The following is a 54,392-nucleotide window of genomic DNA, read 5'->3' on the forward strand; positions in this document are numbered from 1 at the left end:
TCGGCTCGCGGAAGATGACGCCGCCCAGGATATTGCGGATCGTGCCGTTCGGGGAGCGCCACATCTGCTTGAGGCCGAATTCGGCCACCCGGTCCTCGTCGGCGGTGATCGTGGCGCATTTGACGCCGACGCCATGCTTCCTGATCGCATACGCGGCATCGGTGGTGACCTGGTCGTCGGTCGCGTCCCGGTGCTCGATGCTGAGGTCGTAATATTCCAGATCGACATCCAGATAGGGGTGGATCAACTTGTCCTTGATGTACTGCCAGATGATACGGGTCATTTCATCGCCATCGAGCTCGACGACCGGATTGGCGACCTTGATTTTCTGCATGTCTTGTCTCTCTCCCAGTGACAGCGGCCCCCGCCGCCTTCTTAACTATCGCAGGTCGCGCATATGGCTTTCGACACTGCGTAGATGACGGCGCATGCTATCGGCGGCGCCGGCGCCGTCGCGCTCGGCAATCGCTTCCACGATGCGTTCATGTTCGGCGAAGCTGTGATGGTCCACCGGCGGGCGCACGGGCGTCTGGCGCAACCTGCCCCAGGTCACGGCACGGCGCACAGCGTTCAACGTGTCCAGCAAGCCGATGAGAAGGGAGTTTTGCGAAGCTTCCGCGATCGTGCGGTGCAGCCGGTTGTCCCAATGCTCGTACTGGCTCCATGTCGGCGCCTGCTGCGCCTTGATCATGCAGTTGCGGATATCGGCGATCTGGCTGCCGGTGGCATTCAGCGCAGCGCATCGTGCAACTTCGGGTTCGAAGGCGATACGCGCGCCCATGACCTCCAGAGGGTTGGTGCGCTGGACCATGGCATTGATGTCGGCCACGGTGTCGATCGGTCGATCGCCGGTGAAGGTGCCTTTCCCGACATGACGCCAGACCACGCCTTCGGCCTGCAGTGTGGCAAGCGCCTTGCGCAGAACAGCACGCCCGACGTCGAGCGACTGGGCCAGTTCTCTCTCCGGCGGCAGTCGGCCATCCTCCGGGAACTCGTTGTCGGCTAGGAATCGTCGAAGCTTGCCGAGCGCGTCGAGGTCAATGTCTTGATCCATGAGTAAAACCAATTTCGAATTGGTTGAGATATTTACGGGTGAGATTGGGTAATGTCAATGTGAGCGGCTGAAAAAGTGCGAGGCCGATGATGCAAGGCTACATGGCTGATAATATAGCGCAAATCTTGATTTTCCCTGAGAGAGGGTGCCTCCTGTCGTGTTCATCACCGCTGCTGGAAGTGAAAAATTGGTTGACACATTCTCCGATTAATATCTGATTGGTTTGAGATTGGGTTCTGGGGAGGACCGATCTTTGGGAGGAGAAATCATGAACCAGCTAGCCAGAAACATCCGGGCGTCGGTGTCCGCCGTCGCCTTTTGCCTTGCCGTCGCCGCGCCGGGAGTGGCGTCGGCGGATCCGATGCGGGTCGCATTCGGAGATATCGCCACGGTCGAATCCCTGCATCTCCTGGCCGCTCTCGAGCGCGCCAAGGAGAAGGGCGTCGACGTGCAGATGACCTTTCTGAAGAGCGAGGACATCGCAGCCCAGGCGGTGGTCAGCGGCCAGGCCGATATCGGTGTCGGTGCACCCTATGCCCTGCTGCAGAAGGTCAAGGCGCCGATCCGCATCTTCATGCAGCTGAGCACCCTGCAGTTCTATCCGGTGGTCAATACCGAGTTCTACAAGGAGTGGAAGGACCTGGATGGCCAGGAAATTGCTGTCCACTCCCGCGGCTCCGGGACGGAGGCCATCATGCAGCTGATGGCCGACAAGAACGGCATCGAATACTCCGGCATTTCCTATGTCCCGGGCGCCGAGGTCCGCACCGGGGCGCTCCTGCAAGGCAATGTCAAGGCAACGATCGTGGACTCGTCCGGCAAGCGTGTTCTGGAGGACAAGGCGCCCGGCAAGTTCGCCTTCCTGCCGCTCGGCGAGGTTGCCGCCACCGACGAGGCGCTGTTTGCCAACACCGATTATCTGTCGGCAAACGCCGCGGATGTGGAAATCCTTGTCGAGGCCATTCTCACGACCTGGCGGGAAGTTGCCGCCGATCCAAAGGCCGTGATCGCGCTTCGCGACAAGTACAAGCTTCTGCCGGACGCCACGCCTGACATGGTGGCCGACATCGAGCCCTACTTTACCGAGGCTGCTGTGGTCATGCCGTTGAACGGCGGCGGCGAAGCTGCGGCTCGTGACGATTTCGACTTCTACACGGTCTCCGGCGCCCTCGAAGGAGAGCCGGCTGACCTGAAGGTCGAAGACTTCTGGGACCTGACGGCTCTCGACAAGGTCACATCCAAAATCGGTACCAAGTAAGATGCAGATGACTGTGTCCCCTGCAAAGCTGGACAATGGAATCGGAGCCTCGAAAGAGGCTTCGATCACCCGAGGCCAAGCTATCCGTATCTTCGCCGACGAGCGGCGGTCGTTCTGGATCGTCCTGTCGCTCGCCATTTTGTTTTTCGCCTGGGAAGTTGCCGGGCGCATCCCGATCAGCTTTGCATTTCCCACCTTCAGCGAGACCATCCTCGCGTTCGGTGAAATGGTGGCAGACGGCAGCATGCTCAAGGCTTACTTCCTGACGCTGCAGCCGCTGGTTCTGGGGGTGATCGTGTCTGCCGCCGTCGGCATTGCGCTTGGTGTCGCCATGGGTTTGTCGGAGAAGGCGGAATGGCTGCTGGCGCCGGTCTTCATCGTTCTGCAGGCCGCGCCGATGGCGGCACTCGTCCCGCTCGTGACCTTCGTCTACGGCATCGGGCTGACCGCCAAGACGCTGGCGGTCATCATGCTGGCGCTGCCGGTCATCGTGCTCAACTCCTACAAGGCCGTCAGGCACGTCAATCCGTCACTGGTCGATATGTGCCGCTCCTTCCAGGGAAACCGCATGCAGCAGATCTTCAAGATCATCATTCCGGACGCGTCGCCGGTGCTGTTTGCCGGTCTCCGGCTGGGAATTGCCGCCGGCTTCATCGGGGTGATGCTGGCCGAACTGCTGATTACGCCGACCGGCATCGGCGATCTCATCACCTACCACCGCTCGGTCGCCAACTACGCGCACATGTATGCAGCCGTGGCGTCGATCATCGCAGTATCGACGCTAACGCTCGCCGGGCTGCAATACGTCGAAACGCATCTGCTGCGTCCGGAAAAGAGGAGAAAGTAAAATGGCAAATCCTGCCTTGGTCCGCAGCAGCGGCATCAATCCGATCACCACCAGCGACGCCGTGGTTCAGGTGCGCGACATCTGCAAGAACTACGGCGACATCGAAGCGCTTCGTGGCATCAACCTCGAGTTCGAGCGCGGCAAGCTCACCACGCTCCTCGGTCCCTCCGGTTGCGGAAAGACGACGCTTCTCAAGATCATCGCCGGCCTGGTGCCGGCCACCTCCGGGGAGATCATTGTCAATGGCCGCGTCGTCACCGGGCCAGGTCCCGAGCGGGCCTTCGTCTTCCAGGACTTTGCTTTGATGCCCTGGGCGACGGTCCTTCGCAACGTTGCCTTCGGCCTCGAGCTCAAGGGAATGGCGTCCGCCGAGCGGACCCGCATCGCCCGTCGCTATATCGAGCAGGTCGGCTTGGCCGGTTTCGAAGAGAAATATCCGCACGAACTGTCCGGCGGCATGCGCCAGCGGGTGGGGATTGCGCGCGCCTTTGCCGTCAATGCCGACGTGCTTCTGCTGGACGAGCCGTTCTCTGCGGTCGATGAGCAGAACCGCCGCAAGTTCCAGGAAGACCTGCTGCAACTCGTGGAGCAGGAGAAGAAGACTTTCATCTTCGTCACCCACTCCATCGAGGAGGCGGTCTATGTCTCTGACCGCATTGTCCTCCTGTCACCGCGGCCGGGCCGGATCTCGCAGATCATCGACCCGATGATCGACCGCTCCGCCACCCCTGATGACATTCGTCGCGATGCCGGATACCTCGACGTGGTCGAGGAAATTTGGCAGGGGCTGCGCCAGTATGCGGAGTGATACGCCATGACCCTCTTTGGTACACGCATACCCATGATGACGTCGTTGATCTTCTGGCTGCTCGTCTGGGAGATCGTCGGGCAACTTGAACTGATGTTCCTGATTCCACCGATCAGTTCGATCTTCATGGCGGGTGTCGAACTCGTGCAGACCGGATCGTGGCAGAGCGCCTCGATCATCACCCTGCGGTCTTTCGTCTATGGCATGGCGCTCGCCATCTCCGTGGGCGTTCCGCTGGGCGTCCTGATGGGGCGGGTCAAGGTCATCGACAACATCTTCGGCCTCTGGGTGAACATGTTCGTCAGCGCCCCTCTCTCGGCGCTGGTCCCGGTTCTCATGATCCTCTTCGGTCTCGGGGAAACGACGGTCTTCGTCACCGTCTTCCTGTTCGCGGTCTGGATCATCGTGCTGGACGCCCGAGCCGGCGTCATGCAGGTCCCGGCCTCACTCGTCGAGATGGGGCGCAGCTACGGCGCTTCGCGCTGGACGATCTTCACCAAGATCATCCTTCTCTCCGCCTTGCCCGAGATCCTGGCAGGCATCCGGATCGGATTGATCCGCGGCGTGAAGGGCGTTGTCATCGGGCAGATTCTGGTTTCCGTGATCGGCTACGGCGAGCTCTTCGAGCTCTACTCCCGCAGCTTCGACATGGAACGCTTCTGGGCCCTTACCATGCTTCTCTTTGTGGCGGCTATGCTGCTGTCCGCGGGAGTGGAACACTTCGAAAAACGCATCGAATACTACGCAGGAGCGCGATAATGAACGAAATGCCGCAACTCACGAACTACGTCTTCAAGCCAGCGCCGGTACCGACGCTTGCGGTCGCGGGCAGCGAGGCGCTGTTTCCGATCCACCGCATCTATTGCGTCGGCCGCAACTTTGCCGACCATGCGATTGAGATGGGGCACGACCCGAACAAGGAGCCGCCCTTCTTCTTCCAGAAGAACCCGGACACCATCGTTCCGATGGGCCAGGACTTCCCCTATCCGAGCGAGTCCAAAGACGTCCATCACGAGATCGAACTGGTTGTGGCCCTTCAGAAGGGAGGTAAGGATATCCCACTCGAAGAGGCACTCGACTGCGTCTACGGCTATGCGGTCGGCCTCGACATGACCCGCCGCGATCTGCAGGGAGAGGCGAAAAAGGCCGGACGCCCATGGGAAACCGGCAAGGCCTTCGAAGCCTCCGCGCCATGCGGCCCGCTGCATCCGGCCTCGAAGATCGGCCATCCGACAGAGGGCGAAGTCTGGCTGAAAGTCAACGGCGAGATGCGGCAGAGCGGCGATCTCAACCAGATGATCTGGAAGGTGCCGGAGATGATTTCCTACCTGTCGCGCCTGTTCGAGCTGAAGGCCGGCGATCTGATCTTCGCGGGAACCCCGGCCGGCGTCGGTGCCGTCGTCAGGGGCGACGAGATGGTCGGGCATGTGGCCGGCGTCGACGATATCTCCTTCCGCGTCGCCTGACCGGGCAGCGCCGCAGCAGTAACGAGACAGGGTAGCTCCGGCTCACCCTGTCTCCCCAATTCCGGCCCGCTCCGGGCACTTATCCTTTACCTCATGCTCTGGGATCCGTCATGCCTGCATCGCTCATGCTGCTGACTTCGTTTGCTCTCGTCCTCGGCCTCGTCGGCTGCGTCTCAGGGTTCCTGGCCGGGCTCCTGGGTGTCGGCGGCGGGATCGTCGTGGTGCCGGTGCTCTACCACGTGCTGGCAGTCTTTGACGTCGACATCGTCTTGCGTGCCCACATCGCGGTCGGGACGTCGCTTGCGACCATCATACCCACCTCGATCCAGTCGATCCGCGCCCACCGGGCAAAAGGTGCCGTTGACGAGCAACTCCTGAAGCTCTGGGGGCCGTTCGTGGCGATGGGCGTCATCCTTGGCGTTGTCGTTGCAGCCTACGCGCCGGCATCTCTGCTCACCGCCGTCTTCGGCATCGTGGCGGCAACCGTTGCGCTTTACATGCTGTTCACGCGCGAGGGATGGCATCCGGTCAAGGGGCTGCCCGGGCGGCCGGGGCAGGCGGCGATGGCCACGACCATCGGGACCATCTCCACGCTCATGGGCATTGGCGGCGGCACCCTGACGGTGCCGACGCTGAGCCTGTGCAGCTATCCGGTCCGCCGGGCCGTCGGCACCGCGTCGGTGGTCGGGCTGATCATCGCGGTTCCCGGAACGATCGGCTATATCGTCAGCGGCTGGGGCCTGCCGGGGCTGCCGGTGTTTTCTCTGGGATACGTCAACGTTGCCGGCTTCGCCGCGATTGTCGTGACCAGCATGTGGTTTGCTCCGCTTGGTGCGCGCAAGGCGCATTCCATAGAGCCGCGCACGCTCCGCCTGCTGTTTGGCATCTTCCTCACCATTACGTCTTCGAAAATGCTGTTTGACAGCTACCGTCTTCTTTCATGACCGGAGCCAAGTTACTCAAGTAGAACGATCGCGCGCGAACGCACTCATTTCGAGCAGCCAGATGCCGAGTTGAGCGGTAGCTTTAGAGATCGTGAGATCCGCCTGCAGTTATTCCACCTCAGCGGTTCTAAAACGGCCTTTCTGTAATCGGCCCCGTAGCGAATAGTTATCGTTCTGGACCCGCATTCCGACCGTTTCCTGTTCCGCGACATAGTTAGCGAAGGCCGCCATTTGCGTGTCGCACCAGTGCTTCCGAAGTGCGGATTAGGCTGGACTCGACACGGGCGATTTCGCCGTCCCAGTTGGAGAACTCCGCCCATGCAAACAGAGCAATGAAGCAGCCGAGCCCCAGCAGCAGTCCACGGAAGATTTCATGCCAGGGCTTTGAACATATGCGGGCGAGACTATCAATCGGCGAACGCCAGTTCATGTCGGCGCCGGCTGGCGCCGGTGCCGCGACCAACCGCCTTGGCCAGGTCCTGTTCCGTGTAGGGCTTGGGCAAGAAGCGGGCACCAGCGGGCAGGGCATTAGGTTGGACGCGACCGGATGTGACGACGATCGCAACGCCTGGATGCAGCCGCTTCGCTTTTCGTGCGGGCGTCCAGGACCCCATAGCCAAGATCCTCCATGATGTCGCCTGCAATCATGGCAGCGAGCGGCTCGTCCTCCACCAGCAGGACAATTCTACGGTGGCCACTCACTCTGTGCTGCTAACAGCCGGAGTAGCCCCGGAGCTATTGTCCGCGATCCCCGGGATGAGACTTTGGAAGATCGCGTCATTGGTCGCGCGCCATGTCTCGTCGCTCAGCCAGACGTAGTCTTGATCCGGCATCAGCGGAACCGTCTTCACCTGGTCGTTGGAGATACGCAGGTAGAAGCTCTTGCGCGTCTGATCGATGACGAGATACCGAAGCGGGACCACCAGGCTGTCCTTGCCGGCGACGAAAAAGCCGTCCGAGGCGACGATCACGTAATCCCAGCGGTCCTTGGTGCCGATCACGACGTTGCGAACCTCGCCGACGATCATGTCGTCGGAGGTGCGCACCTCCGCCCCGATGATCTCGCTGGCCAGCAATCCGGGATCGAGATCGTTGATGCTGACGAGCGCCTCTTCTCCGGGTTCACCGCGGCTTCCCTGGATCTGACCCAGACGGTGCCACTGTGGTTCGCCGGCGGCGAGCTGCTGATCGGCCTCGTCTTCGTCATTGGTGCCAAGGCGCGCCATATGCGGCGCCGCGATCAGCTCCCTGATGTTGCCGAGGAGCCGTTCGCAGTCTTCTTCCATGCCGTAGTTCCAGAGCAGGAAGGCCGCATCTCTCAAGGCGCGCAGATCATGAACGAGGTAGCGGTTCTCAGGAGCGCGCAGTTCAGCGTTCTCCAGGACGGCTTCTTCGAGCTGGGCGTCGGAGATATTGCAGGCGGCCCAGCTCGCGGAACTGCTCATCGCCAGCAGGAATGCGCCGGCTGCGAAGGATTTCAGGAATGTCATAGAAGTCCGATCAGCGGATTATGAGTAACTTCGTGTCGCCATCGCACTAGTCGGAAGGGAGCGAACCGCAGACGCTGATCTTCGTCAGCCTAACTCTTCTTGATCGCTTTTGTTCCACCGGCGACAGCAGCCGTCAGATTCCGCGCCCGTCGAGATATCGCTGAACAACAGGTCGTCGGTTCATATTCTTTCAAGGCCAACAAGCCTTCTCGTAGCTCGCCGTCTCAATCGATCCCGGTGGCTTCGGCTAGGTCCTGAGCCGCGGATGGCTTCGAAAGCTGCAACGCGTCCTCCGGGCGCAGCACCTTTCGCAAAAGATCTTCGGGGCTTATCGACTGCATCATCAACGACAGGTGTTGCCAAGAGACGAGAGGTTGTCAGGGCAGATCAGCCGGTGCGGCGATTCACCACCCGGCCCCACGACGCCGCAAGAATTTCACCTTCCCATTGAAGTGCTCTTAAAACAGGGCATATAGACGGTATGGAAAAGAACCAGATAGACGACATCAACGCCCAGATCCTCAAGCTCCGCACTGCGTTGCCGATCTGGGGGGTGGAAGCGAATGATCTCGTCGAGCTTGCTCGGAATGCCGAGCGGGCCGCCATTCATGTCGACGAGCGGACCATGCAGCGCATGCGTGGCCTGATTGAAACGACCACCGGGTGGCACAACACCCTTCTCTACTGGGAAGAACAGGATGCTGCGCCGGCGTTGAGCGCGGACATCCGGGTGATCCGCGGGTCGCTCGATGCAATGCGGGCGGAAGTCGCCGCAGCCGCCGCCAAGTTCACCTCCTGAACCAAGTTCTGCGGGGATCAACAGCGCCGTAGCGTGCAGTGCGTGCATTGCACGGACGGGCGCTCTTTTTTGTCGACGCGCCTGGCTTCCAACCGTGACGGACGCAAAGAACGCTGTACCGCCACGGGGGCCCGCAGTCCAACCTGAGCCATCAAGGTCGTTTGTCGCTCGCCAGCTTCATGAGCAGTGAGGCTTGGAGCGTCATTGGGTCTCCAGTTCTACGGAAACAAGTACGCCAGCCTCGAGATTGTCGTGTCCGCGAAGGACGCCGGCAAGCCAGGCCTGCCGATCGACATCGTTCAGCTCGGCGTGTTGGGGGGTGCTGATCAGAACTTGTGAGGCAGACAAACATGCGTACGACCCGTTGGAAAGATCCCGTTGTTATCTATGACGGACGTATCCGGATTACGCGTTCCTCACCGGAAGAGGCGATGAACTGGCTCGTCCACGTGCGGGACCAGAACAGCGGCAAGTGGCGAAATGCTTGGCAGCCGTGCCGAGCCGTGCATGAAGTTAAGCTCCCTGCCGATGAAGCCCGATCGGCTGTCATGCTGGCTGCTCACAACAAGCACTGACGGAGCCGACCCGCCGTGAGCGAAGGCGATGTGGGAAGACGGCGGACATATTCATTCACCCACCTCCCTCGACTGGGGCGCGGGGGCGCGTGCTGCAGTCCCGTGGCCATTGGATGGGAGGTTGCGTGTGGCGCCGGCTTGGCTGTTGCTTTGTTGGTGAAAAGAGCGCGTCCTATGTCTTAGGGGCTGCAAGCCTCTTGGGAGGGCTGCATGTCCACTGAATGGAAGAGACCGATTCACATCCGCATCGGAACCGGCTCCGCCGACACGATTGCGGGACCGAGCGAGGCGTTCGCCGCGCTCAGCTATCGTTGGCCAGCGGAGCATGGGCGTCGCTACAGTGATGCGAAACGACTCTGTCGCATGGCAGTTGCTGGCAATGTCTCTGCAGAACTCGCGAGAGAAGCATTCATTGCAGCAGCCCAGGAAGCCTCCGTGTTGGACTAGGTTTTTGGCCCAGCTAGAGACGTTTATCGTCCTGTATCGTCCAGTGGTCGCGAAAGGGCCGCCTCACAATCCCCTAGGCAGTCTGAATGACCGTGAACGCGGTGATCAAAATCGACTTTAAGTGTGTCTGGAGGACGCCTGTCCACGTAGGCACGGGCAACCTTGCTCACGACACCGTCATGGGCCCGGCTGGAGCAATCCTTTATATGCGGACGCGTTTTTTTCGTAAGGCCGGTATTCTCTATTGGCGGGCGTCGGACCTCTGCGCCGGCGCCGTTAGGGGAAAAGTGCACCCTGAATTGGTGAGAGAGCCCTTCCTGGCTGCGTATGTTCATGATGCCTGCGAGCGAAATGACAAACGCTAGCGGGTCCCCCCCAGGTCATGGAGGCAAGGGCGCTGCAGTTTCCCGAACATATGGGGTCGCTGACGCGCAGCGGCCGTAAGATGAGTCGGCTCTATTGGATTTGCGGAGAAAACCATGCTCAGCACCACCGTCTTCGATGAGGAAGCCAGTTTCGTCTATGGCGAAGAGACCCGGCACGCCGTTGTCTCCTATAAAGGAAAGACCGAGTACATAGGCCCCTTCAGTGACAAGCAGGCTGCTATGGACGCTGCCAAAGTACGCTGTCGAAGTCGCGGATGGACAGGGGAAAGCTTCATCTGAGGATGGCGAAGCGACTACATTCGGAGCGGGCGGCGTGGTCCCAGTATGTTCGCAGGCGTTCCCTTTTTTCCGGAAATCATCGATATCTTTTAGCAGTACCTTTTCCGAGAATCCGCTTTCGTTCGCCATCCGTCCATGGTGCGCATTCGTCTGGGGCGGTGTGGCTGGGTTGTCCCGTAGCCATGCCGCCATCTTTTCGACGGCGAGCGCGCGTACATCCTTCGGGATGCCGTACCGCAGCGACCAGATTTTCGAAGGTGTCAGCGTAAGCCCCGCCACCTTCGAATGAAGCGGGTGGTCGACGGGAACCAAATCGGCGGAACGAGGTTCAGCATTAACCTCATGAACGTTCTCCCTATCTACCCGCCTTCTAGGCGGGCTTTTTTATCTCCACATGCTGTACGGGCGGCAGGAACGGAGCGTCTTCCTGTTGGTTCGATCCCGAAGATTGGATGGAGACGACATGCCCAGGTATTACTTCCACGTCCGAAAGCCGGGTGCCTTCGAAGAAGATCCGGAAGGAGCTTTGTTCCCCTCGTTGGATGCTGCCCACGATGAGGCCGTCCAAGCTGCTCGGGAAATACTCGCGGAGAAGGTTTTGTCCGACGACGTTATAGACGGGCAGTCGTTCGAGATCACCGCTGAGGACGGAACTGTGCTGGGTGCTGTGCCCTTCCGATCGGTCCTCCGGCTCGAATAAGACGTCCATATTCGGCTGGGGCGGCAGGTCGGCGGGACCTAAGTCGAGGTAGAGTGTACCTCATGAACGTCCTCCCTACTGCTCGCCTGGTAAGCGGGCTCTTGTTTGAAGCCTACATCTATTCCGTGTGTTTCGGCGTGCAAAATTGGCTCTGACTCACCTTTGATGAATTCCCAGCGGATGCAGCGCACTGGTAACGTAGGCGGCGGCACGTGGGCAGGTCAAACACAAAAAAGGACCGTACATCCGCATCTTCAACAGCCTGAGGGCGAAATAACAGCGTTGGTGGTTCGTATCCTTTCAAGACCGGCAGATGCAAGATGGAAGGTTGGCATTCTGTCCCTTGCTTCGCCTTGCGCGTCCTGTGGTCACCGCTCTACGTCATCTCGCAATGCCAGCCCGCTTCACGAAGTACTTGGTCGATCATCTGTTGCGCTTGCCCGATCTGGGCAGCCTCAGACAGCACGTAGTCGGGTACTTCAATGTTCATCTCGGTGCGCAGAGCATCCTGCAGGTCTGACCCCTGGTGTACTACCACGTGTCTCGAGATCTGGCCCAGGATATGATGGGCCTCAACTCGGCCGACAGTTTGCGCCAGGTGCATCATCACGGCTTCCGAATGGATCAATCCACGCGTGGTGGCGAGATTATCGCGCATCCGCTCCTCGTTGACCTCCAATCCCAACAGGAGCTCGACAGCAAGACTCGCACTTCCTGCAAGGTGTCGGATCGCATCGCATATAGCTGCGCGTTCCCTGTAGCCATGGCCGATTCCCCGTTCGTGCTCCTGTAGCATGGCGTCCAGCACGAGACCTGGCACATGCTGGACATTTCTGGCGGCTTCAATGATGGCCTCGCAAATCACCGGATTACGTTTCTGCGGCATGGTCGAGGAGCTGCCACGGCCTTCGGCAGCCGGCTCGGCAAGCTCTCCGACTTCTGTGGAGACCATCAGGGAGATGTCGACTGCCATCTTGCCCATTGCCGCAAGTAGAATGGCGGCTGCGGAAGCCAGCGCCGCCATGCGGTCTCGGCTGACGTGCCAACTGATTGATGGTTCGGACAAGCTCAAACGAGTGGCCAGGGCCTGACGCAGGGCTGTGCCCCTGTCGCCCAGTGAAGCAAGCGTGCCGGCAGCCCCGCCAAACTGCAGGACCGAAGCCTCTTCCATCGCCCGCACAAGCCCCTGCCGGGCGCGGACGATCTGGTCCAGCCAAACGGCGACTTTGTAGCCGAAGGAAATGGGAACCCCATGCTGTAGCTTGGATCTCCCGGCCATGAGGGTATGGCGATGCTTGTGGCAGATTCGTGCAAGTTGCTGCTCGACCTGCGTCACGTCGCTCAGTACACCCTGCAAGGCGCTGCGCAGCTGCAGCACCTGGGCGGTGTCCATGACATCCTGCGTCGTGGTGCCATAGTGCACCCATTGACCATGCTCTCCGGCAAGCGTGGATAACATCGACACCAGCGGGACTATTGGATAGCCGACCGCAGCAGCGTCGCGGCGCAAGGTCTCCATGTCCAGCAGCTCGCGACGGCAGATGCTCGTGATCGGTGAAACGGCTTCTGCCGGAATAACACCAAGCGCGCCTTGCACTTCCGCAAGGGCGGTTTCAAATCGCAGGTAGGCATCGACGGTCCCCCCTTCGCCGAATATGCTGGAGGCCCTCAGGTAGCCACGGGTCTGGGACAGCAGTCCCGGGGACGTCGATGCCAGAGACATGCGGCTTTATTCCGTGACCGGAGCGATGGCAGCGGGAATCTCCACGCCTTGTTCCTGGTAGTAGCGCGCGGCACCGGGATGCAGCGGTATGAACGTGTTCTTGAGGATGTTCTCCGCCACCGTGTCGCGTGCCGCCGAATGAGTGGATACCATGCGCTCCTTGTTTTCCAGAACTGCCTTGGTGATCCGATAAGCCAAATCGTCAGACATTGAAGCATCTGCCACAACGAAGTTCCACATCGCTGCAGTCTTCAGGTCCTCCGTCGGTGTCTTGTAAGTGCCTTGTGGGATGGTGAATCCGACAGCGTAGGGATTCCTTTGCAAGATATCGGACAACGTCTTTTCACTCATTCCGAAGATCGTCACGTCCAGCGTGTTTTCCAGTTCGGACAACGAAGGATGGGGAATGCCTCCGGCTGTGACGATCGCATCTAGTCGCCCGTCTGCCAGCTGGCTCGCCTGATCGCCAATTCCTCCATACTGGAGGTCGGCATCAATGCCCATCGCGTCCAGCCAACGCGCCCAGTAGGTTCCACCCGTCCCGGCCCGCGGGCCTGCCCCGACCCTTTTTCCCGCCAGATCCTCAAGTGAAGAGATGCCGCTGTCGGCGAGCGCAATCATTTGGAACGGCGTCGGATACATCGCAAACAGCGCGCGCATATCTCTGTATTTTTGACCCGGAGCCAGTTCAGATGTTCCTTCCATGGCCTCAAAAGCTGGCCCGGAAGTGGTTATGCCGAGTTCTGTTTGTTCCGCCTGCAGCAGGACAAGGTTCTGTGCAGGGCCCTGGGTCTGCCGGGTTGATGTTGGGATCCCAACGACATCGGAAACAACCCGCGCAACGCCTTCACCGTAGATTGCATAGACGCCGCCCGGCGAAGCTGTCGAGATCGTCATTGAGCTTGGCGCATCTTGCGCGGTCGCTGAGAATGCAAGACATAGAAGCGACGTCAAGGTGATCGTGGTCTTGGTAAGCATCATCATGGAGTTCCTCCTCTTTTGACTCCGGGTTGAAAAGATCTGGTCGTCATGCCGGCTGTGCTCTTAGGCGGCGCCAACGCCCCCACACCAGCAGGACTGCCGCGAGTGCGAGGCCCACGATGTCAGTGGGTACATTGGACCAAAGCAACAGAAGGGCTGCGAGTGCGGCGAGCAGTCGAGCAAAAAGCCCGATCGGACCGAACAAATAGCCTTCACCAGCCACGGCAATGAAGTAGATCGCGACGAGCGCGGTTGTGAAGACATGTGCCGTTTCCAGCCAGGAGCCCTGAAACATGATCTCCGGGCTGGTGTAGAACATGAACGGAAGGATAAAGGCAGCAATCCCATACCGCATGGCACGGACAGATGTGAGCCAGGGCTTTCCGCCGGCGATGGCAGCACCCGCGAAGGCAGCAATGGCGACTGGCGGCGTAATTGCCGAGATTACGGCGCAGTAGAAGACGAACATGTGCGCGGCTAGCGCAGACACCCCCATCTGCTGCAGGGCCGGCGCCACAACCGCCGCTGCAATCGCATAGGCCGCGGTTGTTGGCATACCCATCCCGAGGATAATCGAGATCACCATAGCCAGCATGAATGCAAGGGTCTGGCTTTCGCCCGCCGCCGAGAGCAGGACCGATGAAAATCGTCCGCCCAGCCCCGTCAGACCCAGAACCCCCACCACGATTCCAGCGCATGCCATCACGCCGATCAGCTGCAGAGACTTACGGGCTGACTCCGCCAGTCCATGGTAGGTGGTCGTCACGACAGATCGGAGACACTCAGGGACCCGCGCGGTACTACCACCCATGAGTGCCACCCCAATCATCAGCATCATACTTGCGACAGTTGCGGTCGCCCCCGCGAGGTTGATCTGAACGCCGGTGCTGGGAAGCACAAGGAACAGCACCAGCGGAAGGGCGAGCACATGGGAGCGCAAACCCAGTTCGCGGCACGTCAGAACCAGAAGCGTCGACGCCAATCCCCAGGTGCCTGCTGCAATGATGGAATAGCCAGAAAGAAGTAGGTAGATAAGCACCACCAATGGCAGCAGAAGAAACACGTCCTGAGCCAGTTCACGCAGTCTCGGCAACTCGCTGCGCGGTACGCCGTTGAGACCGAGACGCTGCGCCTGCAGATCGACCGTCAAAAAGATAGCCAGGTAAAAAAGAATACAAGGCAACGCCGCGGCGATTGCTATCTCTGCATAGGGAATACCCGTGATCTCGGCCATAATGAAAGCTCCCGCTCCCATCACAGGCGGCACCAGTTGGCCGCCTGACGAAGAAGCCGCTTCGATTCCACCGGCACTTTCACGTGGATAGCCAACGCGGCGCATCATCGGAATGGTGAAGGTGCCTGTTGCGACCACGTTCGCCACGGCCGAGCCGGAGACTGTGCCAAACAATAGCCCTGAGAAAACGGATACTTTTCCTGGCCCCCCACGTGTGGCCCCGAACAGTGCCATGGCTAGGCGCATGAAGTAGTCGCCGGCACCTGAGGCTTGCAGGAAAACTGCAAATGCTACGAAGAGAATGATGTAGCGAGAGGATGCCGCGACCGTCATGCCGAAGATCCCGTCCTGGCTGTAGAGGAAGGACAGGAAGTTGTCCGTCTGGAAGCCAGAGTGGTGAAGGATCCCAGGCAACCAGTCACCGACGAAGACATAAGAGATGAAAACAAACGCAATGATAGGCAGCATCAGGCCTGACACACGTCGCGCAAACTCCAGGACGACCAAGGTACCAACCGCGCCGCAGATCATGTCAGCGGTCGTGGTGATGACACCAGTGCGCATGATGAGCGCATCGAGGTGGACAGCCACGTAAATGCTACATCCAATGGCTCCGGCCACCAGAGCTGCATCGAAAGGCCCGGCGATGACTGCTCGTTCTTGTCTCCAAGCTTTAAGTCCGACGAAGGTGAGAGCCGCGCCGATGTTGACGTGGATCACCCGGTAGACCCATTCGTCGATCGACCAGAAATTCAAAACGGCCAGATGGAAAACAGCATACAGGGCTGAGGTGAGTGCGAGGGCAACCGCCATCCGGGCGGGCAGACTGCGGTCGTGTCCCTCCGCGTCCAGTTCGGCCACATCCTCGACCAAGCCATTTATCATCAGTCCCTCCCCAGAACATGTACGTACAAGTTGACATATGCGTATAGGTTGAGGCAAAGCTGGTGACGCGTCAAGTCGTCTATGGCAGATTTGCGCAAGGCAATGGAAAGGCACGGAAATGAAGAAACGGTATGCCGAAGTCGCGGCGCAGATCATGGCGGATCTAAAGACCGGTGATCACCGCCGAGGTGACCTTATGCCGAGCGAGGCTGTTCTATCTGCGCGCTTTGATGCGAGCCGCTCGACCATCCGCAGCGCCATGGCTGAACTGGAGAAGCTGGGGCTGATTGAACGGAAGCAGGGTGCCGCGACCCGTATCCTTTCAACCGAGCCTCCACCCACCTATGTCCACTCGATGTCAACCACAGGTGACCTCATGCAGTTTGCCGGACCGTCTAGGCGTGAAGTGAGGGAAATCGGGCCAATCGTTGCAGATGAGGCCTTGGCTAACCAGTTGAAAGACCGCCCGGGCCGCAGATGGATTCGGATCCGCCAGACGCGTCATATCGAAAGCCTTGCATCTCCGGTAGGGTGGACGGATGTTTATCTCAGTGAGAAGTATGCCGATATTGCAGCAGATGTTCCAGGCTACTCGGGCCTGGTTTACTCGCTACTTGAAGAGAGACACGGCGTCATCATCCATGAGATCCGCCAGTCAATTCGCGCGGCGCCGGTTCCGGAGGAAGTTGCTTCCACGCTTCAAGTCGCACCTGGGGGGCACGCTCTGGAGCTTCGTCGCAACTATCTCGATAAAGACGCCATTAGCCAGATTATAACATTAAGTATTCTACCGGCTGAACATTATCACTATGATATCACCTTGCGGCGGCAAGGATGATGCTACATTGAACTGCTATGCTCAGCACTCTTGGTAGACGCACAGCACATGTACCGACGTGGGCGGTCGGGCGATGACGAGCCTCGGTGCCATGAAATGGCAAGTACTGACCGTACCAACCCGGGTGATGGGGTGAGAAACCAGTTTGCGTGGCCTGTGCAACGGGCGATCCGCGTGCTGCGCCAGTCTCTATGTTTGGCAGAGTAGTTCCTTGCTCATCTACGAAGCTGGGACACCGGGAACCGCCAGCAGCAGGTCGGCGGTTCGGATCCCATCAAAGGCATTAAGGACCTCGTCCCGCACATCGTCCGATGCCATATCGCCTGTAACAGCCTTGGCGCTTTTGCGCTCCGGGACAGCGGCATTGCGCGAACCGCCAGTCGAATGGCTGACTTGAGGGCACGCAATGGGATTGACCTGGTTCTGGCGGATGATCGTGCTGCCCGCCTCAAGAGCATTCTCCTATCGGTCAAGTAAAGTGCGACCGGCAGCCGAGAGCGACATCGCGGTCACGTCGTTCGGGAGAGGAAATGCCTCTCGACCGGGATAGACCACGATGCGTTTTTGGGGCTGGAGATCCTCGCATGCAAGGTGAAACCCTTTCTCAAGTTTGGGCGATAGACTTCGTTTGATTTCGATTGCCCAAGGTTTTTGGCCTGGAGGTGTGAGCACGAGATCGATTTCAGCGCCGGCCGCTGTACGGTAGAAATTTGCCGCAGTACCGTTAGGCGATGCGGCGATCAGTGTTTCGATTACGAACCCCTCCCAGGTGGAGCCGACAATTGGATGTCCGAGCAGTTGTTCGGCGCCTCCAAGTCCAAGAAGCGCGTGGGCAACGCCGCTGTCCCTGACATAGACTTTCGGCGATTTGACCAACCGCTTACCAATATTGGCATGCCAAGGTTCAAGGCGGCGCACGAGAAGAAGGTCAACGAGAAGATCGAGATAGGAAGCAACGGTCTTACCGTCGACACCAAGCGAACGAGCGAACTCGGCAGCATTGAGGAGCCCGGACTGGTGATGTGCCAGCATGGTCCAGAACCGCCTCAGTGTTTCCGCGGGGATGCGAGGCCCCAGAAGCGGAATATCTCGTTCGAGGTAGGTGCGAATGAAATCCTGTCTCCAGCGCATGCTCCCACGGTCGCTGGGAGCAAGGAAGCTATCGGGGAAGCCGCCTCGCAGCCAGAGCGTGTCTAGTTCGTCCGCCGACACTTCCAATCCGTCGACAGGCTGCATTTCGAGATAGGCAATGCGGCCAGCCAGCGTCTCGCCTGACTGTTTGAGGAGATCGATAGAAGCTGAGCCTAACAGCAGGAACTGGCCGGTGCGCCGTCCGGCCCAGCGATTGCGATCGATTATGCCACGCAGCACTTGGAACAAATCTGGCAGGCGGTGAACCTCATCGAGGATGACCAGCTTATCGCCATGACTTGCAAGATAGAGCTCCGGCTCCGACATCTTGGCTCGATCTGCCTCCGATTCCAGATCAAGATAGATTGAGGGACGGGTTTTGCCGATGTCGATGGCAAGCGTTGTCTTGCCGACCTGACGAGGCCCGAGCAGGGCGACGGCAGGGCTGTCGTCGACGAGATCCAGAAGTTCGACTTCAATTCGGCGTTTAATCATCCCGGTATTTATGGATCTTCGTTCCAGAATTGCAAGGATGTTTTAGCCCGCTCAGGGGAAAAGTCGGGCTGCCCTGCCTGTACGCCCTGTAGTGCTATTGTAGTAGCCTTGATGCCACCAAGATCGCGTCAAAGCCCCGTTACCACCGATTGACAGATCGAACTTCCATGGGGATCGACATCGATATCGCCACTCAATACTATACTTCAATCATGTGTGGGTCGATGGTGATAAGATCACCTCGCTCACGATCCCCTTTCGCTACGTTTGGCCCGATGAACTCGACCTCATCGCTAAGCTTTCCGGACTTGGCTCGAGCATCGGGGGAGTGATTGGGAGAAGTCGCCCTTCGATCGGATGAGTAGAAGCCACATATCCGTTTGGCGAAAACAGTGATCCGCGACCGACTGCACCCCGAACGACGCAACTCTTTCTGTCAGCAGTCACAGTTGCCGCTCGTAAAGCCCCACATTGGCGACCAGCTCATCGCCGCACCACCAGCCGAAGGAGACGACGCTTGGATCATGCCCCAGCCGGTCAAGGGGCGAGACATCCACTCGAAAGATGTCCTTGATCGGCCGCGCGAGCTCCCGCTGAACCGCAGTGGAACCGGCGCACATCGACCGAAACTCTAGCTCCTGATGCCCCTGGTGCTCATCGCGGACTGTGCTGCCAGCTCCCGGCGTTAGCTGATCCCGCCGGGAGACTCAAATGGCACCTGAACGGGTGCTGCCGCCGCCGCTCGGCAAGCTTTAGAAGCTGGGCCATCTCTTGGTGTGGCCTCAGCATAACCACGGCACTGCCAGGCCCTGTTGGCTGATCTTCTGCATGAAGATTGGCGCGCTCTCACGATGATGTAGCGGCCGTCCGGAGTTTCGAGAACAGGTTCTTCATGCTCCGGCTCCGGCCTCCGCCTTCGTCAGCCGAAAGAAGTACCTGCGGGAGTCGTGCTCGACGACCATCATTCCGGCGATCTCGTGCTCGTTTACGCGACGGAAGTAATCGGTGATCGGCTGCCGCTCGTACGCCATTGCCGCAGTCATCACGCCGTCGTCCGCCAGCGTCCGCAAAGTAGCCGTCGCTCCTTGGGCACGGACCCGCGGCCTGATGTGCGAGAACAGATTGCGTGCGCGGGTGGACCGGCCGAACCCGGCGAACCTGTTTGCGAGCCTGATCGGGAAGAACTTGGGATCAACCGGAACCAGGCGGCCGGGTTCTCCCTCGAACAGAAGGGCGTCAGCGCGCAGATCGGTATGAAACCGCTTCCCGAACCAGTGCAGGTTCTCCAGCACCCCGTCGAGAGGATGTCCGGAGGGATGTCCGAGACCCTTCCACAGTCCTATCATTTCTTCCGGCCGCACTGGATCAAGTGAACGGAACCATCGGGCGACCTCGGTCTGCAACGTCGCCTGCAGCGCAGTTTGCTTCACGGGCGGCTCTCCATCTTCGATCACTGGGTCCTCGCCATAGACAGATATGTCCAGGCAAGCGGGCGTTCTGATGGAATGACGGCGTCCTTCTAAAGTTCCCTATACTGTCGCATGTCTGGCGGGCCGGAGCCTGCGGTCCCGCGGGGTGGAACATACCGATTCCGTGCCCGTTCACGCATCGGAGCAGACAGGAGGCAACGATGGCTACTACGACACGTGGACGCGCGCAGGACAGAGCAAGGGTTGCAGGCGGGCAGGAGCACGAAGTCAGCTATGAAGCAAAGAAGGAAGGCGTCTCGAAGGAAGCTGTGAAGAAGTCGGTTAAGAAGGTCGGAAACAGCCGCGACAAGGTCGAGGCTGACCTGGAGGAGAAGAAGTGATCAGGGGTGTCGTTTCGGCTCAGGATCGTGGGGCGGGCATCCAGAACCGCTAGAAGACCGCTTGCAAGATGAACCCGGTTTGACAGCTCCCCATCAGTCGTTCCTTGCACAACGCCAGCATGCGGAGGTCCCTCTGAAGTTAGGTAGGGACGCCGGCTTCAAGGCGAGAGCGGAGATCACGAACGGGAGCTTCTCTCCATCGCGGCGCTTGTCTCGAGTATCCTGCTGGCGACTACTGTTCTCGCCCACGTTGCCGTCCGTGACGGCAAGCGGTCCCGTTGGCCACTCTGAGGAGAGGTGGAGCTTCATCAGATCGAGCGAAGGTCAGTCAACCTCACGTGTGCTAGATGCGCTCCACCGGGACGGGAAAGGACGTGCCGCTCGAAGATCCATATCTTGCCGTCTTGGTCTTCTCCGCGTGATAACGCTCTCTCGGCCATATCCAGATAGTTGTCCGCGAACTGCACGAGACGGCTCAGCGAAGCTTCGGGCGGAGAGGCGGTCGCGCGCATAGCTTCGCACGTCACGACGACGATCCAGACGGACGAACCGTCCGTCACAGTGAAGTGGCCATTTACGCCGAACAGAAAGGGCGCCGGCTCGCAGAGCACGAGGTCCACTGGGTCCTTCATTCGCTTCTCCTACGGTGATCGTTCGACTCGTGCGGCCATGCTGGATGCAGGGCTGGTCTGTTGCTGTTGCAGACGGGGCAGGGCATCCCGGCGCCACCACATCGGCAGCCTGCCTCGGCTTCCCACCGCGTCCTCGGATGAGATTCACATATTCATCTGACGCCGCCGTCTCACGGTTTTCACGATGGTGCGATCCTGGTGGCTTCGTTTGCTGGTTATGGCGAGCGCGCCCTTAGACCTGATCTGAAAGCCGACATGAGAGGAAGCCCACTAGAACTGCGGAAGGACTCGCGAGCGCTTGGAATGACCGGAAGTAGGGGGCCTTCTCCGGGCTATCGGGTGAGGTGTCCGTGTTCATAGAGGGGTCAGAAGGGAGAGCAGCCAGCAAACCCGGATCGTCCAATCCCGGCAGCCTAAGTTCTTGCTCAACAAGGCAAGCTGTTGCGCGAGGCATACAAGGGCAGGGGTCGTCGGTTCGATATCATTTAAGGCTGCAGACCCTCTGAAGCACGCAGGTCTGGATAAATCGGATAGTTGGCTTACGAACTTAACGAACTTGACGAGATTGCCGCAACTAGTTACATTGATCTCGAAAGGTGGATTGCCATGCCCGTCACGAAAACGTCAGCAAGCGAAACTCCAAACATCGCGCTATCAATGAAGCTGCCCCGCAAGGCCGATTTCGAGAAAGCATTGCTCAATCAATATACCAAGGCGGTGAAACTGAGCCAGAAGGCTGGCCACCAGGTGAGCTTCCGCGTCGTCGTGGATCCGCGCGCCGGAGCGCAGACAATATCGATCGTCGAGGAAGACCCGCTGGTTGGCGACGGTGCGTTTCCGGTCGAAGAGGCTGGGGAACCTGATGACGAACTTAAGGCAGCCCTGTCCGCCGCACGAGAGCGCGGCTATCGCCGCGTTGCGGAGGTCCTCAGCGAGGACGACATGCTGAGCGCCGGCGCCTTTTCAAATCTTCTTGGCGTTTCGCGGGTGACGGTCAATACGAAGCGACAAAACGGCCAAGTACTCGGGCTCGATGGTGCCAAGCGCGGGTTCCGATTTCCGGTCTGGCAGCTCGATCTGGACGGCCGACCCTATGTGGCGCTTCCAAAACTGCACGAGATCCTGACAGGGGCCTGGGCCGTTTACCGCTTCCTTGTTTCGCCCCACGGCGCTCTTGACGGCCGGACCGGGCTCGACGCCCTGAAGCGGGGCCTAGATAGCGAGGTGGTCGCCGCGGCCGAGGGCATTGCCCGCGGTGATTTCCGCTAAATGTCGGGCGTCAAGCCGCCTGCTGGTTTCGAGCGTCAGCCGCTCGATATCGCAGCAATTCCGCCAGGGCGTCGCTTTGGCCGCATCTACGCAAGCGCCTTTCCGGACCCGCTAGGATTTGGAAAGGCGGCGAGTCGTTTCAGCGATCCGCGCCGACGTGGCTCAACGAAGCGCTTCGGCGTTCTTTATCTGGGCGAAACACTCAAGGTCTGTTTTCTTGAGGCGGTTCTGCGTGATCGCCGCGACGGTCTCGTCGGCGATCTTCCGATTGAGGAAAAAGAGATCTATGGGCGGCGCTACGTTGAGGTCGAGACGATCGCAGACCTCAACCTTGTTGACCTGCGTGACGATCACGCGATCAGGATGGGGGTTCCCACTGACGTGGCGAAGTCATCGCGTCAGAGCTTGGCGCGTTCCTGGGCGCTGGCATTCCACGAGCATCAGTCGCTCCCCGACGGTATAATCTATCCATCACGCCTGAACGGCCACACGAATGTCGCTGTCTTTGGGCGTGCCGTGCCCAAGCTGACCCCGGCCCGGGTCGTACCGCTGATCGGCGCACCGGGGCTCGCCGCGGTCATCAATGACCTGCGTGTGAGTCTGGTCAATTTCCGTTGTAAATTTCCGGTTTGAGTACTTGGTCATTCATCCCGGCGCGGTTGCGGAGCCTCGCACGGACGACCTCATTGTTGAGTGTGTCTCTCGTGCCTAAAAGACTAACTCAGCGTTTCATGCAGCTCGCCTAGCGTGCCCTCCTTTCGAAACCGAATTCCCGACTCTACGACGCTGCCGCTGCTGTCGGCCGGATATAGCGTTACGCCCGTCACCAACAGCTGCAACAGTCTCGCACGACTTTCGGAGGTAACGAAATCTCTAGGCGCGGTTACAAGGATGGACCTGGCAAGCGCTGATCGTTCCGCTTCGACCTCGGTATCCATCGCTCCAGCCTTGTAGGCCAGGCGTGCCGGATGCACCACGTCCGGCGTCAGACAGCCGTGGACCGACGGCATGGACCAGAAGGCAAGAGAGGGGTCGAGCTCGCTGAGCAGTTGAAGATGGCAATCAGGAGGGCCGTTGGTTCGCATCTCATCAAGGCGAAGAAGCTCATCCATTAGGTAGCTGCGCTACCGAAGTTCAATCTCGTCAGTCCAGCCCCAGTGCCACCAATGCCCGTTCTTAGAATGACTTTCGAGGACATCTTTCTGCGCCCCTGCAGGACGCGGACGATTTCAGTGGGACTGGCACTGATCCCATAAAGAGTCAGATACTCACCGGACTCGAGATGCCGATTGCCAGGCCCGATATCGTCGCGCGCAACTCCCGAGCAGGGGTGTCGGGCGAGACTGTCCAGCGTGCTTCAATCGCGTCAAGAACACGATCAGCTGCAGATTTGTTGTCAATGGCTATGTAGGACCATATCTCGATCAGGTCTTCGTCCGCACGGTTGGTTCGGATAATTGGAAGCACGGTTAGCGTTCGTGTCGAGAAGCTTCTAATCGATCGCGCGCTGCGGCTTTTACCTCTGCCATTGACGTGCGCGAACTTGGGCCGCTTTCGATGCCCTCCTGCACGAGCGCTCGTAGATCCTCTACCGTGTGGCCGAGCAAATCCCGTCGCTCCTTCCATTCGCGGACGGCATCACTAATGGCTTCACTCGTCGATGCATATTCGCCAGCATCAACCGCGCTTCGAACAAAGCCTGCCGTTTCGGATGCCAGTTCGATTGTAATCTTCTCGACCATTGCCATGTTTTCCAGCCTCCGACCACCGCATTCGGAGCTACACACAATGCCGGAACCCGATTGTCTGTCCGTTCCCTCGCAGCAGTAAAACCAGTGACCGCAGGTTCGAATCTAGTCAAGGCCTAGGCTTTCGCCGCTTTGCGCCAATAGGAAACGTTGCGCTACGCGTTGATGAAGGGCCTGTTTCGGCGCATCTACCTGCGAGCGGCGCAAACCACCTGACTCCTAAGATCCTGTCGAACTAATCCAGCTCCATTTCCAAAAGAACCGATGCAAGGCATTTGCCATGGGCATCGATCGCAAGCGATCGAGTCACACCACCAGCAAGAGCGCCATGGATCACAAAGTTGAGCGCAGGGAGTTGCGGTAGCGCATAGCGGTCAATCTTCTGCTCTTCTGGCAGCCCGAGATGCGCAGCTACGCTCGCGGGCGTCAAGGCTGCTGAGATGCGGCCCCAATCCTCCGCACGGTAAAGGATCACCGCGATGTTGGAAATATCTCCTTTGTCGCCGGTCCTGGCATGCGCCAGTTCATGCAATTTCATGGGGCGTCTCCATGAACGCGATCGAGGGAGTGACGTCAGCCGCGTCAATGAACGTTGAGGCAATGCCAATGATTTCCCGCACGGAGCTGAAGACGCCGCCGCCGCCAGCCGGGCCATTGAGATAGAGCCCCTCGACCTCTTCCCCAATCTGCAAAGCGGAGTCGCGGTTGCTGCATCTGGCCGCATAGCGCAGCCTGACTTCCGCGGGCGTATCGCCTCGAGCTCTGCCGGGGGATATCGAGTTCCAGCCGATTAGGTCCACACGGTCTTCGAGAATCCTACCACGCATCTCGGCCAGGCGTTCGCGTAGTACAGCGCCGGCGAGCTCTCCGCGGGCGACGCAGTTGCTTCCACCATAGGAGATCTGCCCCTCACCAAGCCAGCCATCGCGATAGCCGACCGAAACCTTGAACCTGCCGGTGGCGGGATGGCCATCCGCGCCATGCACCGCAACGCGATCCGGAGCGATTTCCTCGAGCGTCACTGCCGAGAAGTCTGCGATGACGTCGGGCTGGTAATAGCGAGCGGGATCGTGGATCTCGTAAAGCATCTGCTCGGCGCAGGTCGCGCGGGTCACCAAGCCGCCTGTGCCGGCAAGCTTGGTTATGACGGCGTTGCCATCCGCCGAAACCTCGGCGATAGGGAAGCCGAGGTTGGCCAGCCCCGGCACATCCTTGACGCCGGGATCCGCAAAATAGCCGCCCGTCACCTGAGCGGCGCATTCCAGAAGATGCCCGACCAGGGTCCCGCGGCCAAGCCGTGTCCAGTCATTGGATGCCCAGCCGAACTTGTGGATCAAGGGGGCCAGGAAGAGTGCAGGGTCGGAGGCGCGCCCGCAAATGACGACGTCGGCGCCGTGATCGAGGGCATCGACGATCGAGGCGACGCCAATGTAGGCATTCGCCGACACCAGTCGACCCCCCAGGGCATCTGCTCGTTGCCCGGTCTCATCAAGAACGAGTGGACCTGCACGATCCAGGACATCATCGCCGAGCACGGCTGCGACCTTGAGATCTCTAAGCCCAAGCTCCAGGGCGATGGCGCTTGTCCGTTCAGCCGCCGCGCGAGGATTGGCGGCGCCCATATTCGTCACGATCCGGGTTCTGGAGCGAACACAGTGGGGCAGAACGGCCCGCATCCGACGCTCCAGCAGCGGATCGTAGCCGAGCTTAGGGTTTTTGAGCTTTGCCAGCTGGGCGAGCGCGATCGTGCGCTCGGCAAGGCATTCGAACACGAGAAAGTCGAGCTCGCCACGCTTTGCAAGATCGACCGCCGGGTCGATCCGATCGCCCTGAAAACCAGCGCCTGTACCAATCCTGACGATGCTCATGCTGAAACTGCCTTTGCGCGTGCGGGTGCAAATTTCCAAGCCCCGACAAAAAGAGCCAGCGCGATGAAAGGCGTGACGGGCTGCGGGTAAATCGCGAGACCGATCACCAGAAGCAGGAGCGCCACATCAACTACGCGATGTCCGGTGAGACGCAGGCCGGCAAGAAGAGCGGGGACCGCGAGCACCAATGCCAGGCCCGCCGTTGTCGCTTCGATGATGTCGAACAGGCTGCCGCGCATGGTCATGCCCGGATAGAGCAGGAACAGGAACGGCACGATATAGGTCACGGCGCCAAGGCGAACAGCTTCACCCGCCGCAGGCAGCCAGGGCGTCTTGGCAATCCCGGCCGCGACAAAGACCGCGACGCAGACCGGCGGCGTAATGACCGAAATGGTGGCAAAGTAGAAGACGAAGAGATGGGCTGCGAGCGGGTCGAAGCCGACGGCCGTCATGGCCGGGGCAAGAACAGCAGCGACAAGGACATAGGCGGCTGTGGTCGGAAGACCCATGCCCATGATTAAACAAACCGCAGCGACGATGAAGGACACCAGGATGACAGAATCTCCGGCGATCGAAACGATCATCGAAGACAGCGTCACGCCGATACCCGTCAGGTTGATCATGGATACCAGGATCTGAGCGCCGGCCAAGAGGACACCAATGATGACGAGACCTTTGCCGGCGTCCTCCAGTCCGTCGACGACCTGGCCCGCCATCTGCCGCAGGCTGAGCCGGCCCGCCTCCGTTGCAACAAAGGCGATGAGGAGACCAATGACGCCGTAGAAGGCGGAGGTCGAAATCGAACGCCCCAGCCATATGCCGATCCCGAGGCCGCCAAGCGCGAAGACCGTCGGTAGGATCCGTCGCAACGCAAGGATGCTGCGCCATTCGGGCAGTTCATCTTCCGGCACGACTGCAAGCCCGCGACGTATCGACACGAAATGTACCGTCACGAACACCGAGACGTAGAAGAGAAGTGCGGGCAGGATTGCCGCGACGATAATGGTGACGTAAGGTATGCCGAGGATCTCGGCCATCACGAAGGCCGCAGCACCCATGATCGGCGGTGCGATCTGCCCACCAGTTGAGGCCACGGCCTCCACTGCCGCTGCAAAAGCAGGCGGATATCTGAGCCTGATCATCATCGGGATGGTGAAATTGCCGGTCGTGGCAACGTTCGCGACCGCCGAACCGGAAATCATGCCGAAAAGCCCGCTGGCGATGGTTGCGATCTTGGCTGCTCCCCCAGGCTGACGACCGCCAAGGCGCATGGCGAGATCCATGAAGGCTTGTCCACCACCGGTGTGCAGCAGCAGCGCACCAAACAGGACGAAAGCCGCGATCACCGTCGCGGCGACGCCGGTCAACGATCCCCAGATACCGAGATCTCCGAGAAACAGGGTCTCTGTGACGAAGGCGCCATCGAAACCACGATGGCCAAGGGCGCCGGGCAGCAGGTGGCCGAGCAGCGCATAGGCAAGACCGATCACGACCATGGCAGGAAAGATAATGCCGACCGTGCGTCGCCCAAGCTCGAGCACAGCAAGCACCAAGGCTGCCGTCAACGTCATGTCGAGCGTGGTGGCCCAGGGCAGGGTGGTCATGATGGCGTCGTAGTGCCAGACGATGTAGCCGCAGGCAGCAACCGTCACCACCGCCAGCGTGACGTCGATAGCCAACCCCAAGCGGCGCCACGACTTGCCGCCACCGAGAGGATAGAGTGCGAAACCCAGGCACGAGACGAGCGCCAGAAAGATCGCGCGCTGGATCAATCCCTCGAACGGGCCGGTAGCGGCGGTGTAGAAAACAAAGGCCCCGACGATGATCGCCAGGGACTTCTGCACGCGTGAGAGCGTCATTGCCGCCCCCTCAGGACTTTGGCTTCAGTTTCGAGGGCAGATCAATGCCCTGCTCAATAAACCAGCGGGCGGCACCGGGATGGAGAGGGATAGTGCCGAACTGCAGGGTAAGATCGGCAAGCTTCTCGTTCTTGAGAGTTGATAGAGCATTGGCCTGCGTCGAGGTGTCCTCCATGACCGCCTTGAGGATCTTGTAGGCCGTGTCCTCATCCATCGATGACGGCGCGCCAACGCCCACGCCGAAGCTCCAGGTCGTATAGGCCGGAACGCCCTCCGCAGCCCCTTCGGGCACGTCAACGACTGAGATGTCAGGCATCTTGCTGCGCAGTATCTCCGCCTGATCCTTGTCCAGGCTGAGGATGGAAATCGGGGTCGAGGTGGCCACGTCCATGGTCGAGCCGTCGAGCTTGTTGCCGGACCCCGATTTGACATAGCCGGCAACCCGATTGTCCTTGATCATGTCAACAACGTCGGTCGTCGATCCTCGTACATAGTCGGCCGACAAGCCCAGGGTTTTGAAGACCGCTTCTGTCGTTGCCTCGGTGGCGGAGCCCTTGATGCCGGGATTGAACCGCACGCCCTCCAGGCCCTTGAGATCGGAGACGCCGGCATCTTGTCTCACAACGACGTTCTGCGGCGCACCGGTGTAGACCCACAGCAACCGCAGGTCTTGAGGGCGGCCTTCGAATTCATTGGTGCCGGCGGTGGCATGTTGCGCCACATTGGTGGTGACGAGACCGAGGTCTATCTGTCCGCGCTCCATCCGACGGATATTGTCCATCGTCGCACCGGTTTCGACCACGGATGCCTTCACGCCGTCGACCCTCTCATTGATGATCTGCCCGACGGCGACAAAGTACCCATAGTGACTGGATGATGCCGAAGTGGAACCGACCAGCAGATCCTTTGCATCCTGCGCCATTGCAGCGCCAGCCAGCATGGTGACGCCAAAAAGCGTTCCTAGAACACGTCTCATGATTTTCCTCCCTGTGAACTCCTCCCTGAGTTCGCTTGCAGGTTCACAGAAATAAGATCTTGCGGGAAGTGCAAATTTCTCGATAATTGTTGCATGAATCGCAACAATATGCGCATCGCAGATTTTCGCCTGGTGCTGCTCTTGGCTCAGCACGGTTCGCTCCGAGCGGTATCAGAAGACGTGGGGCTGTCGACCTCGGCGATATCGCGGCATCTTTCGATGCTCGAAGAGCTTTTGAGCGCTCGTCTGTTTGATCGCGACACCCGTAATCTTTCCCTCACCGCGTCTGGAGAAACCTTCGTCAAGCTGGCAGAGAGGATGCTGAATACGGCCGAGGACGTGATGTCGGAATTCAACGCGCATCTGTCGGCACGACGTGGAACGCTGACGATCGCAGGATTGCCATCAATCACGGCGGGTGTTTTGCCGAAGCTTCTGCGGGGGTTTGCAGCTCAGTTTCCAGAAATAGACCTGCGCATCATAGATGCCTTGTCCGCTGCCGTGCTGGATGCCGTAGAGAGCGGCAATGCTGACATCGGCTTTACGGCAGGAGCAATATCGGATCGTCGGCGTCTGGCCTTCCAGCCCCTTCTGGATGACGAGTTTGTGGCTGTAGGTGCGGTAGAGGGACCACTTGCGCAAGACCGCGTCTATGAATGGGAGGAAGTCATGACGATGCCATTCATCGCCATGGCCAAGGGAACGAGCGTCAGAGACCTGACGGACGCGGCCTGTCAGCGCCACGGCTATATCCTCACACCTCGCTTCGAAGTCTCCCATCTCGCCACCGCAGGCGCGTTTGTCACGGAGGGGCTGGGGGTGACAGTGTTGCCTCAACTAACCTTGGCGGTCTTGAAGATGGACCGACTGGTTCAGCGCAAGCTCAAGGGCATGGGCGAACGCCGCCATATCGGGTTGGTGCGCCGTGCGGGGAGCTCTCCTTCGCCGAACGTGGCGGCATTCCTGAATTATCTCCGTCAGCATGGCTTTGGTCACGTGGCTACGCATCAGCGTTAGCCCATTGGGGACTTATCAGGAGCGACATGCAGTTGGGTTCTTCCACGGAATCCGCGCTTCCGACGACCTAATCTAGCTGCGGTGAGCAGCGGCGACGGCTTCTGCCTGTATGACGCATAATTCCAGTTCTTGGAGTTTCATGCCGCTTGCGGCGTTCGTGAAGCGAGTAGAGAAGAGACCTTGGTATCATCGCTCAACTTAGCCGGTACCCCCAACAACCAGTTGGGTGTAGTGCCAAGGGCCTCAGCAATACGGACCAAGGTCGCGAGGTCAGGTTCTCTTCGTCCAGAAGTGCAATGCGCATACCGCCGCTCATCTAATCCCATCCGCCGTGACGCCTCAGCATTTGAAATGCCGAGCTGCTTGGATCGTTCCTGAAGCCGTCTCGCGAGAAGTTCCATAGGAACAACTTGTTCCTAGGTGACACCTCTATGGCTACGAGCAATATTGAGTAAGCATGATCTGGCGGGTAATGTCAGCTACACCTGCGATGACACCTTTTCGCGTGTGTCGCTGGTATCGGCCGGCCTTGGCGTCGGTTTTGCTCCGGAATGGACGCGGGTCTCCCCGATCGCAACTTTGAGCTGAAGAAGGTGAGGGGCGCGACTTCAAGATTGGGTTGGTTGTGGCCTGGAACAAAGAAGATCCGACCGAGTCTGGGCCGAGACCTCCGACGAACAGGCCGAAGCACATTTGCCGAGCGACGTTTCAAGGGCGCGTTGCAGCGGCGAGCCTCTCGCCATTAAAAAGGAGAACATCATGCAAACCAGAAACCTGTCGTTTGTCCTGCCGTTGATTGCGGTGCTGGCAGCGTGCTCCGTTGCCGGCTCCCATCAGCCGACGAACACGGCTGGTCCCGGCGTTGCTACCGGTGATCGACCCATGGATGAGACCCCAGTACGAAAAACAAGGCCAAATGGCGACCGTGAGTACAGTTACAATAATGGTTGCAGGGTTGTTCTTGAGCCAAGACGTGCGGTCGTGAAGGCGGAAAGCTCTGATTGCCAGTTACACCACCGCGACATCTCCTTGCTGTATGCGTCAGGTGATTGAGCGTGTGGGGCTGCCCGACCAAGCGCGGTATGGTTAGATAAACCCCGCATCCCGAGGGATGAACAACTGGGGCCGCCGGCTTCTGCGGCCCGGAAGCCCGAGGCTCGACGATGCCGGAAGAGGCGCCGTAGCGGTTTCGCGGCTGGTGCGGGGAGGCGCTGAGCTCTCCCTCAATGAAAGGCAGGTCTCCGGATCGGGTCGCCGCCGAGAACCACACCACCGCTGCGGTCTTTCATGTGGATAGTCCGGCGCGACAGCGGACTATCCACCTGTCTACATCAGTCGCGATCCGTCACTTCCAGCCCGGCCCACTGCGCTCCATCGCCTTACCGGCTCTGTGTCGAACCTCTACAACCTCCTATGTGGAACGGCCCGCGGTGCAAGGGGCTTTGCGATCGGTTTCACACACGAGGACGGTTCGTCCATATGTACGGCCTTGGTGCGGCACATGACCGCTGGCATGCTTTCATTGCGCTTCGATTCCGTAACGATGGTACGTTCGAGCAGGTCGATCTGGTCAGCCAGGGCGTCGATTTGGTCGGCAATCGCTGTTAGGGCAAATCGTGCCGCTGCGGGTAACTGAGTATCTTCAACTTCACGAACGATGGCCACCGGAGCTGGGACGTTGGGAAAGCCAACGGCCGCGATAAGTCCAAGTTCGGCGAAATGCGCCCGTTGGGTGGTAACCGACTGCGTCTCTGTTGCACCAGAAAAGCCCAACAGGCGCGGGCGGCGTTTTGCCGATTTGCCCGGCGATGGCGAGGGTCCGTCTGCAACAGGGGGGCTGAATGGCTGCTGCCATGCCGGTGCTGTCTTTTCTCATCAGAGTTGGTCGCTTGTGGAACCGCGCTCCCTTTGGTCGCCGGAGGATGAGGCTGGCACAGCGCTGACGGTACGACGGATGAATATCCCACTGTGCAGGAACGCTGAACTAGCCACGGCTGATTGCCATTTCGTCAAGAAATGATCAAATTGCCGTGGCAGATAGTCAGCTCTACAAGTTGAGGAGGCCATCATGGCCGGAAAGCTGATTTGGGGTATTCTCGCGGGCGTAATTCTGGGCGCTGCATTTGGATATGCCGGAGGGAATACGGCGATCGGTATCGCGATTTGCATTGCCGCTGGTGCTATCACGGCGGGTCTATGGCACTATCTGGAATCACGTCGCACTTAACCAGAGGGCTGTCGGGAAGATGATCATCAAGGTCCTTCAGTTCTTTGCGCTTCTGGTGACGGCCCTCGCGATCGTGCCGTCGGCAGCTCACATGGCCGCAATGCCAAATAAGATCGGGATGTCCCAAGCCGACTACTTCATCGCTCAAGGCATCTATTCCGGTTGGTCACTTCTGGGCGTGGTGTGGCTCCTTGCATTGATCGCGAACACAGCACTGGCTTCGGTCACCCGCTCGCAGGCATGGCCGACGTGGACGGCCCTGGCTGCGGCGGTCTCGCTGGGATTGATGTTCGTGATCTTCTTTATCTGGACGTTGCCGTCAAATCAGGCAACCGCAGACTGGACCAGTATCCCTTCGGACTGGGAAGCGCTCAGGCGGCAGTGGGAGTATTCTCATGCGGCCAATGCACTTTGTTGCCTTGCGGCGTTCTGCCTAACATGCCTATCGGTATTGTCGTGGCGTGCGGTATAGTTCGCAACCCGCTATGTCCCCGCCAGCGAAGCCAGTATACTCCGGATAGGCTCTAAAATTGAGGGCACGGGCTCATTCGCCAAGGCGGCCCAAATTCCGGTTGCCGCAAGCTTGAGCGCCAGGTAGTTTTCGGTGCGTCGATCATGTCGTATTTTCAGGTCCCGCATCCATTTTGATTTGAAGAACGTTCCACGAGGTTGCGCTGGCGGGAGACCCGTCGGCTGAAGCTGAACGTCTGCTTGCGATTGGCCTTTGCTGGGATGTTGACCCAACATCTGCGTTGCTTGGTGAGGCTCTGGATCGTCACTGTCGTGAGCCTTGTCGCTGAGTGCTGTCGCGCCGGGTTTTACGCCGCTCAGCAGCTTCTCGTGCGTGGCTGCATCGGCAGCCTTGCCTGCAGCAAGCTCCAGCCGGGCCGGGAGACCATGGGCATCAACAAGCGCGTGGATCTTGGCTGTCAGGCCGCCGCAAGAACGTCCCATGCAAGGACTCACAGGATGCCGTTGATCACCCGGCGGTCATCACGGCTGTCGGTCGGCAGCAGTGGTGCAATGACTGTCCATTCTTCGTCCCTCAACTCGTGACGGCGCATGAAAATCTCCTTTCGCGGAGATCGAAACATGTACCTATACGGAGATGAAGCCGTCATGGAGACACTGCCTACAAGCCAAGCAACAAGGATGAAGGAGGACACTGATAGGCAGGTCATGGAGATGCATTCCGTATTCCTGATATGCCGCCTAGCATGGGCCGATGTTGCCTGGATCACTCTACAGCTTTGCCCCTCTCCGGCACGTCCTAACTGCGTTGCGGTATCCGCAACAATTCGGCTACCCGGTTTCGATCCACGGGCAGTTGACTTCCAATATCGCGGCCGGCCGTTCCATTTCTTTAGAGAATAGAAAGTCGCGGCTATGCATCGCTGATAATAAACAGAACCGACTCGCCGCGGCATTGTTAGTGCGACATTCCCGAGACGAAGCTCGCGGCGTGATCCTCTTGGTCGGCTGCCTCCACATCGCCAACACCGCTTTTTGTCATCTCCTCAAGCAGCGCGCCCAAAGCCAGATCGAGGCAATAGGTCGAGAACTCGACCTTGAGATCTTTCGCGGTGTTTCGCGCATAGGTGACAAGCCGCGCAAGCGAGACCAGTTCGTACCTGCGATCGTCCATTTCATGGGCGGGTTGTTCAAGAGTGTCGGGCGCCATAATCAGTCCTTCGTTGCTTGGCGAAGTGCCTGCAGCGAAGGATAATTTAGAAACTCAGGGATTGCGCGTGACACGCGCGTGACACAGCTTGGAGTGTATGCATAGGAGGCGTTCACAACCGCTAAACGCTAGAGAATGTTTCGCCACTGCGTGGTCGAGGCGAAGTCCCAGTCCACCGGAGCCTGTCGCCGCGTGTTTTCAGCGGCGGCAATCGTGTCCAGCAGTTCCAGCGCATCAAGGCGTTTCTGGTTGACAGCGTTGAAACGCAAGAGTTCCTCCAGATGCTGTCGCGAGGCGTGTTCTGGCAGGTTGGCACTGGCAACGATGGTGCGGTAGCTTCGGTCCTTGAAGAACAGTCTTTCTGCACTTGCCCTAAGGCTCCTGTACTCCGCGGCTGCAAGTTCCTGCCGCGACAACAAATGATCAAGGGTGGCAAGGACATTGACCAGAGGTTCCGAGAGCGAAAGGTAGTTCATCTCCGGCGGCCCGTGGATCTGGGCGACATCGGCATCGTCGACACGGTGGCCGCCGGCATATTGGGCATAGATTTTCCCGACTCCGATCATTCCAAAGGCTGCACATTCAGCAGCCCTCAGCGCCCCCATGCTGCTTGCGCCATAGATGCGCACACCGTTTGAGAGGGCAAAGAGAATTTCCTTGTGCCAGACCGGAGCGACGTTCTCAAAGCAACCGTCGATCAATCCGATGACCGTTGCACCCTCATTGACCGCGGCGAGGATATCCCGATGAATGGCCGGACCGCGAATTTCGATGCCGGGCGGAACCAGGCTTGTTGCATCCGGAAGCGTGGGGCCGACAAAGACAAGCTTCATAGCGAAAACAATGCCTTCGATATGCCCCTTGGCCCAAACCGTCGCTTTCGCGTCCCTTGCGGATTTTCAAGGTCCGGCACCAGGACTTTGGTGACTGAGAACGGGAGATCAGGGGGCGTCAACGGAACCACGATGACGGAGCCAACAGATCTGTTTCCAAGATGCCCTAAAACGGTGTCGTACAGTTCGCCCAAAGCAACAGAGCCGGATGTGTGCGGGAAAGGCACCGGCCTTGGCTTTGTATCAAAGTAGCGAATAATCTCCGGGGGCAGCGGGCGATTGAATGTCTGCGGATAGAGGTCGTCCCGCGCGCCGCTGATATAGGTCAGCCGTGACTGGATCGCTTCTGTAATTGCCCGGATGGCGGCCCGCACAGGATCTGGATGCGCGCCACTTCCCTTGGTCACATCGATAAAGCGGGGCAAGCTTCTTGTCGCAATCGGGGCTGGTCCTAAAAACGCGGCGAAACAGGCGATACCGATATCACTGGTGATGTCGAACAGCCGAAGCGTCAGGCCAGCGCCGTCGATCCTGCCAACGAGGTCATCTATGATCGGATCCTCAAGGCTGAAGGGGTCGCAGCAGGTCTCTAGCCGCTGTTCTTCGCCCGCAATGTTCCACAGGATTTCTGCATCCCGTTCGATGCGTTCCAGCACCCCATGGAAGCTTGCCTCCAGGAGCGTATTGCCGGATGCCAGGCCATCGGATGACTGCCAGAACCGGACCACGTCCGGGGTCCGGTCAAGGACAACAGCCTCATAGGGAACCCAGGTGTCGACCGTGGAGAGAACGTCTGTCCCCCGAACCCACGCGATTGTCTCTTCGTCTCCTATGTCCGTTTGCCCTCGGGCGATCAGGCCCTCGAGACAGTTGACCGCATGCCCTTCTGCATGAAGACTTGCCCGTGTGGCAATGATCGTGTCCATCGGTGGATTGCCGGCGACGGCACGTTCAAGGGCCTCCATCGTTGCAGAAACCCTGGCATCGGTATCGGTGACGCCCTTCCCGTGATGGATGACGATGGAGCGAGCGTTGGGAGAAATCGCGCTCCAGACCGGAACCCCGATCGTGTCGAGACCCGTCAAACGGGAAACACGCGTAATCCCATAACGTGGCAGGAAGGGTATAACGCGGCTGAGTGTCTCTTCAGTCGAGCAGATTCGGTCGGAATAGGTGGGCGAGGGGGCAGTGGCCTCAGGAGGTCCCGGTATCGGGTTTTGGTCGTTCAGCAATATCATGGTCGCCAGGCCGCGCCGTTTGCGAAACTATCCGTCGAGATGTCCGGAGAAGGCGTCATCTGCAGATTTTACGGCGACAGAGAAATCCACCCCTTTGAGGATTACGGCCCCGCTGGCGCGCAGTTTGCTGGCCGCGTCCAGCGCGCTTCCTGCCGGTGGCTGAAACGCGGTGACCGTGCCCGCGTCAAGATCTGCAACCCATAGTCCGGTTTCTCCGGGTACTCCAAGAACGACGACTCTTGCCACGTTTCGAATCCCTCTCTGTTGGACAGCGTATCTCAGAAACCTGCCTTTCGCAGGCCATCACGATAGTGATCTTTTTGCCATTGCTCTTTTATGGGAACGGCAGCCAGCCAGGTATCGACATTGAAGTCGGGATTGGTTTCACGGGTCTTGCGCACGAAGGCCTTTGCCCGCCTCTGGTTACCGAGCATAGCCCAGCTTGCGGCCGAAAGCCGATTTGCAAGCCCGCTATCGGCCATCCGGTTAATGTAGGACAGCGCCTGCTCATATTCTCCCAGGCAATAGCTCGCTCCGGCTGCCGTCCAGAGGTAGACATCGGGGCTGAGCGGATTGAGGTCGATGGCCTTTTCGATTTTCTCGAGTGCTCGCCTGGGCTCAGACGCATGAACGAGGGTATCGGCATAATCTGCGGCAACGTCGGCATAATGCGGGCTCAGCGTCTCGGCCAGCTCCAGGGCCTCGACACTTTCATCGATGCCACCGAGAAGCATCTTTGCAACGCCGAGCTCTCTATAGCCGCCGACCATGTCCTGGCCGGCCGCAATAGCGCGAACGGCGTGCTTTTCGGCTTCTTCCAAAAGCTCGGTGTCGCCTCGCGCCGTGATCAGCCATTCCCGGGAATAGCTTCGCGCAATGCCGCTCAACGCCGGTGAGAAATATGGGCTGTCACGAAGGGCTGTCCTAAATTCCTTGCGCGCGCGGCGGATATCGGGAAGACCGAGGTTCTTCAGATGCCGCTGTCCGAGAAGATAGTGATGGTAGGCGGTCGGGCTCCGCTCGAAACATTCGCGCGAAAGCTCGTTGCGTTCAATCTGGCCCGTGATCGCCATGGAAATCCGGCGCGCAATCTGGCGGCGCTGGGCAGCCAGATTGTCTTTGTCCATGTCGTATCGGTCCGCCCAGATGATCTCATCGTTTGGAAAATAGATCAGCTGCACGAACAGGTAGCGCTGGGCGCCGTCGCCGGAGAGTTTTGCGTCCAGTACGTAGGAGATGGAATGCTGCGCGATCGTCTCGGCTTTGTCCGAATGCCGGCCAATTTGAGCTGCCGTATAGGGGGCGACAACGGAAACGGAGGTCAGGGAACAGAGCGCGATGGTGACGTCTTCGACAAGTGCATCGGCGAAAGGCAAGAAGGGTTGGCCGCCGGCTATGCTCTCTACCGGCGGCAACAATACCAGCCTTGGCACGGTCCGCCCGGGGCCAGTGTCTGCTGCTCTAGCAAGAGATCGGTGTTTATCTTCGTACAGCGGAGCGGACAGAATACCGCTTTGCTTCTCAAAGACTTTTCTGACGACATTCAGCGCATGAATGTCGGGGCCGAGCGTCAGGGTGCCAAACAATTTCTGCTTTTGGGCGTCGAAGATGTTGCGAGCGTTTTGAACCTTCCCCTCTGTGGAATAGGTTCCTGAAAGCACAGCGACGATCTTCTTGTCATCCGGGTTGTGCTGGAAGATCCGCAGGGCCGCATCCTTGACGAGCGCGATGTCTGGCGCGGATTTCGCGATTGGAATTGCTTCCATCAAGCTTTCGCGCAATCGGGTGAGGTGCTGTTGCTGCTGCTGCCTGATCCATGCCGAAAGAATGTCGTTTGTGGTCTCTATGTCTTCGAGAAACAGGCGACAGAACAATCCGACCAGCGCGCGCAGATCGCCGAGCGCATCCCCTGAAGCCGGCCTCTGGAGCTCCACGACGTCGCATTCGATTGTCCTGTCATCGAGCTTGATGTCGGACGCCGTGATCTCGATGAACCGATGACCCAGCTCCTGCTGGCGGGCTTCTATCCGCGACAGCGTCTTGCGCAGATTCGTATAGGCCTGCGCCGGTTCGACCTTGTCCCACAACAGCCTCGACAGAGCCGACCGTGACTGAGTGCGCTGCGGATGAGTGAGCAGGTAGGCAAGGATGAGCAAGCCTTTCTCGGGAAAGGGCACGGCGTTCGACGACGGATTCAAAAGCCGCAACTCTCCCAGTGTCAGCAGCCTGAACGCCATTGCTCCCCGCGATCGTTCCGTGATGGTTGGTCGAAAAGCCCGGCGTGGACCTAGCTGTTCAACGTCGCTTCCGTAGCTGAGTGATCTGCATTGACCATCAATACAGGCTCGTCCATCTGCGCCATCGCCTTGACCAGCGCCACAATCTTCTGGCGGACTTTGGGATCGGCAATGTTCAGGAAGGCCTGGTTAAGGTCCATGCCTTCGCGCGACTGGAGGAACTGAGAGACGTCATTCAATCCCGGGATGTTTGCAAGGCCGCTGGTGTTGAGCGGTTCGTCGCCTTCCTGGTGAAAGAAGAAGCTTGGCGTTACGCCCATGACCGTCGCCATCTTCTGCAGGCGGCTGGCGCCGACCCGGTTCGTGCCCTTTTCATACTTCTGCACCTGCTGGAACGTGATGCCAAGCTCGTCAGCCAAGCGGGTCTGGCTCATCTTCAGCATCATGCGACGCATCCGGATGCGTCCGCCGACATAGACATCGATCGAATCAGGGATTTTCTTCGGGAGCATGGATGGCCTCCTAACAACGCCAGGTTTCGTGTGCCCCAGGAGTGGCGGTGCGCCAGCAGGTCGGGTCACACGCATTCAACTCTTGCAGCTTGTATTGAATTTATCAGAAATTCAACCTCTAGTACCGGTGAATGCCAGAAGCCAACATCCTTCTTACGCAATTCACTGCGGACGTTCGGCAGTCGCTTCGGTCCGCGTCGGACGAGCCTTGGATTGCCGGAGGAGGCTTTCGCTGTTGCATGATCACAGATGCCCAAAGGCCTACGGGAAGCCGAATCTTTGCGCAGAAAGGGGCGACCGCAAGGGAGGGAATGAGCGAGGCGATGTTGGCGAAAGTCGGTGACGCACTGGAGCGACGACGTGACGAGCTTCAGGATTGAAGTCGCAGCAGCGAGGAAGAGAACAGACGGCTGCTGGTCATGGGTTCTGACACACCGGGTGAAGAACGGAATACGTTGCGGCAGGACGTCAACGCCATGAACCTGACCGCACCGACCCTTCTCTGTACGGGCCATGTTCGCAGCAGCTGATTGCCTTGCCTCGAGCTATGGAACATCCCCGGCACAGACGTCGTCTCGGCGGCACTGCGGGCTCACATCGAGCCGATGAGGATCGCATCTCTGTGGAAGCCGCCGGTCGTTCGCATGTTCCCCTGGCTCGAGGCCAGTCACAGGCTTTGTGGCCTCGAGCAGCCTAACGCGAAACGGAGTGCACATGAGAAGGAAAATCCTGCGCATTGACAACCCGGTTGCGCCCGAGGCTTTTCGCTTTATAGAGCGCCCTGTGGGCCATCCGGATCAAAGCTTCCTGCCCGCCCCCTGGCGCATCCGCCGTCGATACTCCCATGCTTAAGGTCACCCGTTCCCACGGAGGGTTGCCCGCGTGCGGACGCCTTCGCAGGGCGAGCTTTTCCTGGATCCGCAGCGCGATCGCCTCGGCAGCCTTTCCGTCCGTATTTGGCAACAAGGCAGCCAGCTCCTCCCCGCCATATCTGGCCGCGACGTCATCCTGCCGCACAACATTGTGCAGGATCTCTGCAAGCTCCATCAGACATCGATCGCCGGCAGCATGCCCGTAGGTGTCATTAAACTGCTTGAAGTGATCCGCGTCGATCAAGATTAGGGAGACCGGCTTCCATTCTTCGTCTTTCTGCCGCAGAAGGGCGTCCAGTCGAAGATCGAAGTACCGTCTGTTGGCGAGTCCGGTAAGGCCGTCGCTATGTGCAAGCACATCCAATTCGTCTTGACGCTTCTTCTGCGAGGTCACATCGCGGGTCACAGCCACGGCACGTGGCGTCTCTCCATGCATTGTGGTCGGGAGGCGGCTCATCGCGGTATCAAGCCAGATTTCCTCGCCGGTCGGCTTTACGTGTCGCGTCAAAACCGTTTCCTGCGGCGATCCTTCTTTCAGGCGAGTGGCAGCCGCAATCGCGCCTGCAGCGTCTTCAGGATGTAAGTCGGTGAAGACAGAGGTGCCGATCAGCTTGTCTGCCGGAACTCCCAGGATTTTAAGCGATGAGGGGGAGACGTACTCACGGATGCCATGCTCGTTGAAACGTTGGATCAGGTCGCTCGACGATTCAGCCAGCAGACGGATGCGCTGGTCTGCAACACGGGCAGGGGCGTTGATAGCGTACAGGCCTTGTAAATCGGCGGGCCGTGCCCGATGATGATGAGCATGACGTCTACGCTATAGCTCTCTAACGCCGACGGTGCCACCTCCAGTGCCAGTTAGCGCAGTTCATCAGGTCTTTTGGCGATTTTCTGGACCGCCCGGCCGGCGTGGGTTGCGGACAGTCCGGTTTTGGCGACCAAGAGGGGGAAAGCGGTCGTTGCCTGAGTCAAAGCGCTTGGCGGCTTCTCGCGCCATCCTTACAGTCTTAGTTGCCCTATTGTCCGTCCCGCCAGCAGCGGTGCACCGCGTTCAGGCGACGGAAAAAGCCGCTTCGATGGGCTGTTGGTAAGGTGTCGTCGGACGGCCGAGCAATGCCTGCAACTGGCGGCCATGGTCTTCCAGTTCACCTCTGGCCGCGCTGATGTCCGACACCGCGGTCAGTTCGGCCAGATAATTGGAGGTGTGGCCGAAACAGCGGAAGTCGGACAGGGTTACAGAGTCGATACGCACAGGCTTCCTTCCGTCAGGAGGCAGTGGGGAGCGGGTCGGTGCCCTCGCTCAGGATGGCGAGATACCCGCGGTAACTGAACACGCGGCCCCGCTTGCGGCCCGTAACCTCTTCGACGATACCTAACCGCTCCAGATCGGCGAGCGCCGCATTGACCGTGGGCGCCGATAGGCCCGTCTGATGAACGAGCTGGTTGGCCGTCAGATAGGGATTCTGCTGAAACAGATCGTGGATGCGCAGCGCCGAGCCGGCCCGGTCGCTCTCCAGCGTGATGCGCTCGCGGTCTTGCTTGAACAGCTCGACGATCCGGGTGGCGGCATCGAACGCCTGATTGGCGGTATCCGCGACGCCTGTGAGGAAGAAGTCGAGCCAGGCTTCCCACGCGCCATGCTGGCGTACCTCCTGAAGCAGGCGGTAATAGTCGGCGCGATGGGTTTTGAGGTAGAGACTCAGGTAGAGTAACGGCTTGCGCAGCACCCCGTTAACGCAGAGATACAGCGTGACCAGCAAGCGGCCGATCCTGCCGTTGCCGTCCAGGAATGGGTGGATGGTCTCGAATTGAACATGCAGCAGGCCGGCCTTGATGAGGGCGGGCAGACGCGAGCCTTCCTCGTGCATGAAACGCTCCAGCGCATCGAGACAGGCATCCATCTCGGTCGGTGGCGGCGGCACGAAGAGCGCGTTGCCGGGCCGTGTGCCGCCGATCCAGTTGTGCGAACGCCGGAATTCGCCGGGGCTTTTCGTGCCACCGCGGCCGCTTTGCAGCAGGCGCGCGTGCATCTCGCGGATAAGGCGCAGGGACAGTGGCAGGTCTTCCAGACGCTCCAACCCGTACATCATCGCGTCGACGTAGTTCGAGACTTCGCGGATGTCGTCGATCGGCTGGCCGGCCTGGGCCTTGGTCTCGAAGCGAAGCAGGTCCGAAAGCGTCGATTGCGTGCCCTCGATCTGGGATGAGAGGACGGCTTCCTTGCGCACATACATATAGAGGAACAATTCCTGGCGCGGCAGCAGCATGGTGATGCCATCCAGACGCCCCAGGGCGCGCTCCGCCAGACTCAGCGGTTCCAGTAGGGCCAGCACGTCGATCGATGGCTCTGGCGGCAACGGCGGCGGCACGAAGGCGCGCACCATTTCGCCCGCAATGGGCGTTTCGACAAAGCGGCCTAGCCGGAGATTTGACGCGGGTTCGGGCATGAGCCGAATATGGTGCCGAAACCTTATTTAAGCAATGGCCCGTTGGCTTAAATAGCAAATGAGCTAAGGTAAGCGCTCTTAAATAAGAAGTGATGTCACCATGGGCGGGTACACGCAGCGGGTCCGAGACAGTATTCTTCCGCTTTCAGTGGCCGGAACCCTGCCGGCTGCCTTTGGCGAATGGTCCTTTGCCGAGAAAGACCGAACCAATCCGCTGCGTCATAGACACCGTGAACGACGCCAGCGAAATCAGTCTGGACAAGAACGACTGGGGGCTCGCGACCTGGGGGCTGACCTTTTGAGCCCCTGCCTTACATTCGCTTCCGGAATTGGCGCTGCGACGAACTCCGGCTGTCTTTTGTGCTACAAGGTCGTCCATCACGACGACGTCCCCGGTCTGACGGGCTGGGACCAGCGCCTGCTCGACGTAAGCCAGGAAGACGTTGCCGTTGTCGGGCCAGTCCCGTGTGGTGCTTCCGGGAAGGCGCTCGGCCACGGCCGCTTGTTCGGATACCGCCAAGAGCGCAAAAGGACCTTAAGCCTTGAGGCGCAGACAAGGAGGTAGCCACCGCTCTGGTCGGCTACCTCCCGCGCACTGCAAGCTACGGCAAGCTCGATCGTGTGGCGTTAAGCCATGAGTTAGCGAAGCATCGATCCACCATCAACATCAAACGCGGCGCCATAGGTGAAGCTGGCCGCCCCCGAGCATAGAAACATGATCGTTGCGGCCATATCGTCCGCACGCCCCATACGCCGCATCGGCAGGCTGGCGGCAATCTTGTCCTTGAGCGCCTGGCCAATGTGCGAGTGCATGGGAGAGTCCGTCGGACCTGGGTTCAAGGCATTGATGCGGATCTTCTTTCCGGCAAGTTCGCGAGCAACGGATTTGACCACCGATAACGTCCCAGCTTTCGAAGCGGCGTAGGCCGTATCCGCAATAAGCCCGCCGCCGCCATGGACACCGGCGTCGGATGCGATGCAGACAATGTTGCCGCCGTCCGGGTTGTCGAGCATTCGTCTGACGGCGGCTTGGACGGTGAAGAACGTGCCGAGCAGATTGACGTCCAGAACTCGACGCCAATGCGCCCAATCCTGTTCGTGGATGCGCCTGGCGGTAATCACAGCGGCGCACGTGACGACATTGTCCAGTCGCGCGAGATTTGCATCACAAAAGTCGAAGACTGAAGCGAGGCTTTCGGGATCGCTGACATCCACCTTTACCGTATGAATCTTGCCACCGCTCTGGCGCAGCTCGTCTCCGTATCGTTCGAGCGCGCCCTCGTCGCGGTCCGCCATGACGACCTCCGCACCCTTGGAGGAGAAGGCTCGGGCGGTTTCGAGCCCCATTCCGCTGGCAGCGCCCGTGATGAGGACGCTTTTTCCAGCAAAGCAATCATCGGCAAAAGTTGCGTAAGTCTGCGGCATGGTAGAACGTTCCCTGATTGAAATGGATCATGCATTGGCAGCCGTAGACGCTGCGGCTGAGCTGGGTTGAAAGGCAGCGATCGCCCGCCGCCTGACCGGCGGTCAGGCCTTTAAGTGCAGCGTGACCAAGACCGTACATTCTGCGCCCGCGGAAAATGTCGTGGCGACCCGGAGCCAGTTGCCGAAAGTCTTGAGCCGTGCCACCGCGATGCCGTTTAGCGCGTCGGGCATGGCGAATTCTGTGCCTTCGCGCACCCAGTTCATGCCGTCTGGCGAAATCTCAATCCAGCCCATCGGCGCGGGGCCCAGTGGCGCCTTTAGGGCGCGGATGAAGAACACGGCCTCATGGGCCCATCCCGCTTCATAGGGTTCGCTGGCGGCAGCGCCGCTCCAGCGCTCGTTGCGGGCGATCACGGCGGTGATGTTTTCCGGCAGCATCAGAAATCTCCCGAAATGCAGATGGAATCGACATAAAGAAAGGCACGCTTGGCCACGTCGGTTTCGGCAAACAGGCAGAAGTTCAACATGCACCAGAGGTTCTTCATGGCCGGTATGCGGATGGACTCAAACCCGGACACGTCGAAGCTGCGGTCGTTGCACTGCAGGCCGGTCGCCTGCATCGTGGCAAGGTCGAAGTCGAAGCGCAGGTAGTTCCAGTTCACCTTGGTAGGAATTTCGTTATAGCAGAGGCGCTGATCGCCACCGGGCAGGTCCAGCCAGCCCTCGGGTGCAAGGTGATAGTGACTGAATGTCTTGTCTTCCTGGCCGATGGCGGTGAACGGGGAGGTCTCGCGCTTATACTGCCACTTCTGCAGATGCTTGCCGTCTTCAGCATTCAAGAAGCGCAGATGCGGCATCACCCGCTCGCCGCCGCTGTCGCGGTCGCCAGATTGCAGGTCGAACAGGAAGCCGACCGCACGCACATCCGTCTCTGACAGCTTGAGTTCGGTCGCTTCCGGCTTGAAGGTGAAGTACATTTCGAACCGGATCGGTCCGCGCTTGCGGAAGGTGTGGCGCTTGATCGCCACGTTCTGGGCGCCAGGCTTCGCCCGCGTGGCGATCTTGAGTGCATAGGACGAACCCATGCCGCCGTGTGAGCCGGCATCCCAATGGCCAAGGGTCGACAGCATGGCGCTCGAATGTTGGGCGTAGCCGGGCAGCATGACGTCGAGCGTATCCTCGTAGTTGCCGACGAGTTGCGACCAGCCGCTGTGGCCGCGGGAAAAGTCATCGAAGGACTGAATGCGCGGCAGCGGATCGAAACGGCTAAGCGCCGGATCCGCGCGCTGGATCGCGAGCCGCATGGCTTCGGCCATGTCGGCCGTCGGCGTCGAAATTGATGTCGTCATCGATCGTTGACCTCACTGTGTGCGGAGCCGTGATACGGCGTCCCAATTGATTTCGATGCCAAGGCCGGGGCCGGTCGGGACATCGAGCGTTCCATTCGCCTGGCGGATGCAGCCGGGTGCGAGATCCGCCAGGTCCCGCTTGAAAGGGCTCAGGTCGCATTCGCATTCCATCACCTGGAAATTTGGCAGGGCAGCAGACAGGTGCACGCTTGCCGTCTCGCAGATGATGCCGGACATGCCGATGTGCGGCGCATAGGCCACGTCGTGGAGGGCGGCGTAATCGGCCATGCGCCGGGTCTCGGTGATGCCGCCGGCGCGTGCCACGTCTGGCTGAAGGATGGACAGGGTGCGGCCGGCAACCAGGCGCCGGGCCTGGTCGGCGGTGAAATTGCTTTCGCCAGCGGCGAGCGGAACGTCGCATCGCTTGCGCAACTCCTCATAGCCCTGCTCATTTTCCGGCGCCAACGGCTCCTCGAACCAGAAATAGCCATTGGCCGAAAGCGCTTTTCCGACCTCGACCGCCTGATCGAGAGTATAGGCCCAGTTGGCATCGACGCAGAGGCCGACATCGTCGCCGGCGCGCTTGCGCAGCCGCTCGATGCGGCGGCAGGCTTCCTTGACCGGATTGGACATTTTTACCTTGATGCGTGGAAAACCCTCGCCAAGGTAGCGCTCGAGTTCGCGATCGGCGTCCTCGTCCTCGACCCAGTTCACTGCCGCGGCATAGACGTCGATCCGCTCGCGGCCAATGCCGCCGAGCAGCTTGGCAATCGGCAGGCCGGCGGCCTTGCCGAGAATGTCCCATAGCGCGATATCGATGCCGGCGATGGCCTCGATCAGCATGCCGCCGGCGCGCCCCGACAGCGCCCGCCGCATGGATTGCCACAGCGCGGCAATATTGCGGGCATCCTGGCCGATCAGCCGGGGCTTAAGGGAGGTCTCGATCAGCTCGACATAGGCCCTGGGCGAAAACCGTGCCAGCACCTCGCCGACGCCGACTATTCCCGCATCGGTGCGAACTTCGATCAGAACTATCGAAACCTCACTGTAGACACCCCATGACGTGACGGTTGGCGTCGGCAATGTCTGGCTCAATGGGTGGGCAATGACGTCCGTAATGCGGACGGCCCCTGGAGTTTCAGCATACGCCGTGTCCATCGTCAGTCTGTGCTCCTGTGTTGGCTCGCCAGTGGAGGGCGTGTCTGCTATTCCTAGCCAACAGCTGGAAACTTGGCAACTGATAAACATAGTTGCTAGGTTTAGAGGTGTATGCTAGCGTCAGAGACATGAGGACCCAGATGACCGACAATTCCGAGAGGAAATCCGTATTTTCAGCCACTCCGCCAAGCCCTTCGCGCCTGGCGGACGGGGTGTCTGATGCGATTGCAGCAGCCCTTTTCGATGGCCGCATCTCGCCCGGCGAGCCTCTGCCCCCGGAGGGCGAGATCGCCCGCGAGTTCGGCGTCTCCAAGCCGATCGCTCGTGAGGCCCTGCGCCAGCTGACGGCGGCCGGTCTGATCTTTACCCAGCAGGGCAAGGTCGCCCGCGCCAAGGCGTTGACCGGCGAGCCAATGGACAAGATCTATGGATATGCCGTGCGCTCCAGTCTGAAGCGACTGCGCGAAGCCAATGAAATGCGCCGCGTCATCGAAACCGGGATCGCACGGCTGGCCAGCGAGCGGCGCGATCGCGAGGGCCTCGAGATGATGCGCCAAGGTCTCTCCGATATGATGACATCGGTCAAGCACCCGTCCGGCTTCACTGCGGCAGACATTCTGTTCCACCTGGGCCTTGCCGTGGCCACGGGCAACGGCATGATCCGGGTGCATATGGAGAGCATGCGCTCGGTGCAGCGCGAGGTGTCGGAGCTGTTTTCGCGCCGTGCCAACCGGACGGATGCCGACTGGCGGGCGACGATTGCCCGCCACCAGGCGATCTACGATGCCGTTGTCGCCGGCGATGCGGCGCTGGCCGAGCAGACAATTCGCGACCATTTCGATGCCGCCGATATTGCTTCCCTCGAGGTCGCAGACAAGCTGGCGGGAATCGCGGAATGAGCGCCGCGCGCTTCTCGCTCCATGGCCGGCGTGCACTCGTCACGGGTGCCGGCACCGGTATTGGTCGCGCGGTTGCCATCGGCCTTGCCGAGCAGGGTGCGGATGTCGTCCTGCATCATTTCGGCGACATGGCAGCAGCGTCCCAGGTGGCCGGCATGATTGGCGGCAATACGCTGGTGCTGGAGGCAGACTTTACCGACAGCCAGGCAACGCGTGCGTTCGCCGACGCTGTGGTCGAAGGCTGCGGCCCGATCGATATCCTCGTTGCCAACGCTGCGATCGAGCATCGCCGGCCATGGCAGGACATCGACCAAGCCCATATTGAAGCCCATGTGGCGTCCAATTTTTCGGCGCTGCTGGCACTGACGGCAGCGCTTGTCCCGCCGATGGCCGGCCGTGGCTGGGGCAGGGTGGTTGCGACCGGCAGCATCATGGCGGCGCGCCCACGGGCCGAGACGATGGTCTATGCGGCTATGAAGGCGGCGCAACTGACGGCGATCAGGGCGATTGCGCGCGAGGTCGGCCATCGCGGGGTGACGCTCAACGTGGTGTCGCCCGGTGCGATCGAGAACGAGGCGAACGCCGCGAGATACCGCGACCCCTCCTTCCAGGCGGCCGTCGCCGCCAAGATCCCGGTGGGCCGCCAGGGTCAGCCCGAGGACCTCGTCGGCGTTTTCGCCTTCCTGTGCAGCGACGCTGCCAGCTATATCACCGGCGCCGACATTCCCGTCGATGGCGGATGGTCGATCGGCGATGCGCCGGGCACGCTTCCGCAAGTCGCCACTTAAGCGGCGCGCGACCAAGGACTTGATACCCTGCAGCGGAGGGAGCCGCCACAGGTCACCGCCAAGCCGCAGCGAAGGCATGTGCCTTCGTGGAGCAAGGCCGATTTACCCGCGACAAATGGGAGGAAGACCATGAAAACCGCACTCACATCCATCACCGCATCTGCGCTGACATTGTTGATGTCGACCGCTGCCTTCGCCACCGACCTTCGCATGACGGTATGGACCGGCAGCGAAGCGCACCTGACGATGTTGAACGCCATCGCCGAGAGCTTCAAGACCGAGCATCCGGACGTGAATGTCACATTCGAGACGGTGCCGGTCAACGACTACACCCAGAAACTCACCTTCCAGGTGGCCGGCGGCAATCCGCCCGATATCGCCTGGATGATGGAAGATGCAGCGCCCGCCTTCGAAAACGCCAAGCTGCTGATGGATCTCGGGCCGACGCTTCGCGCAGCGGAAGGCTACGATTTTGCAGACTTCTCGCAACCGGCGATGGGACTGTGGCAGGACGGCGAGACGATCTATGGCGTTCCCTTTTCGACCTCGCCCTTTCTTGTCTACTATAACAAGGACATGTTTGACAAAGCGGGCCTTGAGGATCCGCTCGCGCTGTCGGCCAAGGGCGAATGGACCATGGACAAGTTCCAGGAGGTGTCCAAGACCCTGGTCGAGGCCAATCCCGGCAAATGGGGCTTCGAGTTCAAGGATGGCGAAGGCTATGCCTCCCGCATGACCCACGCCCTGCTGCCGCCGATCCGCGCCTATGGCGGCGATATCTGGTCGAACAAGGAATGCGGCTTCGACAAGCCGGAGGCCGTCGAGGCGATCAAGCAGTTGCACGACATGGTCTTCAAGGACAAATCGATCGTGCCGCCCGGCGAGCAGGGCGACTATTTCTCCGGCAATTCTGCCATGACCGTCAACCAGATCTCCCGGGCCTCGAAGATGGCCGAAGCCGGCTTCGAATGGGGCATCGCGCCGCTGCCGACCGGCCCCGGCGGTGAAGCGCCGGTCATCGGTCAGGCCGGGCTGGTGGTGTTCGCCCAGGGCAAGAACACCGAATTGGCCGCCCAGTTCGTGGCCCATATGACCAATAAGGACAACGTCATGACCATGGCGCAGTTCTTCCCGCCCGCTCGCATCAGCGTGCTGGAAGCCGATGCCTTTATCAATGGCAACAAGCTTGTGCCGCCGGAGATGATGAAGAACGTCGCCGCCGCGATCGCCAATGGCCGGGTGCATCCCGCCCACGAGAAAGCTCCGCAGATCCTCGCTGCCATGGCGCCGCGTGTCGATGCGCTGTGGAAGGCGGATGCTGATGTCGATGCCGCCATCGAGGACATCTGCACCGCAATCCAGCCGCTGCTCTGACCGGAATGAAGATGACCGAACGCGCAAATGCTGTCACACCGAACCGGCAAAAGCCCTGGCTGACTCTGAAGATGAGAGAGATGATGGAGGCCTGGCTGTTCGTCAGCCCGACCTTCATCGGCTTCCTGATCTTTTTCCTCGGGCCTCTTTTCGCAGTGATGTATTATTCGCTGACGGAATGGAACCTGCTGACGCAGCAGGCAGCGTTTGTGGGCGTTGCCAACTACGAGAACGCGCTGCTGGATAATCCGGATTTCTGGCTGGTGGTGCGCAATTCGGTCATCTTCGCCATCGGTCTGGTCCCGCTCAACATGGCGCTGGCGCTTGGTCTTGCCCTGGCCTTGTCACGCCCCTTCTTTGGCGTGGTGTTCTTCCGCACGGTCTTCTTTGCGCCGGTCATCACGTCTGCCATTGCCTGGGCGATCGTCTGGAAGTTTCTGCTGCAGGGCGAAGGTGGGTTCATCAACCAGATCCTGGCGACGGTCGGTGTCACGGGGCCGAATTGGCTGCGGGAGCCGAACTGGGCAATGGCCGCTGTCATCGTCACCCGGGTGATCAAGATGGTGGGGCTCAACATGATCCTCTACCTTGCCGCCCTGCAGGCGATACCGCGCGACTACGAAGATGCGGCACGCCTGGAAGGTGCCTCACGCCGGCAGATCTTCGCCATGGTCACCTGGCCGCTTTTGGCGCCCACGACGCTCGTGATCATGGTCATCACCACGATCGGGTCGTTTAAGGTGTTTGATCATATCTATCAAATGACCGGTGGTGGACCGGAAAACGGAACCCTCGTCCTAGCCTTCTACATCTACCAGCAGGGCTTCAAGTTCTTCAATATCGGCTATGCCTCGGCGCTTGCCATGATCATGTTCGTCATCGTCATGGCGCTCACGCTCGTCCAGGTGATGCTCAGGCGGAAGGGCGCCCAATGACCCAGCGCCAGCTTCAGATCCTCTATCGCACCTCTTGGACAATCGCTCTTCTGGTGGTCGCCATCCCCTTCATTTTCCCGTTCGTCTGGATGGTCACGGCAGGCTTCAAGAGCGTGACCGAAATCTTCGGGGCGCCGACGCTTATTCCCAGGGTCTGGCGCTGGGAGAACTACGTCGAGGTCTTCACCTACCAACCCTTTGCGCGGCAGTACTTCAACTCGCTTTATATCGCCATCGGCGTGACGGCGCTGACGCTTTTCGTGTCCTCGCTGGCGGGCTACGCCCTGGCGCGGATGCGCTTTGCCGGCGCCGGGCTGTTGATGGTGCTGCTGATCGCCGCGCTGATGGTTCCCGAAGAGGTGACGATCATTCCCAATTTCTTCCTGATGCGCAGCCTGTCGCTGGTGGATACCCACTGGCCTTTGATCCTGCTTCCCACCTTCGGGGCGCAGGGGATCATGGCGACCTTCCTCATGCGCCAGTATTTTCTGGCCTTACCCAAGGAGCTGGAGGACGCTGGAAAAATGGACGGACTGACGCGCTTTGGTGTCTGGTGGCGCATCGCGCTGCCAATGTCGCGCCCGGCGCTGGCGGCAGTTGCCATCATCACCTTCCTCAACTCCTGGAACCTGTTCCTGGAGCCACTGATCTTCTTGAGTTCCCTGGAGATGTTCACACTGCCACTGGCCCTGTCGAATTTCAATGACAGCTACGGTCTTCCGCTGTGGAACCTCCAGCTGGCGGCGACCACACTTGCCGTTGTGCCAATCCTGGTCGTCTATCTCATCGCACAACGACATATCATTGAAAGTTTTGCGCTGTCGGGCGTCAAGGGATGAGGAAATTACGTTCATGAGCAGTGTAACGCTGAGAGGCATCGAGAAACGATTTGCAGCCGTGGAGGTTCTCCGCGGGATCGATCTGACTGTTGATCTCGGTGAATTCGTTGTCTTCGTCGGCCCGTCCGGTTGCGGAAAATCAACCCTCCTGCGCGTCATTGCCGGGCTCGAGCACATCAGCGGCGGAGACCTCATGATCGGCGATCGGCTGGTCAATGAGGTGCAGGCCTCGCAGCGGGGCGTGGCGATGGTCTTCCAGTCCTATGCGCTGTACCCGCACTTGACGGTTCGCGACAACATGGCCTTCGGTCTGAAGGTGCGCAAGGTGCCAGCTGCCGAGCGCGAGCGCCGCGTCACGGAATCGGCTGCCACCTTGAAGCTGACGGCCCTGCTCGACCGCTACCCCCGCGAACTTTCAGGCGGTCAGCGACAGCGGGTTGCGATTGGCCGCGCGATTGTCGGTAGCCCGGATGTCTTCCTCTTCGACGAGCCGCTCTCAAACCTTGACGCCGAGCTTCGGGTGCACATGCGAGCCGAGATTGCCGCCCTGCATAAGCGCCTGGCCACGACGATGATCTATGTCACGCACGACCAGATCGAGGCCATGACGCTCGCGGATAAGATCGTCGTGCTGCGTGATGGACGCATCGAGCAAGTAGGCTCGCCGCGTCAACTCTACGAGAACCCGCAAAACATCTTCGTCGCGCAGTTTATCGGCAGCCCCAAGATGAACATCCTGCCGGCAGAATACGCGGGACTGCTTTCGAAAAGCCTAGTCGCACCGACAGCGGCAGAGAGCCTGGGCATTCGGCCTGAGCATATTACGCTCACAACTGCCCAGGAGGGCGGGTTGAAGGGCACAGTCAGCCATTGCGAATACACCGGCGCCGTGACCCTGCTTCACGTCGGGCTGGAGGGTGGCGACAACTGCCTGGTTCTCCATAGCGATGAGCGCACGCCCGATGCCGGCAGCGAGGTTGGACTTGTCGCCGCGTCTGCAAATGTACACTTTTTCGACGGTGAATCTTGTAGAGTAGAAGCGCGGTAGAAGAGCGTCATGGGTGCGCTTGTGCGGCAATCACCAGAGCCTGGCGCACTTCGTCGTAGCGGGCAGAACCCGCGGGCATCTCCACAGGATTGAGAGATCCCGGTGCTTGGGTCAAGACTACCGTCCAGACGCGCTGGCGCTCGCCCCGCTGTTGAGGGCGGGCGAGCTTGCCGAGGTCAGGTACAAGTAAGATCGCCCATCGGAGCCCCCGATACTATGAGCGGCATGGCATGTACGCTGGCCAGTGTTTTTAGAAAGCTTTGCTGCGGTATGGTCCTGAAGGGGGGCAAACCGGAAGCCTTCGACGCGATGAGCACGTCCCCTGCGCGGTCGCGCCAGCGCAACACGCTGAAAACCAATCACCGATTATCCTGATGCGCGCTGACGAGAGCGAACGGTCATGCCGACTCTCGCAGGATGATCTCCGCATTGAGCAGGATGCGATGACTTTCCGCGGGGAGCTCCGTGCCGTCGGGCTCGAGATCCAACTTCCGGAACAACAGATCCATTGCCAGCCGGCCGATCTCGTTCAGGTTCTGCGCCACCGTGGTGATCGGTGGACAGGCATAACGCGAGAGGGGATGATCGTCATGACCGGCGATGCGGATATCGCTGCCCGCTGCCTGGCCGATCTTCAATCCAAACCGGTAGGCTGCGGAGATGGCTCCGAAGGCAACACGGTCGTTGGCGCAGAGTATCGTCCTGGTCGGAAATCCACCGCCTGTCAGCAATCGGGTTGTTTCCTCGTAACCGAAGCGCTCGAAATCCCAACTGCTATCATGCGCGGTCTCAAGGACCACCGGCTCCATCTTCAGCCGGCGCATCGCTTCGACATACTCGGTTTCGCGGGTGGCCGCATTGGTGTTGACCGGCGGCATGCCGAGATAACAGGGCGGCTCGCCCGAGCGCACGAGATAATCGACGATGAGCTGAAAGCTCTGGCGGTTGTTGGTGCCGACAAAGGGCGAGGTCTCGTCGAGCGGTGAGTCGACATAGACAAGCGCGATAGACTGCCCGAGCGCCTTCAGCGTCTCGTGCTGCGACTGCACGCCAAGCGGCGCGATGATGGCGCCGGCAACGTTCATCGACTTCAGCGTTTCGATCGCGCGCGCCTCGATCTCGGCATTGCCGTCCGAGGACAGCACAAAAGCCAGGAAACCGGCGGCATTGGCAATCAGTTCGACGCGACGCGTCAACGCCATATAGAACGGATCGGTGGAATTGGGGATGATGATGCCGATGATATTGCTGCGCCGGCGGTTGAGATTGACGGCGAACATGTTCGGCCGAAAACCGCTTTCCTTCAGTGCGGCCTCGATCAACCCGCGTGTCTTCGTCCGCACCGAATTCGGGTCATTGAAATACTTCGATACGGTCGGGCGGGACAAGCCGACGAACGCGGAAAAGTCCTCCATCGTCTTGATGGCCGTATCGATGGGTTTGTCTGACAATGGCGTCCCACCCGCTTTGCTAATCGATTTAAACCTTTGGACACGGTTCAATCAGAACTTCGGCGTCCGAGCAAGCCGCGTCGTTCAGGCGCGGCAGGCTTGGAAATAATCTTCCAGTACACGATCGACGGCGGCAAGAGCCAGTGCCCGCGCATTCGGTTGCACCGTGCCGTCACGCACCGAAGCATAAGAGCCGGCAAGATACTGGCTGATCAGCGTCTCGGGGATCTCGACGCCATCGAGGAGGTCGAAGAGCGCCTTGATGGCGGCATCGATCTCCGGCTGCGGCCAGTAGTAGCGGATGCGGTCGCTATAGCTGAAATGACGCTGAATGCGCTTTTCGGCTTCCGATCCGTGGTAATATTTGTCCCAGTTTTTCGGGTCTGCCGTCAGGATGCGCTCGACGGTGGCGACCAGCGTTTCGGGGCGCTTGCCGGCAAACAGGAATTCGGCGATCTGGTCGAGGCCGTAAAAGGCTTCGCGCAGTGCAAAGGTGAGGCCGGGGCCGACCTTCAGGATGGCAAAACCATCCAGCACCAGTTGACGCAGCATCTCGCGGGTCTGGTAGTCGGTGGAATGCGCTTCGAACACCATGCCGGGCATGTCCGACAGCGTCGCGCTGAGCGCCTTGGCCTTTGCCGGGACGTACGGGATGACGTTCTCGTTGCCATATTCGACACCCGGCTGAACGACGGCGCCGACGACGCGGGAAAAGGCTTCCGAGACACCAGCAGCGTCAAACGCCCTGGCGTGCACTGCGATGGTCTCGCGCGCAGCGTCCGGCCGGGTCACCTCGAGTTCGCCGAGCTCCTCCATGGCGCCGCCGGGGATCGGCACTTCGGTGCCGACGATATAGACCGGCTTGACGCCATCTGAGCCCTTCAGGGCCGCTTCGGCAACGGCAGCCAGGCGTGCAGCGCGGTCCGCCGTCAGGGCATCCGGCAGGGCAACCGGCTCGCCGGCGCAGCCCATGCTGGTGTCGAGATGCAGCTTGGTGAAGCCGGCCCGCGCAAAGGCTTCGATCATCGTGCAGGCTTTTGCCATCGCCTCATCGGCGGGGAGGTGTTTCCAGGGGTTGGGGCCGAGATGATCGCCGCCGAGGATCAGCTTCTCGATCGGGAAACGCACCTTTTGCGCGATCTCCTCCGCAAAGGCGCGGAAATCGGCCGGGGTCATGCCGGTATAACCGCCATCCTGGTTCACCTGGTTGCAGGTCGCCTCGATGAGGAGATAGGCATCCTGCTTGAGCGCATGCAGCATGGAGGCTTCGATGACCAGCGGGTGGGCCGAGCAGATCGACGGTATGCCCTTGACGCCCGAGCCGTTCTGCCAGTTGGCGATGGCGGTGAGATAGCTCTTGTGCATGTCAGCCATTTCCTTGCGCCTGAATGAGTGCGTCGAGTTCTGCGCGGGTGGAGGCGCCTTCCATCGGGCCCGCCCTGGTGACGGCACGGGCGCCTGCGGCATTGGCGTAACGCAGCACATCGGCCGGGTTCATGCCCTGCAGCCAGAAGGTGACGAAGGCGGCGCCAAAACAGTCGCCGGCGCCGGTCGGATCGA

General features: G+C 59.9%; 61 protein-coding genes and 3 pseudogenes (1 of these 64 running past the window's edge). 27 read left to right on the plus strand and 37 right to left on the minus strand.

What is annotated here, in order from left to right; translation table 11 throughout:
* Both EO99_RS0121500 and EO99_RS0121505 read right to left on the minus strand, forming a co-directional pair.
* Window positions 1-334: isocitrate/isopropylmalate family dehydrogenase (locus EO99_RS0121500; protein ID WP_029620635.1), on the minus strand; the 334-nt coding region annotated here is incomplete at its 3' end.
* A gap of 45 nt (window positions 335-379) precedes the next feature.
* Entirely contained in the window at window positions 380-1,054 is a 675-nt protein-coding gene (locus EO99_RS0121505) for a FadR/GntR family transcriptional regulator (protein WP_029620636.1), read from the minus strand.
* Between the two features lie 268 nt (window positions 1,055-1,322).
* Here EO99_RS0121505 and EO99_RS0121510 point away from each other — a divergent pair, with 268 nt between their 5' ends.
* The 6 genes from EO99_RS0121510 (at window position 1,323) to EO99_RS0121535 (ending at window position 6,377) form a co-directional block, all read left to right on the plus strand.
* Complete coding sequence (locus EO99_RS0121510) at window positions 1,323-2,312, plus strand: ABC transporter substrate-binding protein (RefSeq protein WP_029620637.1); 990 nt, start codon at window positions 1,323-1,325, stop codon at window positions 2,310-2,312.
* Window positions 2,313-2,319: 7 nt separating this feature from the next.
* Entirely contained in the window at window positions 2,320-3,159 is an 840-nt protein-coding gene (locus EO99_RS0121515) for an ABC transporter permease (RefSeq protein WP_156034946.1), read from the plus strand.
* 1 nt (window position 3,160) lies between these two features.
* Complete coding sequence (locus tag EO99_RS0121520; RefSeq protein WP_029620639.1) at window positions 3,161-3,967, plus strand: ABC transporter ATP-binding protein; 807 nt, start codon at window positions 3,161-3,163, stop codon at window positions 3,965-3,967.
* A gap of 6 nt (window positions 3,968-3,973) precedes the next feature.
* Window positions 3,974-4,726 (plus strand): ABC transporter permease, encoded by a 753-nt coding sequence (locus tag EO99_RS0121525; RefSeq protein WP_029620640.1) that lies wholly within the window; start codon window positions 3,974-3,976, stop codon window positions 4,724-4,726.
* On the plus strand, window positions 4,726-5,433 hold the full coding sequence (locus EO99_RS0121530; RefSeq protein ID WP_029620641.1) for a fumarylacetoacetate hydrolase family protein: 708 nt from the start codon (window positions 4,726-4,728) through the stop codon (window positions 5,431-5,433). Before EO99_RS0121525 ends, EO99_RS0121530 begins: the two co-directional genes overlap by 1 nt.
* Before the next feature lie 110 nt (window positions 5,434-5,543).
* Window positions 5,544-6,377 carry a sulfite exporter TauE/SafE family protein gene (locus EO99_RS0121535; protein ID WP_029620642.1) on the plus strand — a complete coding sequence of 278 codons (834 nt, stop codon included), beginning with the start codon at window positions 5,544-5,546 and terminating at the stop codon, window positions 6,375-6,377.
* A gap of 407 nt (window positions 6,378-6,784) precedes the next feature.
* Here the strand turns inward: EO99_RS0121535 and EO99_RS0121540 are convergent, their stop codons facing one another.
* Both EO99_RS0121540 and EO99_RS0121545 read right to left on the minus strand, forming a co-directional pair.
* The gene (locus EO99_RS0121540; RefSeq protein WP_029620643.1) at window positions 6,785-6,991 is read right to left on the minus strand and encodes a hypothetical protein; all 207 of its coding nucleotides are present in this window, start codon (window positions 6,989-6,991) and stop codon (window positions 6,785-6,787) included.
* Between the two features lie 84 nt (window positions 6,992-7,075).
* Window positions 7,076-7,867, minus strand: a complete 792-nt coding sequence (locus EO99_RS0121545) for a PRC-barrel domain-containing protein (RefSeq protein ID WP_051680016.1) — start codon at window positions 7,865-7,867, stop codon at window positions 7,076-7,078.
* A gap of 481 nt (window positions 7,868-8,348) precedes the next feature.
* Between EO99_RS0121545 and EO99_RS0121555 the strand changes: the two genes are divergently transcribed.
* From EO99_RS0121555 to EO99_RS0121575, 6 genes are all read left to right on the plus strand, one after another.
* The gene (locus EO99_RS0121555) at window positions 8,349-8,666 is read left to right on the plus strand and encodes a hypothetical protein (RefSeq protein WP_029620645.1); all 318 of its coding nucleotides are present in this window, start codon (window positions 8,349-8,351) and stop codon (window positions 8,664-8,666) included.
* A 204-nt stretch (window positions 8,667-8,870) separates the two neighbouring features.
* Window positions 8,871-9,005, plus strand: coding sequence for a hypothetical protein (locus tag EO99_RS28525; protein WP_268871315.1), 135 nt, complete (start codon window positions 8,871-8,873; stop codon window positions 9,003-9,005).
* Window positions 9,006-9,016: 11 nt separating this feature from the next.
* Window positions 9,017-9,241 (plus strand): DUF982 domain-containing protein, encoded by a 225-nt coding sequence (locus EO99_RS28705; protein WP_077067146.1) that lies wholly within the window; start codon window positions 9,017-9,019, stop codon window positions 9,239-9,241.
* 210 nt (window positions 9,242-9,451) lie between these two features.
* Complete coding sequence (locus EO99_RS26970; protein WP_077067144.1) at window positions 9,452-9,688, plus strand: DUF982 domain-containing protein; 237 nt, start codon at window positions 9,452-9,454, stop codon at window positions 9,686-9,688.
* A gap of 479 nt (window positions 9,689-10,167) precedes the next feature.
* Window positions 10,168-10,353: a hypothetical protein gene (locus EO99_RS0121570; RefSeq protein ID WP_029620646.1), complete on the plus strand. Its 186-nt coding sequence runs from the start codon at window positions 10,168-10,170 to the stop codon at window positions 10,351-10,353.
* Between the two features lie 463 nt (window positions 10,354-10,816).
* Window positions 10,817-11,053, plus strand: coding sequence for a DUF6894 family protein (locus EO99_RS0121575; RefSeq protein ID WP_029620647.1), 237 nt, complete (start codon window positions 10,817-10,819; stop codon window positions 11,051-11,053).
* A gap of 376 nt (window positions 11,054-11,429) precedes the next feature.
* Here EO99_RS0121575 and EO99_RS0121580 read toward each other — a convergent pair whose 3' ends face one another.
* The 3 genes from EO99_RS0121580 to EO99_RS0121590 are packed head-to-tail and all read right to left on the minus strand — an operon-like array spanning window position 11,430 to window position 15,876.
* Window positions 11,430-12,776 (minus strand): class-II fumarase/aspartase family protein, encoded by a 1,347-nt coding sequence (locus EO99_RS0121580; RefSeq protein ID WP_051680017.1) that lies wholly within the window; start codon window positions 12,774-12,776, stop codon window positions 11,430-11,432.
* Window positions 12,777-12,782: 6 nt separating this feature from the next.
* Window positions 12,783-13,760: a TAXI family TRAP transporter solute-binding subunit gene (locus tag EO99_RS0121585; RefSeq protein ID WP_081852160.1), complete on the minus strand. Its 978-nt coding sequence runs from the start codon at window positions 13,758-13,760 to the stop codon at window positions 12,783-12,785.
* A gap of 43 nt (window positions 13,761-13,803) precedes the next feature.
* Window positions 13,804-15,876 carry a TRAP transporter permease gene (locus EO99_RS0121590; RefSeq protein WP_210165096.1) on the minus strand — a complete coding sequence of 691 codons (2,073 nt, stop codon included), beginning with the start codon at window positions 15,874-15,876 and terminating at the stop codon, window positions 13,804-13,806.
* 118 nt (window positions 15,877-15,994) lie between these two features.
* Between EO99_RS0121590 and EO99_RS0121595 the strand changes: the two genes are divergently transcribed.
* Complete coding sequence (locus EO99_RS0121595; protein WP_029620651.1) at window positions 15,995-16,714, plus strand: GntR family transcriptional regulator; 720 nt, start codon at window positions 15,995-15,997, stop codon at window positions 16,712-16,714.
* A 462-nt stretch (window positions 16,715-17,176) separates the two neighbouring features.
* Here the strand turns inward: EO99_RS0121595 and EO99_RS0121600 are convergent, their stop codons facing one another.
* The 3 genes from EO99_RS0121600 to EO99_RS0121610 form a co-directional block, all read right to left on the minus strand.
* Window positions 17,177-18,340 carry an ATP-binding protein gene (locus EO99_RS0121600; protein WP_029620652.1) on the minus strand — a complete coding sequence of 388 codons (1,164 nt, stop codon included), beginning with the start codon at window positions 18,338-18,340 and terminating at the stop codon, window positions 17,177-17,179.
* Between the two features lie 443 nt (window positions 18,341-18,783).
* Window positions 18,784-18,960 carry a hypothetical protein gene (locus EO99_RS27665; protein WP_156034948.1) on the minus strand — a complete coding sequence of 59 codons (177 nt, stop codon included), beginning with the start codon at window positions 18,958-18,960 and terminating at the stop codon, window positions 18,784-18,786.
* 270 nt (window positions 18,961-19,230) lie between these two features.
* A complete protein-coding gene (locus EO99_RS0121610) occupies window positions 19,231-19,770 on the minus strand; it encodes a GXWXG domain-containing protein (RefSeq protein WP_235776901.1) in 540 nt (179 codons plus the stop codon).
* Between the two features lie 200 nt (window positions 19,771-19,970).
* Between EO99_RS0121610 and EO99_RS0121615 the strand changes: the two genes are divergently transcribed.
* Window positions 19,971-20,150: a DUF3606 domain-containing protein gene (locus EO99_RS0121615; RefSeq protein ID WP_029620654.1), complete on the plus strand. Its 180-nt coding sequence runs from the start codon at window positions 19,971-19,973 to the stop codon at window positions 20,148-20,150.
* A 308-nt stretch (window positions 20,151-20,458) separates the two neighbouring features.
* On the opposite strand, the gene EO99_RS0121620 is transcribed toward EO99_RS0121615, so the two are convergent.
* The gene (locus tag EO99_RS0121620; protein WP_029620655.1) at window positions 20,459-20,782 is read right to left on the minus strand and encodes a hypothetical protein; all 324 of its coding nucleotides are present in this window, start codon (window positions 20,780-20,782) and stop codon (window positions 20,459-20,461) included.
* A gap of 606 nt (window positions 20,783-21,388) precedes the next feature.
* Here EO99_RS0121620 and EO99_RS0121625 point away from each other — a divergent pair.
* Both EO99_RS0121625 and EO99_RS0121630 read left to right on the plus strand, forming a co-directional pair.
* On the plus strand, window positions 21,389-22,051 hold the full coding sequence (locus tag EO99_RS0121625) for a hypothetical protein (protein WP_029620656.1): 663 nt from the start codon (window positions 21,389-21,391) through the stop codon (window positions 22,049-22,051).
* Complete coding sequence (locus EO99_RS0121630) at window positions 22,052-22,684, plus strand: RES family NAD+ phosphorylase (protein ID WP_029620657.1); 633 nt, start codon at window positions 22,052-22,054, stop codon at window positions 22,682-22,684.
* Between the two features lie 83 nt (window positions 22,685-22,767).
* On the opposite strand, the gene EO99_RS0121635 is transcribed toward EO99_RS0121630, so the two are convergent.
* The 7 genes from EO99_RS0121635 to EO99_RS0121660 form a co-directional block, all read right to left on the minus strand.
* A complete protein-coding gene (locus tag EO99_RS0121635; RefSeq protein ID WP_029620658.1) occupies window positions 22,768-23,163 on the minus strand; it encodes a hypothetical protein in 396 nt (131 codons plus the stop codon).
* A 148-nt stretch (window positions 23,164-23,311) separates the two neighbouring features.
* Window positions 23,312-23,518 carry a type II toxin-antitoxin system RelE/ParE family toxin gene (locus EO99_RS28355; RefSeq protein WP_235776902.1) on the minus strand — a complete coding sequence of 69 codons (207 nt, stop codon included), beginning with the start codon at window positions 23,516-23,518 and terminating at the stop codon, window positions 23,312-23,314.
* 2 nt (window positions 23,519-23,520) lie between these two features.
* Complete coding sequence (locus tag EO99_RS0121640) at window positions 23,521-23,799, minus strand: type II toxin-antitoxin system ParD family antitoxin (protein ID WP_029620659.1); 279 nt, start codon at window positions 23,797-23,799, stop codon at window positions 23,521-23,523.
* Window positions 23,800-24,034: 235 nt separating this feature from the next.
* Window positions 24,035-24,337 (minus strand): AtuA-related protein, encoded by a 303-nt coding sequence (locus EO99_RS0121645; protein WP_029620660.1) that lies wholly within the window; start codon window positions 24,335-24,337, stop codon window positions 24,035-24,037.
* Window positions 24,324-25,667, minus strand: coding sequence for an acyclic terpene utilization AtuA family protein (locus EO99_RS0121650; RefSeq protein ID WP_029620661.1), 1,344 nt, complete (start codon window positions 25,665-25,667; stop codon window positions 24,324-24,326). Before EO99_RS0121650 ends, EO99_RS0121645 begins: the two co-directional genes overlap by 14 nt.
* Window positions 25,664-27,526 (minus strand): TRAP transporter permease, encoded by a 1,863-nt coding sequence (locus EO99_RS0121655; RefSeq protein WP_029620662.1) that lies wholly within the window; start codon window positions 27,524-27,526, stop codon window positions 25,664-25,666. The genes EO99_RS0121650 and EO99_RS0121655 overlap by 4 nt, the downstream gene beginning before the upstream one ends.
* A gap of 10 nt (window positions 27,527-27,536) precedes the next feature.
* A complete protein-coding gene (locus EO99_RS0121660; protein WP_210165097.1) occupies window positions 27,537-28,655 on the minus strand; it encodes a TAXI family TRAP transporter solute-binding subunit in 1,119 nt (372 codons plus the stop codon).
* On the opposite strand from EO99_RS0121660, the gene EO99_RS0121665 reads away from it, so the two are divergent.
* Entirely contained in the window at window positions 28,596-29,519 is a 924-nt protein-coding gene (locus tag EO99_RS0121665) for a LysR family transcriptional regulator (protein WP_081852161.1), read from the plus strand. The two genes, EO99_RS0121660 and EO99_RS0121665, sit on opposite strands and share 60 nt — an antisense overlap.
* 137 nt (window positions 29,520-29,656) lie before the next feature.
* Here the strand turns inward: EO99_RS0121665 and EO99_RS26980 are convergent, their stop codons facing one another.
* Window positions 29,657-29,920 carry a helix-turn-helix domain-containing protein gene (locus EO99_RS26980; protein WP_328286611.1) on the minus strand — a complete coding sequence of 88 codons (264 nt, stop codon included), beginning with the start codon at window positions 29,918-29,920 and terminating at the stop codon, window positions 29,657-29,659.
* 52 nt (window positions 29,921-29,972) lie between these two features.
* Between EO99_RS26980 and EO99_RS28710 the strand changes: the two are divergent.
* The 4 genes and pseudogenes from EO99_RS28710 to EO99_RS0121675 form a co-directional block, all read left to right on the plus strand.
* Window positions 29,973-30,177 (plus strand): annotated as a pseudogene (locus EO99_RS28710) (LysR family transcriptional regulator); the annotation flags it as partial.
* A 101-nt stretch (window positions 30,178-30,278) separates the two neighbouring features.
* Window positions 30,279-30,572, plus strand: coding sequence for a hypothetical protein (locus tag EO99_RS27670; RefSeq protein WP_156034950.1), 294 nt, complete (start codon window positions 30,279-30,281; stop codon window positions 30,570-30,572).
* Between the two features lie 1,015 nt (window positions 30,573-31,587).
* Window positions 31,588-31,746, plus strand: coding sequence for a hypothetical protein (locus tag EO99_RS28025; RefSeq protein ID WP_173425155.1), 159 nt, complete (start codon window positions 31,588-31,590; stop codon window positions 31,744-31,746).
* Window positions 31,747-31,765: 19 nt separating this feature from the next.
* Window positions 31,766-32,218: a DUF1772 domain-containing protein gene (locus tag EO99_RS0121675; protein WP_029620665.1), complete on the plus strand. Its 453-nt coding sequence runs from the start codon at window positions 31,766-31,768 to the stop codon at window positions 32,216-32,218.
* Window positions 32,219-32,307: 89 nt separating this feature from the next.
* Here EO99_RS0121675 and EO99_RS26020 read toward each other — a convergent pair.
* The 15 genes and pseudogenes from EO99_RS26020 to EO99_RS0121760 form a co-directional block, all read right to left on the minus strand.
* Window positions 32,308-32,810, minus strand: a pseudogene (locus EO99_RS26020) (transposase); the annotation flags it as partial.
* A 365-nt stretch (window positions 32,811-33,175) separates the two neighbouring features.
* A complete protein-coding gene (locus tag EO99_RS0121690) occupies window positions 33,176-33,427 on the minus strand; it encodes a hypothetical protein (protein ID WP_029620666.1) in 252 nt (83 codons plus the stop codon).
* Window positions 33,428-33,555: 128 nt separating this feature from the next.
* On the minus strand, window positions 33,556-34,260 hold the full coding sequence (locus EO99_RS0121695; RefSeq protein ID WP_029620667.1) for a TfuA-like protein: 705 nt from the start codon (window positions 34,258-34,260) through the stop codon (window positions 33,556-33,558).
* Window positions 34,257-35,498, minus strand: coding sequence for a YcaO-like family protein (locus EO99_RS0121700; RefSeq protein ID WP_037112678.1), 1,242 nt, complete (start codon window positions 35,496-35,498; stop codon window positions 34,257-34,259). Before EO99_RS0121700 ends, EO99_RS0121695 begins: the two co-directional genes overlap by 4 nt.
* Window positions 35,499-35,525: 27 nt before the next feature.
* Window positions 35,526-35,744: a hypothetical protein gene (locus tag EO99_RS28365; protein WP_077067145.1), complete on the minus strand. Its 219-nt coding sequence runs from the start codon at window positions 35,742-35,744 to the stop codon at window positions 35,526-35,528.
* 32 nt (window positions 35,745-35,776) lie between these two features.
* Window positions 35,777-37,735 carry a hypothetical protein gene (locus tag EO99_RS0121705; protein ID WP_029620669.1) on the minus strand — a complete coding sequence of 653 codons (1,959 nt, stop codon included), beginning with the start codon at window positions 37,733-37,735 and terminating at the stop codon, window positions 35,777-35,779.
* A gap of 50 nt (window positions 37,736-37,785) precedes the next feature.
* Window positions 37,786-38,247, minus strand: a complete 462-nt coding sequence (locus EO99_RS0121710; protein ID WP_051680019.1) for a helix-turn-helix domain-containing protein — start codon at window positions 38,245-38,247, stop codon at window positions 37,786-37,788.
* A 693-nt stretch (window positions 38,248-38,940) separates the two neighbouring features.
* Entirely contained in the window at window positions 38,941-39,885 is a 945-nt protein-coding gene (locus tag EO99_RS26025) for a diguanylate cyclase domain-containing protein (protein ID WP_081852162.1), read from the minus strand.
* A gap of 285 nt (window positions 39,886-40,170) precedes the next feature.
* Window positions 40,171-40,371, minus strand: a complete 201-nt coding sequence (locus EO99_RS0121730) for a hypothetical protein (RefSeq protein ID WP_029620673.1) — start codon at window positions 40,369-40,371, stop codon at window positions 40,171-40,173.
* Window positions 40,372-40,384: 13 nt separating this feature from the next.
* Window positions 40,385-41,566 (minus strand): Fic family protein, encoded by a 1,182-nt coding sequence (locus EO99_RS0121735; protein ID WP_029620674.1) that lies wholly within the window; start codon window positions 41,564-41,566, stop codon window positions 40,385-40,387.
* 340 nt (window positions 41,567-41,906) lie between these two features.
* Window positions 41,907-42,059 (minus strand): annotated as a pseudogene (locus tag EO99_RS27675) (IS630 family transposase); the annotation flags it as partial.
* Between the two features lie 146 nt (window positions 42,060-42,205).
* Window positions 42,206-42,991: an SDR family NAD(P)-dependent oxidoreductase gene (locus EO99_RS0121745; RefSeq protein ID WP_081852163.1), complete on the minus strand. Its 786-nt coding sequence runs from the start codon at window positions 42,989-42,991 to the stop codon at window positions 42,206-42,208.
* Window positions 42,992-43,093: 102 nt separating this feature from the next.
* Window positions 43,094-43,429, minus strand: coding sequence for a hypothetical protein (locus tag EO99_RS0121750; RefSeq protein ID WP_029620677.1), 336 nt, complete (start codon window positions 43,427-43,429; stop codon window positions 43,094-43,096).
* A complete protein-coding gene (locus EO99_RS0121755) occupies window positions 43,429-44,295 on the minus strand; it encodes a DUF6772 family protein (RefSeq protein WP_029620678.1) in 867 nt (288 codons plus the stop codon). Before EO99_RS0121755 ends, EO99_RS0121750 begins: the two co-directional genes overlap by 1 nt.
* 57 nt (window positions 44,296-44,352) lie before the next feature.
* Window positions 44,353-45,498: a mandelate racemase/muconate lactonizing enzyme family protein gene (locus EO99_RS0121760; protein ID WP_029620679.1), complete on the minus strand. Its 1,146-nt coding sequence runs from the start codon at window positions 45,496-45,498 to the stop codon at window positions 44,353-44,355.
* 140 nt (window positions 45,499-45,638) lie between these two features.
* On the opposite strand from EO99_RS0121760, the gene EO99_RS0121765 reads away from it, so the two are divergent.
* From EO99_RS0121765 to EO99_RS0121790, 6 genes are all read left to right on the plus strand, one after another.
* Window positions 45,639-46,397, plus strand: a complete 759-nt coding sequence (locus EO99_RS0121765) for a FadR/GntR family transcriptional regulator (protein WP_029620680.1) — start codon at window positions 45,639-45,641, stop codon at window positions 46,395-46,397.
* The gene (locus EO99_RS0121770; RefSeq protein ID WP_029620681.1) at window positions 46,394-47,185 is read left to right on the plus strand and encodes an SDR family NAD(P)-dependent oxidoreductase; all 792 of its coding nucleotides are present in this window, start codon (window positions 46,394-46,396) and stop codon (window positions 47,183-47,185) included. The genes EO99_RS0121765 and EO99_RS0121770 overlap by 4 nt, the downstream gene beginning before the upstream one ends.
* Window positions 47,186-47,314: 129 nt before the next feature.
* Window positions 47,315-48,559: an ABC transporter substrate-binding protein gene (locus tag EO99_RS0121775; protein ID WP_029620682.1), complete on the plus strand. Its 1,245-nt coding sequence runs from the start codon at window positions 47,315-47,317 to the stop codon at window positions 48,557-48,559.
* Window positions 48,560-48,570: 11 nt separating this feature from the next.
* Complete coding sequence (locus EO99_RS0121780) at window positions 48,571-49,494, plus strand: carbohydrate ABC transporter permease (RefSeq protein ID WP_029620683.1); 924 nt, start codon at window positions 48,571-48,573, stop codon at window positions 49,492-49,494.
* Window positions 49,491-50,333 (plus strand): carbohydrate ABC transporter permease, encoded by an 843-nt coding sequence (locus tag EO99_RS0121785; RefSeq protein WP_029620684.1) that lies wholly within the window; start codon window positions 49,491-49,493, stop codon window positions 50,331-50,333. Before EO99_RS0121780 ends, EO99_RS0121785 begins: the two co-directional genes overlap by 4 nt.
* 13 nt (window positions 50,334-50,346) lie before the next feature.
* Entirely contained in the window at window positions 50,347-51,381 is a 1,035-nt protein-coding gene (locus EO99_RS0121790) for an ABC transporter ATP-binding protein (RefSeq protein ID WP_029620685.1), read from the plus strand.
* A gap of 398 nt (window positions 51,382-51,779) precedes the next feature.
* Here EO99_RS0121790 and EO99_RS0121795 read toward each other — a convergent pair whose 3' ends face one another.
* The 3 genes from EO99_RS0121795 to EO99_RS0121805 form a co-directional block, all read right to left on the minus strand.
* On the minus strand, window positions 51,780-52,796 hold the full coding sequence (locus EO99_RS0121795; RefSeq protein WP_029620686.1) for a LacI family DNA-binding transcriptional regulator: 1,017 nt from the start codon (window positions 52,794-52,796) through the stop codon (window positions 51,780-51,782).
* Between the two features lie 120 nt (window positions 52,797-52,916).
* A complete protein-coding gene (locus tag EO99_RS0121800) occupies window positions 52,917-54,197 on the minus strand; it encodes a D-tagatose-bisphosphate aldolase, class II, non-catalytic subunit (protein WP_029620687.1) in 1,281 nt (426 codons plus the stop codon).
* Between the two features lies 1 nt (window position 54,198).
* Window positions 54,199-54,392: the end of a tagatose kinase gene (locus EO99_RS0121805; RefSeq protein WP_029620688.1), read on the minus strand. It continues 751 nt past the right edge of the window; the window shows 194 of its 945 coding nt (coding positions 752-945); the start codon falls outside the window, past its right edge; the stop codon is at window positions 54,199-54,201.

It is taken from the genome of Pseudorhizobium marinum, assembly GCF_000705355.1.
GTDB classification, from domain to species: domain Bacteria; phylum Pseudomonadota; class Alphaproteobacteria; order Rhizobiales; family Rhizobiaceae; genus Neorhizobium; species Neorhizobium pelagicum.

Excerpts from the sequence above, each read along its gene's own strand:
- EO99_RS0121505 (WP_029620636.1), bottom strand. The coding sequence starts at position 1,054 with ATGGATCAAGACATTGACCTCGACGCGCTCGGCAAGCTTCGACGATTC.
- EO99_RS0121510 (WP_029620637.1), top strand. The coding sequence starts at position 1,323 with ATGAACCAGCTAGCCAGAAACATCCGGGCGTCGGTGTCCGCCGTCGCC.
- EO99_RS0121515 (WP_156034946.1), top strand. The coding sequence starts at position 2,320 with ATGACTGTGTCCCCTGCAAAGCTGGACAATGGAATCGGAGCCTCGAAA.
- EO99_RS0121520 (WP_029620639.1), top strand. The coding sequence starts at position 3,161 with ATGGCAAATCCTGCCTTGGTCCGCAGCAGCGGCATCAATCCGATCACC.
- EO99_RS0121525 (WP_029620640.1), top strand. The coding sequence starts at position 3,974 with ATGACCCTCTTTGGTACACGCATACCCATGATGACGTCGTTGATCTTC.
- EO99_RS0121530 (WP_029620641.1), top strand. The coding sequence starts at position 4,726 with ATGAACGAAATGCCGCAACTCACGAACTACGTCTTCAAGCCAGCGCCG.
- EO99_RS0121535 (WP_029620642.1), top strand. The coding sequence starts at position 5,544 with ATGCCTGCATCGCTCATGCTGCTGACTTCGTTTGCTCTCGTCCTCGGC.
- EO99_RS0121540 (WP_029620643.1), bottom strand. The coding sequence starts at position 6,991 with ATGGGGTCCTGGACGCCCGCACGAAAAGCGAAGCGGCTGCATCCAGGC.
- EO99_RS0121545 (WP_051680016.1), bottom strand. The coding sequence starts at position 7,867 with ATGACATTCCTGAAATCCTTCGCAGCCGGCGCATTCCTGCTGGCGATG.
- EO99_RS0121555 (WP_029620645.1), top strand. The coding sequence starts at position 8,349 with ATGGAAAAGAACCAGATAGACGACATCAACGCCCAGATCCTCAAGCTC.
- EO99_RS28705 (WP_077067146.1), top strand. The coding sequence starts at position 9,017 with ATGCGTACGACCCGTTGGAAAGATCCCGTTGTTATCTATGACGGACGT.
- EO99_RS26970 (WP_077067144.1), top strand. The coding sequence starts at position 9,452 with ATGTCCACTGAATGGAAGAGACCGATTCACATCCGCATCGGAACCGGC.
- EO99_RS0121570 (WP_029620646.1), top strand. The coding sequence starts at position 10,168 with ATGCTCAGCACCACCGTCTTCGATGAGGAAGCCAGTTTCGTCTATGGC.
- EO99_RS0121575 (WP_029620647.1), top strand. The coding sequence starts at position 10,817 with ATGCCCAGGTATTACTTCCACGTCCGAAAGCCGGGTGCCTTCGAAGAA.
- EO99_RS0121580 (WP_051680017.1), bottom strand. The coding sequence starts at position 12,776 with ATGTCTCTGGCATCGACGTCCCCGGGACTGCTGTCCCAGACCCGTGGC.
- EO99_RS0121585 (WP_081852160.1), bottom strand. The coding sequence starts at position 13,760 with ATGATGATGCTTACCAAGACCACGATCACCTTGACGTCGCTTCTATGT.
- EO99_RS0121590 (WP_210165096.1), bottom strand. The coding sequence starts at position 15,876 with ATGATAAATGGCTTGGTCGAGGATGTGGCCGAACTGGACGCGGAGGGA.
- EO99_RS0121595 (WP_029620651.1), top strand. The coding sequence starts at position 15,995 with ATGAAGAAACGGTATGCCGAAGTCGCGGCGCAGATCATGGCGGATCTA.
- EO99_RS0121600 (WP_029620652.1), bottom strand. The coding sequence starts at position 18,340 with ATGATTAAACGCCGAATTGAAGTCGAACTTCTGGATCTCGTCGACGAC.
- EO99_RS27665 (WP_156034948.1), bottom strand. The coding sequence starts at position 18,960 with ATGTGCGCCGGTTCCACTGCGGTTCAGCGGGAGCTCGCGCGGCCGATC.
- EO99_RS0121615 (WP_029620654.1), top strand. The coding sequence starts at position 19,971 with ATGGCTACTACGACACGTGGACGCGCGCAGGACAGAGCAAGGGTTGCA.
- EO99_RS0121620 (WP_029620655.1), bottom strand. The coding sequence starts at position 20,782 with ATGAAGGACCCAGTGGACCTCGTGCTCTGCGAGCCGGCGCCCTTTCTG.
- EO99_RS0121625 (WP_029620656.1), top strand. The coding sequence starts at position 21,389 with ATGCCCGTCACGAAAACGTCAGCAAGCGAAACTCCAAACATCGCGCTA.
- EO99_RS0121630 (WP_029620657.1), top strand. The coding sequence starts at position 22,052 with ATGTCGGGCGTCAAGCCGCCTGCTGGTTTCGAGCGTCAGCCGCTCGAT.
- EO99_RS0121635 (WP_029620658.1), bottom strand. The coding sequence starts at position 23,163 with ATGGATGAGCTTCTTCGCCTTGATGAGATGCGAACCAACGGCCCTCCT.
- EO99_RS0121640 (WP_029620659.1), bottom strand. The coding sequence starts at position 23,799 with ATGGCAATGGTCGAGAAGATTACAATCGAACTGGCATCCGAAACGGCA.
- EO99_RS0121645 (WP_029620660.1), bottom strand. The coding sequence starts at position 24,337 with ATGAAATTGCATGAACTGGCGCATGCCAGGACCGGCGACAAAGGAGAT.
- EO99_RS0121650 (WP_029620661.1), bottom strand. The coding sequence starts at position 25,667 with ATGAGCATCGTCAGGATTGGTACAGGCGCTGGTTTTCAGGGCGATCGG.
- EO99_RS0121655 (WP_029620662.1), bottom strand. The coding sequence starts at position 27,526 with ATGACGCTCTCACGCGTGCAGAAGTCCCTGGCGATCATCGTCGGGGCC.
- EO99_RS0121665 (WP_081852161.1), top strand. The coding sequence starts at position 28,596 with ATGAATCGCAACAATATGCGCATCGCAGATTTTCGCCTGGTGCTGCTC.
- EO99_RS26980 (WP_328286611.1), bottom strand. The coding sequence starts at position 29,920 with ATGGAACTTCTCGCGAGACGGCTTCAGGAACGATCCAAGCAGCTCGGC.
- EO99_RS27670 (WP_156034950.1), top strand. The coding sequence starts at position 30,279 with ATGCAAACCAGAAACCTGTCGTTTGTCCTGCCGTTGATTGCGGTGCTG.
- EO99_RS28025 (WP_173425155.1), top strand. The coding sequence starts at position 31,588 with ATGGCCGGAAAGCTGATTTGGGGTATTCTCGCGGGCGTAATTCTGGGC.
- EO99_RS0121675 (WP_029620665.1), top strand. The coding sequence starts at position 31,766 with ATGATCATCAAGGTCCTTCAGTTCTTTGCGCTTCTGGTGACGGCCCTC.
- EO99_RS0121690 (WP_029620666.1), bottom strand. The coding sequence starts at position 33,427 with ATGGCGCCCGACACTCTTGAACAACCCGCCCATGAAATGGACGATCGC.
- EO99_RS0121695 (WP_029620667.1), bottom strand. The coding sequence starts at position 34,260 with ATGAAGCTTGTCTTTGTCGGCCCCACGCTTCCGGATGCAACAAGCCTG.
- EO99_RS0121700 (WP_037112678.1), bottom strand. The coding sequence starts at position 35,498 with ATGATATTGCTGAACGACCAAAACCCGATACCGGGACCTCCTGAGGCC.
- EO99_RS0121705 (WP_029620669.1), bottom strand. The coding sequence starts at position 37,735 with ATGGCGTTCAGGCTGCTGACACTGGGAGAGTTGCGGCTTTTGAATCCG.
- EO99_RS0121710 (WP_051680019.1), bottom strand. The coding sequence starts at position 38,247 with ATGCTCCCGAAGAAAATCCCTGATTCGATCGATGTCTATGTCGGCGGA.
- EO99_RS0121735 (WP_029620674.1), bottom strand. The coding sequence starts at position 41,566 with ATGCCCGAACCCGCGTCAAATCTCCGGCTAGGCCGCTTTGTCGAAACG.
- EO99_RS0121745 (WP_081852163.1), bottom strand. The coding sequence starts at position 42,991 with ATGCCGCAGACTTACGCAACTTTTGCCGATGATTGCTTTGCTGGAAAA.
- EO99_RS0121750 (WP_029620677.1), bottom strand. The coding sequence starts at position 43,429 with ATGCTGCCGGAAAACATCACCGCCGTGATCGCCCGCAACGAGCGCTGG.
- EO99_RS0121755 (WP_029620678.1), bottom strand. The coding sequence starts at position 44,295 with ATGCGGCTCGCGATCCAGCGCGCGGATCCGGCGCTTAGCCGTTTCGAT.
- EO99_RS0121760 (WP_029620679.1), bottom strand. The coding sequence starts at position 45,498 with ATGGACACGGCGTATGCTGAAACTCCAGGGGCCGTCCGCATTACGGAC.
- EO99_RS0121765 (WP_029620680.1), top strand. The coding sequence starts at position 45,639 with ATGACCGACAATTCCGAGAGGAAATCCGTATTTTCAGCCACTCCGCCA.
- EO99_RS0121770 (WP_029620681.1), top strand. The coding sequence starts at position 46,394 with ATGAGCGCCGCGCGCTTCTCGCTCCATGGCCGGCGTGCACTCGTCACG.
- EO99_RS0121775 (WP_029620682.1), top strand. The coding sequence starts at position 47,315 with ATGAAAACCGCACTCACATCCATCACCGCATCTGCGCTGACATTGTTG.
- EO99_RS0121780 (WP_029620683.1), top strand. The coding sequence starts at position 48,571 with ATGACCGAACGCGCAAATGCTGTCACACCGAACCGGCAAAAGCCCTGG.
- EO99_RS0121785 (WP_029620684.1), top strand. The coding sequence starts at position 49,491 with ATGACCCAGCGCCAGCTTCAGATCCTCTATCGCACCTCTTGGACAATC.
- EO99_RS0121790 (WP_029620685.1), top strand. The coding sequence starts at position 50,347 with ATGAGCAGTGTAACGCTGAGAGGCATCGAGAAACGATTTGCAGCCGTG.
- EO99_RS0121795 (WP_029620686.1), bottom strand. The coding sequence starts at position 52,796 with ATGGAGGACTTTTCCGCGTTCGTCGGCTTGTCCCGCCCGACCGTATCG.
- EO99_RS0121800 (WP_029620687.1), bottom strand. The coding sequence starts at position 54,197 with ATGCACAAGAGCTATCTCACCGCCATCGCCAACTGGCAGAACGGCTCG.